Source organism: Paraburkholderia sp. TE9906 (genome assembly GCF_056279605.1).
Map to the genome: position 1 here is coordinate 1 of NZ_JBWCCT010000021.1, position 57205 is coordinate 57205.

A 57205-nucleotide genomic window follows, 5' to 3' on the forward strand; every position below is an offset into this window, starting at 1 on the left:
CGGTCATCGCCTTCAACGAATCGCTTCATGAGTCACCCGGTCTCAATGAGTTGATTCAGTTTAGGCGATGAGTGCGTTTTCACACAGGCTCGGCCAGTTCCGGACGCTCGGTATCGACCGTCAGTTTGGTGACAATCGAAACGGCAACGGCGCTCCGGTAGACTCGGACCCTTGCCCAACCTCGTCGCGATAGCATGGACACCCAGCTTTTCATCATCTGCGGACTTACATTCGTAATCCACGTTATCGCGACGTTGGCCTACGCGGTACGGATCGCTGGCGTCCGCACGCGACGTATCGCTGTGTCGTTCTCTCTGTTCGGAATCATCGCCCTTGTCTCCCGAACGGCGAACTCCTTTCAAGGGCCATTCATAGCTAAGCGCGCAGAGCTTGATATCGCCCAGCATCTTGAGGGTGGCTTGCTCGGTGATTTTCGTCTCTTCCTGATTACAGCCACTGCGGCGAGCGTAGTCGGCGCACTGCTGATCCCAACGTTTCAGCGATACTTCAGCCGTGCTGTCGAGCACTTTCAGGCCAAACGTTCATTGCCGCGCCTCGTGCTCCACATTTTCAGCCGTGGCGGCATCAACTATCTGCGGGACGGTGCGCGGGTTCCGTCACGCCAAAACATCTCCCAGCTAGCGAGCGGTGCCGGGGTCTCGGGTACGGTGATAGCTCTCAACGTCTTTGCGATGGCCATCTGGACTGTCGGAGTTTTCGCGTCGCTCTACGCTGGATATCTGAAGCCAGATTTGCGCGTGACGTGCGCGAATCTATCGTCGGTGATTAATGGCTTTGCGACCGTGGTGTTAGCAGTGGTCATCGACCCGCAGGTTTCCGTCATGACGGACGACGTGATCGAAGGCCGGATCTCCGAGAATAGCTTTCGGCGAGCTATCACCACCCTTGCTGGAGCGCGTGTTCTCGGGACCATGTGTGCACATACCGGCCGCGCTGATTATCGTACGCGTCGCCGAGTTGATTTAGAGCTGAGTACGCCGTCCCGACACCGTGTGATTGACCGCTGACGGGGAAAGCATGGCGGCTTCCGATTCATTCGCGTTACATCCGTTAGGCGCAGGCCGGCCCAGTTTCCGCCGTTCGCCATACGGACCAGACCGTTAACAATCGGGGCGTGGATCTCCGCGGCGATCGAGATGACAAACGCGATGACAAACGCTACAACGAACGGAGCTACAAGCGATGACCTCAAGAAGCATCCGCCGCGCAACAGCAGATGACGTGCAGGCTATTACGCTGATCCGAAACGACGCGCATGCGAACAAGGTGGCCCACGACGATTATGCATGGGGCAAGGACGGCGACGGCTTTTCCGAAAGGTGGGTGCTGAACAGTCTCTCGCGAAGAGCGGTGTATGTTGTCGAACACGACTGCATGCCGGTGGGGACGTTTTCTCTGGATTGGGATGCTGAAGCGTACTGGGGACCTCAAGAACCAATCGCCGGCTATGTGCATGGACTTTCCGTGAGAAAGGGCTTCAACGGCCGTGGACTTGGCAGCTTCATTATCGATTGGTGCGCCGACCAAGTCAGCATTCTGAACCGACGTTATGTTCGGCTCGGCTGCGACGCGAGAAACACCAAGCCCTGTGCCTACTATGAATCGCTTGGCTTCGTCCGGGTAGGAGTGAAGCCAATGCCCGAGCTTGGCGACTATGTCGATTCACTGTTTGAAAAATCGGTGAATCCGATGCGTGGGTCAGGATGCTAGATAGCGCCGGCGCTTTCGGCGCTGAACGGCCGCTCTGAAGCAAATCGAAGGTCCGGAGCGGGTCGATCAGCGAGGCTCGGGACGCACGCCCTGGGCGCTTGGCGTACGAAAAAATCCCTTTATTGACGGCACCCCATTTCCGGGCTTCGAACCCTCCTCGTCGAGTGGCAGACTCGGCTCCAACCCTTCTAACGTTGTGAACAATCAACCGAAATTACGTATCGAGCGCGTGGATTGAAATCGGCTATCCCAGAAATTTCTCAAGTCTCGTCGTGGCTGGTTGATCTTTCCTTCTTCCCGCAACCCTACATTACGGTCGACTAGGGATCTCTCTTACGACTGGCCAATCGGGTCTGATTCGCACTTACGTATGACTGAATCGACATCGGGTTGCGATGGCCGAGATCTTGAGAAACCGCGGCCGATACGGATTCCGAACTTGTATCGAGACCCAGCGCAACTCTCGCCCGCGTCTCTGCCGCAATAGCATCATTTGCGAATTTCGTTCTGAAACAATGCAGTGCCGCCCTTTTTCGCTCGCCAAGCGAAGCAAACGCGCAACCGAATATCTTGGAAATCGCCTTGTCTGTGAGCGGCTTACCATCCCTCGCGGAAATAAACACAGATCCGGTCTTGGAAATGTGATACCAACCCATCTCTTTGACGAGTTGCTCCCTAGTATCATTGATGAATGCTGCGATCCTACAGGTCAAGTCCGGCGGAACATAAAACGAGTCGAGATAGCCGTTCTTTTGCTTTGCCGGCACGCACGGAAGACCGCGGCTGGGCATTTTTTTCAGTGACTCTGCCGAAAACTGCTCGCAAGACAACGAATTAATGGCAGCCCGTCGCCACCCAATCTGGTCAGCAATATCCATCATCAGAATATTTCTGATGGCCACATAGCTTGTGAAATTCTCAAGAAAGTAATGCCTGATACGCTCCCTGTCCTCGTTCGTCGCCTCATATCCCCGGGACTGTCGTGAGCCTTGCCCGACATGCCTGTTTAGCAATGGGTAGCGCGAGTATATTGATACATTTTCCAATTTTGATTCTCGCATCCTCACATCTTCAGGCTTCAGAGAGGTTGTCACAGTACCGTCCGAACCTCCGAAGAAGCCATCGAACCCGCTAGTCACCTGATACCAGTTAAGAAAATGGTAGATCTGGATCAGCTTGCCATTGACTGTGCGCTTTGCGGCATAGATCTCATGATTTGAGCTTGCACGAGCGAGTACCCGACGAACCTCTTCCTCACGAAACTGGATGATACGGGCATCCGTAGATTCATGAAATTCGTATGCCTGTTTCTGCCCGTCGAGCACAGATCTTCGCGCAAGAAAGTTTCGATACGCAGTCACCGCCCGAAGCGCTGAATCGACGGTGGATGGTTCATAGAGAAGTACTTGCGAAAGAAAAATCGCATAATTAACCAAGCTCCAGACAATCTCGGCGGTTCGTAAGTCATAAGCCACGACGTAAGCCTTACCATCGATGAACTTTATAACTAACTTCGTGGCAGACTCAAAGTCATCGTGACTTGTCGGGTAGCTTCCTGAGTCGAGATATCTTCGCGTCATGAACTTCCCCTCCCTGGTGTCGGGCCATCGTCAACTCCTCCTGGAATCGGCGCTTCTGATTTTCGTACATCTGCTTCATATCGTCGCGCTCGCGGATGAGTGCGTTCATCTCCATCCTCATGGCAAGCAGTTCATTCTCCAATACATCAACTTGTCTGCGAGCCTCCCTGAGCGCCCTTATCGGTCGCTTTACATCTTCGTTTCCTTGATTAGAATGAGCCAAGGTCCGTATCTGACGTGTCGCCGTCACTGCACGTTCCACTCGAACCTTGAGTTCAAGATGGCGCGACAATGTCCCGTTTCCAACCCTCCTGATTGAAAGAGCGACTTCGTCCGTCAACTCACAGAGCGCTTTGGCGTCACACCAAAGTTGGAATTGACGAAGGGAGCTAGGAATATGAACCACGTCTTCTGCCATCGCTAGAACACGCACCCGTTGGAGTACCGAGTCATCCTTTTCGCATCGCAATATTAAGCGCTCAAGCAATTCGATCTTTGTGCGAATATTCTCCCTGGCGACTTCTTCGGCGACGAAAGCAGACGATGGTTTTCGACCGGCGCTAGGAGTCAAAGCGCTATCCTTGCGTTTCAATGTCGCCTCCTAGACGCGCGCTCAGGAGCGCTATCGCTGCGCTAAGTGACGACAACTCACTGCGCTTGCGTTCGAGAACAAAGCCGTCATAGCGAGCACCAGTGATTTCTTGTTGCAGTCGGGCCTCATCGGCGCGAAGATTCTGAAGATATGCAGCCTTGGAAAGGTGATGGCGACATCGGTCGCATAGCGTGGGACTGGCGCGCTCAAAGTGCGTGGTATTGTCCGTCCGAGAATAGCAGTGCGCCGCGCTTCCTGACGGTGCCGAACCAAGCATGCACTCGCCGTGTGGAAGAGGACGTGGGAAGTGGCCCCTGCGTTTGACCGACTGAAACACCGCGTCATTGACGTCGGCGTGCTCGAATGATGTCAGCGCGGAGAATCGGACCTGCAGCCGCCTCAAATATTTCGCGAATCCACCAGAAAAGGGCTTGCCGGCCAACACATCGTAAACTTCCTCCGCGAGCTTCATCTCTCCGACCAACTGCATCTCCTTTGCTAGATCAGCGTCTTCAGCCATGAAGGCTCGCCGTCGATCTTCGGCCTCGGTCGGTATGGATGCGTAAATTGACTCCGTGTCTTGCCTAGATAGAGGATCTGTCAGATACACCCTTGTGCTCCTTAGATCCTGATGACCTAGCTGATGGTCGACAGCAATGATGTCGGCATTTTCATATCGATAGTAAAAAATAAGGCAGTACATTCTGCGGAAAACTTGGGTCTCACCAAAGATATAGTCATCTCCACCACCAGCTTCACGTATCACGTTTGTTGAGTCAATTCGGTACCGCTCTCTGCTGTACTCTGAGAAGTTGAACCATTTCGGCTCCAGCCCAATTCCACGGACTGCATTGAATCTTCTGTATGAAAAGAGCGGTACCTCTTCATATGGAATTCTTGCAAAGGGTGCGCCCCACGCTTCGTCTACGCGACGAAAACATCTCTGCATCTCCTCAAGGGTTCGAATAGCAAGGCACGTTGTATCGTTGACGTAATATGGCAATCGCCTCTGGTAGCTTTTTTCAATATAGAAGTCCACCTGATAGAGTCCAAGCTCCTCGCTGTGCACCGAGAGTGCCCCACACATCAAACCTATCTTTTTGTCGACCACCTCACCCTTTCTACGCGCGTTCATAAATGAAATAAGAATAAAACATGCCGACAATACACATTTAATAGCATTCCTAAATGTAAATTGACCCGACGACCTGTATCTTGAATCAAGACTGTTCAATGGAAATGGGAGTACAGAAAAAAGGTTGCTATACTCCGTCGATTTCAGCAAATCTTCAGCGTTTTTTTCGGTGATTGTTTTCTCTGATCGACCTGCACTTCGCTCTACCACTTCAGTAATTTTCTTAAGAAATGCCAGCAGTGCAGGAGTTCGCTCATACAACCATATCATGCAAACACGGAACAGTCTGCCCGCGAAACCGATGGCTAGATTGTTTGTTCTCCCCGCAGGGGCCCCAAGGTCGGCGGCAAGCTTGAAGCAGTCAGGATAGGGGCAAAATCTCAGTCCGTAGCCTTCCTTTGCTTCATGAAGATAATTGATAGTCCTGAAGAGGGTCGCAAGTCTGCTCGACGAGAGCTTACGTTTGGACGTGTCGATCTCGTCGCTTTTTCCATCGTTTGTATCTGAATCGGAAAGAATGCGTGACTCACTCTCGATTATCTTCGACTTTTCTTGATCGTCTGACGTATCTGGATCAAGCAGATCACCCACTTCTTCGTCGAGAAACGACTTCAGGTAGATTCGAGCGTGCCAATAATTTGTAGCCAAGCGGACCCTGACGCATTTTGCCGACCCCGGGTCTGCGAGGTCCTTTAGCACAATGCCAGCATCCTCCGCACGGTCACACAATGACAATACGGACGGCCACCATCCCGTTCCGAGGTCCCGTGCGATATCAGCGAAATACTCCGGCCTCATTGCATCAACCGTAGTAATGTCCCTCAGCCAGAGAGCCTCGTAGTACAATACTATGTCATTGATGTAACCAACAACTCGCCTTGTTCGCCCAACACTTTTTGTAGAGCGCGCCATGAATACATCGATCGCGTATAGTAGCGCGGCTACAAGATCCGGTCTTTGAGCCAGCGACAGCGGCTCGGTATAGAGCCCATTAGGCGGCAGAGGGATTTTCCGAAGATCGACTTCTTTGTACTGCTCCTCCTCACGGCGAGCCTCCGCTCGCTTGATACGGATGACCCAATTCTTGGTAATGGAGAGATCGTCGCTGAGAAGTCCACGATTCAGGACATCTGGAGAGAAGCGCTGCTCCGCTTCCAACTCGATTCCATTGAATACGTCAGGTTGTGCCTTTTTTTTCATAAGACCTCACGATTGGCTCAACGAGCGGCCAATAACTGCTGTCTCTGATGTATTTCTTTAGAGCGAGATTGAAGATCATTGATGGCCCATGCCATTTCTGAAACGCATCCTCGTTTTCAGCCAAAAGTCGTTTCCAGCTCGCCGCATAATAAAAAGAAGTTGTCCAGACCTCCATCACCCGCTGCTTTCCAAGAACGATTTGGTTTCTCGGGCACCCTATACCCGCGTGGCAATTTTTTGCATCACACATATCGTTGACGAGCCAAGTTGGGTCGGGCGGTTCAAAGGGCGACGTGCAGCTTGTCCCATCACCAATCGGGAAGAGCAAATTCTTATCGACGTACCTTGGGTCGAACTTATCGGCAAAGAACCTTCGCTCGTTTGAAAGCTCAAACTTGATAGTTGAATCGATTCTTCGTTGAAATTCCAGATTGATCGAGCTACTGTGCCGCATTGAAGCAATATTCATGAAATAGATCGAAGTCGTGCTTTCGGTCTTATGACCAGCCCTGTCTCTCAGAGACTGAACACTGGCTCCCCCTTTGATGCGGTCCAAGACCAGCATATGTGTACGCACCTGATCATCCGAGAACCAATCCATCCCCAGCCGATGCAGTAGCAGCTTCTTCACATTCTGGAAATTCGAGATCGGGGCAGACAGCTGCTCCTTGCTGGTTTGATCCCACGCGAACCAAAGCCGCCCCTCATGCTCACCAATGTGCCGAAATCGCTTCAATTGATCGAAATTCCACAATAGCAACTCTATCGCCTCATACGCAGCTTGGCTTTCTCTTGTAATGTCTATGAGGGGAGTTTCTTGATCACTTTTGGATTTGTATCCTTTTAAGGTATAGATTCCACTTTCGGCAGTCACCCAAGACCGGATTACTTCTCGCAGCGAACCTGCATTAAACCGCGTGTGTATCAATAGCGGGTAGAACGCCACCACAAGCTCCTTTGTCAGCGCAGAACGCGTCAAGTAAAAAATATTCCGCGTTCGTACGCTATCAAGCCGGTACTCAGGAATACCGAGGTATTCGATAATTCGTTCGCTGATGTTGGATTTGCGATGTTGTTTATGTGTCGGATGCCTGGGAAAATCTACGTCGTTGGCGAGACGCACCATCGACGCCACGATCGCTTCATCTGTGCATTCTTCCAACGCCCGCAATTCCTTCCAGGTACTCGCTCCTAGCAAAAAGAGTTTTGTCAAACTCAGCTCTTCGACACTTGGCGCGTAGAGCGCAATCTTGAGCATCTGCTTTCGGACGTTTCCCCAAAACCGAAGCTCATCAAGGCAACCATCTCGGAGTCGAGTTATATCTCGCGTCATGCGCTCCGTTTCTCGTTCCCGCAACTTGGATAGGTTCTCGTGCGGCATGGCGCCGAGTGGATTTGCCAAAACTCCGTCGTCGAGTTTCCCAACCCGATCACTTAGTGTCTGCCTGTGGCTACCCTGGTGATCGAATCTTGTCCGGAACAACATGCGACCTAGGCCAATCGGTTCGCGAATTGTGTCCTGGATCGGTCTAGTTAGCCATTTCCTGAATAGCCCAGACGTTCTCGCCTTGTATGACTCCGACCATTCCTTTTCCCCATTCGAATCCAGGAGGTCTTCCATCGCTTTAAAGCATGCAACTACTTCGTAGCGACCAAGCTCCGGTAGCGGGCGGATCAGGTACTCCCTCGTCGAAGGAGCGAAGCAGGCCATCTCGACCAGGTGGTGAAATGCTCGAACATCTCCCTTTTCCTGGGCAACTGTCTCTGAGACCTTTGCTAAAGATCTAAGCGCTACATATGCCCACGACACTGCGGGAAGTCGAAGTGGATCGACATTCAGCCGAATTACTTGAGCATATGTCTGACCAAAGACCCTGCACCTTGTGTTAAAGGCTAGCTCTCCCGATGCATTTGCATTACCCATAGCGCTCTGACTACCTCCAGCCGCTCTCGCCTTACCTTAAGGGTAGCTGTACCTAGAGCAATTTCAAGGCGACATTTTCAGTTACCGTCAATCTCGCCCCCGCCGATCTGCCGAAGGAATCTGGCCGCTTCGACCTGCCGATCGCATTGGGCATCCTCGCGGCGAGCGGGCAGATTCCCGTTGAATCCTTGCTGTATCGCGAGTTCGCCGGCGAGCTATCGTTGACCGGTGCGCTGCGGCCAATGCGCGGCGCCTTCGCGATGGCTTGCGGGACCGCGCGCAGCGGTGCGGCCCAGCGCAGTGTGGAGGGCGGGGGCTTCTCGTCTCCCACGATCCCTGGCGAGCCAACCGCAGCCCCGCTCGTCCCGGAGCGTACTCCACAGCTCTATCTTCCCGCCGCCAGCGCAGCCGAGGCCGCGCTCGTGCCCGGCGTCGATGTCTACGGCGCCGCCGATCTGCCGTCACTCTGCGCCCACCTCGCCGGAGCGCCCGACGCGCGGCTCACCCCTGCCCCCGCGCCCGACCTCGCGAAATGCCCGCCCGCTGCCGTGCCCGACATGGCCGACGTGATCGGCCAGCGCGGTGCGCGCCGGGCCCTCGAAGTCGCTGCGGCCGGCGGGCATCATGTGTTGCTGATCGGGCCGCCCGGCGCGGGCAAATCGATGCTCGCCGCCCGCCTGCCGGGCCTGCTGCCGCCAATGACCGACGACGAAGCGCTCAGCTCCGCCGCATTGCTGTCCGCCAGCCGGGCGGGCTTCACCGCGGCGCAGTGGCGGCAGCGGCCGTTTCGCGCGCCCCATCATTCGTCGAGCGCGGCGGCGCTGGTCGGCGGGCGCAATCCGCCGCAGCCCGGCGAGATCACGCTGGCGCACCTGGGCGTACTGTTTCTGGACGAATTGCCCGAATTCAGTCGCGACGTCCTCGAAACGCTGCGCGAGCCGCTCGAAGCCGGCCGCATCACGATCTCGCGGGCCGCCTTGCAAGCGGATTTCCCGGCGGCCTGCCAGTTGATCGCTGCAATGAACCCGTGTCCCTGCGGATGGCGCGGCGATCCTGGCGGGCGCTGTCGCTGCACGCCGGAGATCGCGGCGCGCTACTTGCGCAAGCTGTCCGGCCCCTTGCTCGATCGAATCGACATTCAGCTTGAGATACCGGCGCTTACGCCGTCCGAACTGGCGGCCCGTTCGGCGACAGTTGGCGAAGCGAGCGCGGCTATCGCGCGACGGGTATGCGCAGCACGCGAGCGGCAATTGCTGCGGCAAGGCAAGACCAACCGCGAGCTCGGCGGCCGGGAAGTGGACGAGGTCTGCCGCCCCGACACGGCGGGCGAAGCGCTGCTGCGCGAAGCCGGCGAGCGCTTCCGTTGGTCAGCGCGTGCTTACTATCGGGTGCTGAAGGTCGCGCGCAGCATCGCCGACCTCGCCGGCGCGGCGATGCCGAGCGCTGCGCAGATCGCGGAAGCCATTCAGTATCGACGGGCTTTGGGCTCGTTATGAGGAGAAAAATATGCTGTCAAGACTTGACTTATGCACACATGCGCACTTCGGATAGATTTTGATACATCTGAAAGCCGCGTCGAAGGGCTCCCTCCGAACCTCTTGATTTAATTGACTTTTCTAAAATGCATGAAGCTAGCGAGAACTGACAGAATGCCCACGGGACGGGCATCTGCGGCAAATACCGACGAGTTCTCAACAGAGTTATCCACAGGAGCGCGGGGCATGGGGAAAACTTCAACGTAAACCGGGAATTAGCGCGCGATGCTGCGAAGGAACTTTCACTCTGTACGTCGCTCCTTCGCGCGCCCGTTCGGCCAAAAATACCGGCCTCAATAGAGTTTGAACGACGAAAAAAACTGATCGACCTGCTCCGGCTGCAGCGGTTTGTCAGCGATGATCGCCGCCTGATAAACGTGGCGCCCGCGCGCCGCCAGCCGCGCGTAGACCGAGCGCATCTCGTGCTGCGAGCCCGCCTCGCCACTGAGCTTCATTTCGAGGCCGAGCACCTGGCCGCCCGCGGCGAGCGGGATTTGCACCGCGTGCGCGTCGGGAGCCGCACCGACGTTGCGAGCGAGGCCGTCGCGCAGGAAAGCCAGCGCGGCACGCTGCGTGGCTTCCTGGTCGTCGGGCAGCAACACGGTGCCGACCGCGAATACCGCGTTGCCGGCTTCGGCCGTTTGCATCGCCATCGGCATCGCCGTGCCGCCGATCTGCACCGGCCGCTGATCGTTGCCCGGCTTGGCGGGGAAGTCGACGGTGTAGCCGTTGTCGTTGTTCATGATGGTGCGCCAGTCGAAGGTCGGCGAGCAGGCGGTCAACGTGACGCCGAGCACCAGCGCGGAAGTGGTCGTAGCGACCAGCGCACGCCCGCGCGGCTGGCGCCAGGAAGCGTCCGGAGCGCCGGCCGGCCGGTTGTCATCGGCCGCCAGGCCGCTTCGGAAACGGCTACCGAAAGAAAAGCAGGAAGGAATTCGGGCGAGAAAACGGCTAACGCAAAAGGCAGTTCGGAACATGGGGACTGAAGATCGGACCGACCGGAACGGAAAAACCCTATTATCCGCTGCCGCCCCGCGTCCTGCCGCGCCAACGGAATGGGGCTACAATAGCGACGCTGTTCAGCACCGGCCCAACGCCCAATCGACCCACTGGCCCGCGCGTTCCGCGCGACTCTCGAGGTTCCGTTCATGAGCTCCAACCCATCTTCCGCCGCCCGGCGCACGAGCCCACTGCGCTACATCATCGCAGCCGCCGTGGCGATCGTGCTGGCTGTCGCGGGCTACTTCGCGTTTGCGGGTCAGCAGCGCGTGCCCGATGCGACCTTCACCCTGCTGTCCGGCCAGAAGGTCACGACCGCCGACCTGAAAGGCAAGGTGTATCTCGTCAACTTCTGGGCGACGAACTGCGATACCTGCATGAAGGAAATGCCGCAGATGGTCGAGACCTATAACCGCTTCAAGGGCCGGGGCCTCGAATTCGTCGCGGTTGCCATGAACTATGACGCGCCGATGTACGTGACCAACTACACGCAAACCCGCCAGTTGCCGTTCAAGGTTGCCATGGACGACGGCTCGGCCGCCAGGCAGTTCGGCAACGTGCAACTCACGCCCACCACGTTCCTGATCGACAAGGACGGCAAGATTCTGAAGCGCTATGTCGGCGAGCCCCAGTTCGCGGAACTCGACCAGTTGCTGGAAAAGGCGCTGAAGGCGTAACGTCCTTCACCCCGACTCGATCCGAGTCGATCCGATCCAAACGCGCCGGCCGCGCCTTGCCGCTGGCGCCGTTCCTTACCGCTCCCCTTCCCCTTTGGCCGCCAGGCCATACCGTTTGATCTTCTCGTAGAGCGTGGCCTTGCCGAGCTGCAGCTTGTCCGCCGCCACCGCGACAACGCCACCGGCCTGCTCCAACGCTTGCGCGATCATCGCCCGTTCGAATTGCTCGACGCGCTCCTTCAACGGCTGTGTGGCCGCGGTGTCGTCAGTGAAAGACATGACCGGGTCTTCTGCGACGCCGAGCACGAAGCGGTCGGCGGCATTGCGCAGTTCTCGCACGTTGCCCGGCCAGTCGCGCTGCATCAGGCTCGCGCGCTGGCGATCGGTGAGGATCGGCGCAGGACGCTGGTAGCGCACTGCCGCATCCAGCAGGAAGTGTTCGAAGAGCGGCACGATGTCCTCGCGACGCTCGCCCAACGGCGGCAGCGCGATCGTCACCACGTTCAGCCGGTACAGCAAATCGCGCCGGAACGAGCCATCCGCGACGTGCTCGGCCATGTCGCCCTTCGCCGCGGCGACCACGCGGCAATTCACGCGGATCGGCTGATTCGAGCCGAGCCGTTCCAGCACGCCGTCCTGCAGCACGCGCAGCAGCTTGACCTGCAACGCGAGCGGCATGCTCTCGATCTCGTCGAGAAACAGCGTGCCGCCCGACGCATGTTCGAGCTTGCCGATTCGCCGTTTCGCCGCGCCGGTGAAGGCGCCCGGTTCGTAGCCGAACATCTCCGACTCGAACATCGGCTCCGGCAGCGCGCCGCAGTTCACCGCGATAAACGGCTTGTCGCGCCGCGGCGACAGCTCGTGCAGACTGCGCGCGATCAACTCCTTGCCCGCGCCGGTATCGCCATTGATCAGCACCGACGCGTCGGTCGGCGCGATGTTGGCGATCAGCCGCCGCACCTGTTCGATCGCGGGACTGCGGCCGATGATCCGCGGCGCCACCGAGTTCTGCTCCGCCAGTTCACGGCGCAGCGCGAGATTCTCCAGCAACAGCTTGCGGCGCTCCAGCGCGCGCCGCACGGTTTCGATCAGGCGCTCGGACGCGAATGGCTTTTCGATGAAGTCATACGCGCCGTCGCGCATCGCCTGCACGGCCATCGAAATATCGCCGTGGCCGGTGACCAGGATCACCGGCACGTCGGGCGCGCGCTCGTGGCACTGGGCGAGCAGATCGAGCCCGCTCGCGCCTGGCAGCCGAATATCGCTGACGATCACGCCGGAGAAATCCGCGTTGATCATTTTCGCCGCGGCTTCCACCGACGCATGGCCGACCACGTCGAAGCCCGCCAGTTGCAAGCTCTGCACGCTGGCGCGGCGCACCAGTTCGTCGTCTTCGATATACAGCACTTGCAGGCCGTGGTTCAGCATCGCGTTTCCATCTTGATTCAGGAACCCGTGGTCAGCGGGTCCGCCGGGTGGTTCGTCTGCACGCGCGCGCGGCGCAGCGTCAACACGAATAATGCACCGCCGTCCGGCGCGTTGCGCGCGACCAGCGTGCCGCCGCAATCGCGCGCGATCGACGACGAGATCGCCAGCCCGAGTCCCAGCCCCTGCCCCATCTCCTTGGTCGTGAAGAACGGTTCGAACAGACGCGGCAGCACGTCATCGGGAATGCCGGGGCCGTTGTCGCTCACCATGAACGACAGGTTCGCCTCGGCGACTTCGATCTCGATCGCGATGCGCGGCGCGCTCATGCCGGCAGTCGCGTCGAGCGCATTGCCGAGCAGGTTGATCAGCACCTGTTCGAGCCGCAGGTCGTCGCAATGCGCGATCAGCTCGGGATGGTCGTCGGCGAGACTGAGCGGCGTGCGCGCGCCGCTCGCCGCATCGACCAGCGTGAACGCCACTTCGACGCCCTGCAAGCGCTTCTGCAGCAGTCCGACGACATTGCGCAGCGCACGCATGACCGGCGCGCGCGCATTGCGCGGCCGCGCCCGTCCGACGAACAGCTTCAACTGATTGGTGATCTTGCCCATGCGCTCGGTGAGGGCCGCGATCGCTTCGAGATTCTCGCGCGCCGACGCCTGGTCGCCGCGTTCGAGCAGCACGCGCGTGTTGTCCGAGAAACTGCGCAACGCGGCGAGCGGCTGATTCAGTTCATGCGTGATGCCGGCCGCCATCTGCCCGAGTGCGGCGAGCTTGCTCGCCTGAATCAACTCGTCGTGCGCGGCGCGCAGTTCCTGCTCGGCGCGCGTGCGCTCGGTCACTTCCTTCTGCAGCTGTTCGTTCGCCTGCGACAGATCCACCGTGCGTTCGGCGACCCGCTGGTTCAGTTCGGCGTAGGCCTTTTGCAGCAGCGTGCGGCTGCGCATCATCTCGCGCACGCGGGCGCGGCGCATGCGCCAGTAGAACGCGAGCAACACGATGGAGATGTAGCCGAAGCCGGTGACGATGGTCGCATTGCGCGCGTCGGCATCGACCGGATCGACGGGCGACATCGTGATCAGATGCCAGTCGGGGATGCCCATGCTGCGGCGCGATGCAAGATAGCGCGGCGCATACCGGCCGCCGCCGATGCGCACGATCTGCGCATGGCCTTCGAGCGTGCGCTCGATCGTCAACGGCAGCGGCGCGATGGTCTGCTGTGCGTACTGCCGCGCCTGGTAGATCGAATCGGCGACCGGTCCCGATATCGGCCGGATCGTATGATATTTCCACGCCGGCACCGAGGACAGAAAGATCACGCCGTGATCGTCGGTGACGACGAGCGGCTCGGACGCATCCGCGCCCTGAAACCATTCGAGATCGAGTTTGACGACCGCCACGCCGACGATCTTGCCGTCGCGCCGCACCGGTTGCGAGATGTAATAGCCCGGCGCCTGCGAAATCGTGCCGATGCCGAAGAAGCGGCCCACGCCGCCGTTGACCGCATCGAGAAAATACGGCCGGAACTGATAGCCCGCGCCGATGAAACTGCCCGGCCCGCGCCAGTTGCTGGCGGCGACGCAGTAGCCGTCGAGCGGAATGATGTACGTGACCGTCGCTCGCGCGTGGCGGTTGAGGTCTTCGAGATAGAGGTTCGCGCGTTTGACGTTGGCGGGACTGGGATCGACCAGCACGTCCTGCACGATGGGATGCTCGGCGAGCAGATAGGGCAGCGACTCGTAACGTTCGAGCGTGCTCTTCAGCGCGCTGGCGGTGCGCTCGGCACGCACGGCGGCGTTGCGCCGCAGGGTGTCGATGCCGCTTTGCCACGCGATGCTGTAGGTCAGTGCACACGCCGCCACGAGCCCGGCAACGAGCGCGAAGAGGATCAACAGGCGACGCGTCACGTTGGCAATGTCCGATCGGTCAGGATCGGACATTGTGGCATAAGGCGCCGCGCCGCCGTCGCCAGCTTCGCGATGCGGGGGCGCGGTGGATCGGCGCGGAGCACCCGGTTTCATACGCGGGTGTCCGCAGCCGTTATGGTGAAGTCAGAACCTGCGCGCGGCTTAAACGCCGGCCGGTTCTTTGACCGCCACGTCGCCGCGCAACGCGGCATTCAGCTTGTTGCGGTCCAGCTCTTTTTCCCATGCCGACACCACGACCGTCGCCACGCCGTTGCCGACGATGTTGGTCAGCGCGCGGCATTCGCTCATGAAGCGGTCGATGCCGAGAATCAGCACCATGCCCGACAGCGGAATGGTCGGCACCACCGCCAGCGTCGCGGCCAGCGTGATGAAGCCTGCGCCCGTCACGCCGCTTGCGCCCTTCGAGGTCAGCATCGTCACCGCCAGCAGCGTGAGCTGTTGCGCCCACGTGAGTTCGGTGTTGGTCGCCTGGGCGATGAACAGCACGGCCATCGTCATGTAGATGTTGGTGCCGTCGAGGTTGAACGAATAGCCGGTCGGCACCACGAGGCCCACCACCGAGCGCGAGCAGCCGAGCTTTTCGAGCTTCAGCATCAGTTGCGGCAGCGCGGCTTCGGACGAGCTCGTGCCGAGCACGATCAGCATCTCTTCCTTGATGTACGCGACGAAGCGCAGGATGTTGAAGCCCACGAAGCGCGCGATGATGCCGAGCACGACCACCACGAACACGATCGAGGTCAGATAGAACGTGCCGATCAGCTTGAGCATCGGCAGCAGCGAGCCGATGCCATACTTGCCGATGGTGAACGCCATCGCGCCGAACGCGCCGATCGGCGCCAGCTTCGTGATGATGCGCACGATGCCGAACAGGATGTGCGAGAGGCCCTCGATGAAGCTCGTCACGACCTTGCCCTTCTCACCGGCCGTCGCGAGCACCGCGCCGAACAGCAGCGCGATCAGCAGGATCTGCAGGATCTCGCCTTGCGCGAACGCCGACGACAGCGTGTCCGGGATCAGGTGCATCAGGAAGTCGACCGTGGTCTGGCCGTGCGCCTTCGCGGCGTACGAGGCGACCGCCTTGCCGTCGAGCGTGGCCGGGTCGATGTTGAAGCCGGCGCCCGGACGCAGCAGGTGGGTGGCGAACAGGCCGAGCACGAGAGCGAAAGTCGAGACGATTTCGAAGTACAGCAGCGCCTTGCCGCCGACGCGCCCGACCTTCTTCATGTCTTCCATGCCGGCGATGCCGGTGACCACCGTGCAGAAGATGATCGGCCCGATCACCATCTTGATCAGTTTGATGAAGCCGTCGCCGAGCGGCTTCATGTCGACGGCGAGATTCGGGTAGAAATGCCCGAGTGCGATACCGATGATGATCGCCACGATCACCTGGACGTACAGCACTTTATAGAAAGGTTTCTTCACGATGGTTCCTGCTTGGGGAGATGAGCTCAAGGCCTGCCACACTGCGCATCACGCGAACGAAGATTCGTCAGCCCGTGCACGGCAATAGGCCGCGACAAGACGACGAATTCAGAAATACCGGGGAGGGAAATCGGACATCGTTGTCTCCTTGCTTTAGTTGTCGGACCGTTGCGGCCGCACTCTTTGTTGTGCAAGGTCGATGCCAGGCGGATATAAATCTTAGCGCCTTGATTCTTATGCGATTTTTATCTCAATAACGCGAGCGACGTCCGGGATTCCGGAAATCCGGACGAGGGCTGTCGGGGAATCCGGAATCCGTCGAGGCAAAGCTTGCGGGAAAACCCGTAGGCTTTTTTTGCGTGCGCGTGGGGTTGCGCGGCGCGAGTGTGCCGGCCTTCCCGCTTCGCCCACGCCCTGGCGCCCGCGTAACGCACCCTCAGGCCGGACTCGCCGGTGCGAACAACATATCGTGCTGCAGCTTGTCGATGCGATCCGTGCAAATCATGTCGACGCCCCATTGCGCAAGCAGTTGCGCGCGCGCCGGGTCGTTCACCGTATAGGCCAGCACACGCAACCCGGCCGCGCGAATCTGCGCGACCAGCGGCTCGCTCAGATAGCGGTGGCTCGCGTGCAACGACACGCAATCCAGTTCACGCACGATGCGCAGCCAATCCGCCGGCACCTCCTCGAACAGCATCCCGCGTTGCAGCGACGGCGCGGCATCGCGGGCGGCGGCAAGCGCCTCGAACGAAAACGATGACAGCAGCGGCGGCGTCTGTCCTTGCCACAACGTCAGCGCGCCCTTTGCCACCAGCGTGCCGGTGAGCACCTCGCGGCCCGGACACGGTTTGATCTCGATGTTGGCGGCGATGCCGTCGCGCGCGCAGCGCTGCGCCGCGTCGGCGAGCGTCGGCAAGCGCGTGCCGGCGAATTGCGGTCCGTGCCACGCGCCGGCGTCGAGCGCGGCCAGTTGCTGCCACGTGTGTTCGGCGGCGGCGCCGTGGCCGTTGGTGGTACGCTCGAGCTTGTCGTCGTGGAGCAGAAAGAGCTGGTTGTCGGCGGACAGCTTTGCGTCGAATTCGACCATGCGATAGCCGTAACGCACGCACGCGTCGAAACCGGCCAGCGTGTTCTCCGGCGCCAGCGTGCCGCCGCAGCGATGCGCGACCAGGCGCGGATAAGGCCAGTCTGCGGATAAACCGCGATCAATCCAGTTTGCCACGTCTCGTTACCTTGCAGAAAGAGCGGTTGAGTTTGCTCGCGATGCGGTGCGGTGCAAGCCGCTATCACCTGCAACGGCGTTCATACGGCACGCTGGGCGGCTTCACACGCGAGTCCCGCGCGTAGTATCGCGCGTGGACGAATGCGGCGATAGTCTGGCGTGGGCACGCGCCTCGTCTCGTCGCGATCTTCAGCCTTTGCAAGTTCGTGGTCAGGATGACGAAACGTCCGACTCCAGGATCCCTCTCGGCGCCGTGCCTATGTTTCCTGCCCCATGTGCAATGGATGCGAGCCGGGGTCCGGCCGTTGCGGACGCAAGGCGGCATATTCCGCCGCCGCGCCGACGCCGCCGCGCAGCGGCGCCCACGCCGCCTTTAACGCGCCTGCGAAGCCGCCTGCGCACGCACCCTGCCGCCGTCGGTTTGCGGCAGCAGCAACGTGCTCACCACGCCGATCAACAGACTGAACAACACGTAGTACAGCGGCGCGGCATTGCTGCCCGTCACCTTGACGAGCCACGTGTTGACGAACGGCGCCAGTCCGCCGAACAGCAGCACGGCCAGGTTGTACGTGAGCGCCGCGCCTGTCGAGCGCACGCCGACGGGAAACACTTCCGTCAACACGATCGGCACGGGCGCCCAGATAAAGCTCATGAAGAACGAGACGCCCACTTGCAGCAGCAACAGCGACTGGAACGACGGCGCGGCGATGAAGTGATGGAAGAAGAACCACGCGGCCACGCCATAGCCGAGCATCCCCGGCAGCAGCACCGCCTTGCGTCCGTATCGGTCGGACAGGTAGCCCGCGAGCGGACAGACCAGCAGGATGACGGCCGTTCCGAAAAAAGTCGCGAGATTCGCATCCGCCGTTGCGATACCGAGGCGCTGCTTCGCGAAGATCGGCAGGAAGAACACGAACACGTACGCCGAGACCGTGCCGACCACGCAGATGCCGGTGCTGGAGATCATCTCGCGCGGATACTTGCGCACGAGATCACGCAACGGCGTGCGCGCGGTCGTCTCCGATGCGCTCACGGCGCTGCGGCGATAGGCAAGAAACTCCGGCGATTCATCGACTTTCGAACGGATGATCCAGCCCACCGGACCGATCAGGATGCCGAACAGAAACGGCAGGCGCCAGCCCCATGATTCCAGTTGGGCCGCGCTGAGCTTGGTGGTGAGCAGGTACGCCACTGCGGCGCCCAGCGAGAATGCCAGCGCCTGCGAGCACATCTGGAAACTGCCGAAGAAGCCGCGCCGGTGAGCGGGCGCGAACTCCACCAGCATCGTGGTCGCACCGCTGAATTCGCCGCCCGCCGAGATGCCCTGAATCATCCGCGCCAGTACCATCAGGATCGGCGCGCCGACGCCGATCGCGGCATAGGTCGGAAGCAGGCCGATCATGCCGGTGCCGACCGCCATCAACACGATGGTGACCGACAGCGCCTTCTTGCGCCCAACCCGGTCGCCGTACAGACCGAGCAGGACACCGCCGAGCGGGCGCACGGCAAAGCCAATGCCGAAGGTCGCCAACGTCAGCATCAGCGAGGCGAGCGGGTTGTCGGCCGGGAAATACAGACGCGCGATCGTCGCCGCAAACAGCCCGTAGATCGCGAAGTCGAACCACTCGAATGCATTGCCGAGAACGGAGGCAATCACCACCTTTCTCACCATCGCCGGCGACGGCACGGGGTTAGCGGACATTGCTGGTCTCCTTGAAGATGTGATTGGCGTGTGCGCTCAACCCAGCCGACGCCGCACGATTTCGAGGAACATCGCGGCGCCTGCGGGCGCCGTGTCGTCGTCGAAATCGAATTCCGGGTGATGGCACGTCAGGCCGTCGTGACCGAGGAAGAAGTACGAACCCGGGCGCTGCTGCAGCATGAACGCGAAGTCTTCGGACGCCATCAGCGGGGCGACGTCGGGAATCACGTTGTCGACGCCCAGCACGTGTTCCGCGGCGGCCCGCACGACGTCGGTCTGCTCGGGCGTATTGACGGTGGGCGGAGAACTCTGCAGGTGCTCGAATTCGACCGTGCCTCCATACATGCGCGCTGCGCCGTCGCAAATATCACGCAGGCGCTTCAACGTCAGTTCCTGTGCGGCGACCGACAGCGTGCGCACGGTCCCTTCCAGCATGGCGGTGTCCGGGATCACGTTGATCGCGGTGCCGGCAATGAACTTGCAGACGCTGACCACGGCGGTGTCGAGCGGATCGATATTGCGGCTGACGATGCTCTGGATCGATTGCACGATGGCCGCGCCGATCATCAGTGGATCAATCGAGCGGTGCGGCATCGCGGCGTGGCTGCCGACGCCCTGAATGTTGATCCGGAAAAGATCGCAGGCCGAAAGAATCGCGCCGCTGCGCACGCCGACCTTGCCCGCAGGCAATGCGTTGTTGTTATGCAGCGCGTAGATTTCGTCGCAATCAAAGCGCTCGAAGAGACCATCGCGAATCATCTCCGAGCCGCCGCGCAGCGTTTCCTCGGCGGGCTGGAAAATCAGATGGACGGTGCCGCGAAACGCGCGATGCGACGACAGATGCTTCGCGACGCCCAGCAGAATCGCCGTATGGCCGTCGTGGCCGCAGCCGTGGAAAACGTTGTCATGCGTCGAGCGGTGCGCGACGGTGCCCTTCTCCTGCATCGGCAGCGCGTCCATGTCGGCGCGCAGTCCGATCGATGGCCCCGTGCCCAGCGTGCCCCGGATCGTGCCGACCACGCCCGTGCCGCCCACGCCGGTGTGAACTTCGATGTCCCAACCAGTCAGCAGGCCGGCGACCAGCTCGGCCGTGCGATGCTCGTGAAATCCCAGTTCCGGATACCGGTGAATGTCCCGCCGCCACGTCCGCATCGATTCCGCGAGCGCACCCCACTCCACATTTGTCTGCATGCCGGCATCCCTCGAACCATGATGAAGGTGAAATCCTTTTTCGCCGCGGCGAGCCGGATCCCGTTACCGGAAGATACCTTAATAGTTGCAAATTTCAACTAGTGATTTTACGGACGAACGACGCGCGGCGGCCATGCTTCGTCTATCATCCAGCTTGATCTGAGCGGCAACGCGCGCCGCCCAGGCGACGCCCCCGACCCAACCCGAGCCCGACAATCCGAAGCGGTATGCCACCTGCCAAGCCGAAAGCCCGCACCGTTGCCGAAAACATGAAGTTTGCGCGCTTCCTCACCTTCAAACTGGATCTGATCAAGACCGAGATGATCAGCCGCGCCAATGCGGTGTACAAACCGGCGTGCGGTTTCGACGTGCGCTCGCTGCGCGTGCTGCGGATCATCTGCGATGCGCCGGGTATCACGGCGACGGCGGTGAGGGAGCAAACCTTGATCGAGAAGACGCTGCTGTCGAAGCTGCTGGCGGATCTGATCGAGCGCAAGCAGGTACGGCGCACGATCCATCCGGATGACGCACGCCACTTCCAGTTGTGGCCGACGACGACCGGCAAGCGCACGCGCGCCGCCAGCGACGAACTGGGGCAGACGCTGGAAGCGGAGTTGTTATCGGTGTTGAGCGACGACGAGCACGCGGCGCTCGATCGTATCGTCGACAAACTCGTCGATGCATTTCGCGCGTCGGCACAGCGCGAGGGCGCGAAGTCTGCGGACTGATGCAATAGCGCGATAGTCGCGTGGGATGAGATGGGCGGCCCGACGCAGAGCAGGCAAGAAAAAGCCCGCAACGCGTGCGGGCTTTTTCATCTGCAATACGGACAACGAGCTAAAGCGTTCAGACCACGCCGGCTCCATGCGCCTGCAAATCGGCGTGGTAGCTCGAGCGGACCATCGCGCCGACCGCAGCATGCGTGAAGCCCATCTTGTACGCTTCTTCCTCGTACATCTTGAAGGTGTCCGGATGCACGTACGAGCGCACCGGCAGATGGTGTTCCGACGGCTGCAGATACTGGCCGATCGTCAGCATGTCCACGTCGTGCTCGCGCAGGTCGCGCATCACTTGCAGAATTTCTTCTTCGGTTTCGCCGAGACCGACCATGAGGCCGGACTTGGTGGCGACCTCCGGATGCAGCGCCTTGAAGTCCTTCAGCAACTTCAGCGAATGCGCGTAGTCCGAACCCGGACGCGCTTCCTTGTAAAGACGCGGCACCGTTTCGAGGTTGTGGTTCATCACATCGGGCGGCGCGGCGTTCAGAATGCCGATCGCGCGATCGAGACGGCCGCGGAAATCCGGCGTGAGAATTTCAATGCGCGTTTCCGGCGACAGCTCGCGCGTCTGACGAATACATTCGACGAAGTGCGCCGCGCCGCCGTCGCGCAGATCGTCACGGTCGACGCTCGTGATCACCACGTACTTCAGCTTCAGCGCGGCGATGGTGCGCGCGAGGTTGCCCGGTTCTTCGGAATCCAGCGGGTCCGGACGACCGTGGCCGACGTCGCAGAACGGGCAGCGGCGCGTGCACTTGTCGCCCATGATCATGAAGGTCGCGGTGCCCTTGCCGAAGCATTCGCCGATATTCGGGCAGCTCGCCTCTTCACACACCGTGTGCAGGTTGTGCTCGCGCAGAATCTGCTTGATTTCGTAGAAGCGCGAATTGCCGGTGGCCGCTTTGACGCGAATCCAGTCCGGCTTCTTCAGCTTTTCAATCGGGACGATCTTGATCGGGATGCGGGCAGTTTTGGCTTGCGCCTTCTGCTTCGCGGTGGCGTCGTAGGCGGCGGCGGAAGCCGGCACGCCTTCGGGCGCGGGGGAAGCTGCGAGGTTCGCGGTAACGTCAGTCATTCGTTCGGTCCAGTCAGGCGGTGAGCGCACCGGCCTGTGGTTGGGCGACGGCCGCGGGACTGCCGTCGAGGTTTGCGGTGAGGCATGCTGCAAGGGTACGGGCCACGTCGTCCCAGCCGGCGGCAACGCCGAGCGTTGCCATGTCGACCGTTTCGAGCCCCGCGTAGCCGCATGGATTGATCGCCAGAAACGGCCGCAGATCCATCTTCACGTTCAGGCTCACGCCGTGATAACTGCAGCCGTTGCGGATTTTCAAACCGAGCGCCGCAATCTTGGCGCCGGCATGCAGCCCGGCGTCCGGATGAGGCGCTACGTAGATGCCGGGGGCGCCCGCCTTGCGTTCTCCGGCGAGATTATACGCCGCCAGGGTGTCGATCACGGCCTGCTCGATCCGCGTGACCATCTCGCGCACCATCAGCTTGCGGCGGCGCAAATCGAGCAGCAGGTACGCGACCGCCTGGCCGGGCCCGTGATACGTGATCTGGCCCCCGCGATCGACCTTGACTAGCGGGATGCCGCTGTCGGCGGCCAGCAGGTGTGCCGGATCGCCGGCCTGGCCTAGCGTGAAGACGGGTGGATGTTCGACCAGCCAGATTTCGTCGGGGGTGTCGGCCGTGCGCGCGTCGGTGAACGCGCGCATCGCGTCGAAACTGGCTTCATAGGATTCGTTGCCGAGCCAGCGCAGCGTAAGCGGCGCCGTGGCGGGCGCGGGAGACGGGGAAACCGGGGTGGTGCTCATGGTTCCGGCAGTTTACCGAAATACCGGGATCCGCGCCGAGGGTGAGTGCATTCGAAGGGCCTCGGTGCGGATGGGCGGTGTGGATGCCGGGGTGCGTTGCGACGGGAGGGGCGCTGTTCGAAAGAGCATCGGCCAGCATGGCGGCGTGGCGTGCCGGCACGTGGACCTATCGGCGCCCAGTGGCGTCTCGGCCTATCGGCACCAACCGCGCGGCGCCAGCCGGACGTCGCTCCGCCCTCAAACCGTGCGCCAACCGCCGCGCAAGCGCATCATGAACCGTTCACCGACCCGCGCGAGCCAGTTCAGCGCGCGTTCGTCGCAGCGCGTCGGTACGGAAAACGCCACCTTCGCGTGCGTGGTGCCCTCGGCGCTCAGCCAGAGCCGCTCGCCGCGCCGCAGTCGTAGCGTGTGGCCCGGTTGCAGCCAGTAGTCTTCGGTGTCGTCGCTGCGCGTGACCCAGATCGCCCCGCCATGAACCACCAGCTTGGTGCTGCGTGCGACCTTCATCGGCAGCGTTTCGCCGTTACGGATTTCAAACGCAATGCTAGAGGAAATTTCTCGCATGATGCCCTCGCCAAAAATCGTTTCATGGCTACAATCGTAGGCGTAGCAAGGGTTTACGCAAAACGATCTATTTTCACCTCTATGTGAGAAATATTGCGATGGACCTCCGTCAATTACCCGCACTGAACGCGATCAAGGCATTCGAGGCCGCCGCGCGTCACGAGAGCTTCTCGCGCGCCGCCGACGAGCTGTTCGTCACACACGGCGCCGTCAGCCACCAGATCCGCGCGCTCGAAGCCGAACTAGGCGTGTCGCTGTTCGCTCGCGACGGCAAGCGCGTGCGCCTCACCGAAACCGGCCGGCGCTACGCCACGCACGTGCGCACCGCGCTGATGGCGCTCGCCGACGCCACCCGCGAAATCCGCGCCGGCGACCGCGAGCGCCGCCTCGTGGTGTCGATGCTGTCGTCGTTCGCGGCGCGCTGGGTGACGCCGCGCATCGGCAGCTTCATCGAGGCGCATCCGCAATGGGACCTCGAACTGCTGTCCACCAACGCGCTGACCGACTTCGCGCGCGACGACGTCGACGTGGCGATCCGTTTCGGCTTCGGTAAATATTCGGGGCTACATTCGGAGTTGCTGCTGGAGGAGATTTTCTTTCCGGCCTGCGCGCCGCATTTCAACGGCGGCAACCTGCCGAAAACGCCGGCCGATCTCGCCAAAGTCCCGCTGCTGCGCTCCGACGACGAATTGTGGCGCCCCTGGTTCGACGCCGCCGGACTGACCGACTGGCCGGAGCCCAAGCGCGGCGTGCTGTACCAGGATTCGTCGAATCTGCTGCAAGCAGCGATCGACGGCCAGGGCGTCGCGCTCACGCGCCGCTCGCTGGCGATGCATGAGATCGCCGCGGGCCGCCTCGTTCGTCTATTCGATGTGGATGGGCCGAGCCCGTGGCAGTACTACTTCATCTGCCCGCCTCAAATGCTCGACACGGCCCGCGTCAAGGCGTTCCGCGACTGGGTGTTCGACGAGGTGGGACGGTTCAAGCAGTTGTTCGACCGGGCTTGCGAGGCGGGAGCCGCTGCAAGCCCCGGTCTGGCGGCGGACGCATTGCACGTCACGCCGTGATACGAAACATCGCGCGACGCGTTACAGCACCACCTTGACCATCGGATGGCCGGTCAGCGCGAGATAGATGCTATCGAGATGCTCACGGCTGGTGGCGCGCACGGTGACCGTCAGCCCAGTGTAGTTGCCGCCGCTGGACGGCCGCGTTTCGACACGCGACGCGTCGACTTCGCTGTCGAACTGGCGGACCACCGTGACGATGGTTTCGGCGAACTCCGGATGCGATTTACCCATGATCTTGATCGGGAAATCGCAGGGGAAATCAAACAGTGAGTCGTTCGCGGAATTCATTCTCTACTCCTTGCTGCGCCTGTTGCGCTTCTTTGTCCTTGGCTCGCTGATACGCCGCGTACAGCGCCGCAAACACCGCGCCCGGCTTGCCCTCGCCGACCGGCTGGCCGTCGAGCCGCGTAACCGGCAGCACTTCCTTGGTGGCCGAACTGACGATGATCTCGTCGGCGGCGCGCAGCTCGGCCTCGCTGATCTCCCGCGCTTCGAAGCGGATGCCGCATTCGCCCGTCAGCTCCTCGATCAGACCGTAGCGAATCCCTTCGAGGATCTTGTGGCTGCGCGGCGGCGCCGACAGCACGCCGTCCTTCACCATCCACACATTCGACGACGATCCTTCGGTCAGCATGCCGTCGCGAAACTGGATCGTCTCGAACGCGTCGTTCTCCGCCGCGAATTGCGCCATCAGCACGTTGCCGAGCAGCGACACCGATTTGATATCGCAATTGAGCCAGCGGCGATCCTCGGCGCTCACGCAGGGCACGCCCTGCGCGCGCTGCGCCGCGTCCGGCAGATTGAGCGGCGTGACCATCACGAACACGGTCGGCTGGATGCCGGCCGGGAATGCGTGAGCGCGCTTTGCGACACCGCGCGTGACCTGAATATAGGCAATCGCATCCTGATTCGCCGGCAAACCGCCTTCAGCCTCGTTGGCCACGACCACGCGCTCGATCAGCTCGCGCCAGCCGGCGTCGTCGAACGGATTGGCGATGCCGATCTTGCCGACCGAGCGCGCGAGGCGCGCGAGGTGCTGCGAAAAACGGAACGCGGTGCGCCCGTTTTCGCGCGCGTACAACGGCGCGACTTCGTAAATGCCGTCGCCGAAAATAAAGCCGCGGTCGAGCACCGGCACGCGCGCTTCGGACAACGGCACCAGCTCACCGTTCAGATAAACGATCGGATCGAGCGAAACGTCGGAAACAGCGGTCATTGCGTCAGGCTCTTATTTCTTCTTGTTGAACATCAGCATCATCGAATCCCACACGCGGCCCACCACGCCGGCTTGCGGCACGGCCTGCAAGGCCACCACCGGGAACTGCGCGAGCACCTTGCCGTCGGCCACCAGCTTGGCGACGCCGACCTGCTGACCGTTCGCGATCGGCGCGACCAGCGTGTCGACCTGCTCGATCTGCGGCTTGACCTTGTCGGCCATGCCCTTCGGCACGGTGATGAACTGGTCGCTCTTCACGCCGATCTGCACGCTGTCCTGCGCACCCTTGTAGACGCGCGGCGTGCCGACCACCTGATTGGCCTTGTACAGATGCACCGTGTCATACGCGGTGTAGCCGTAATTCAGCATCTTCAGGCTGTCCTGCACGCGGTCGTGTTCCTTGGTCTCGCCCATCATCACCGAGACGAGACGGCGCGACGCGTCGGTCGTACCCGGCAGCGAACGCTTCGCGCTCGCGATCAGGCAGTAGCCCGCCGCTTGCGTGTGGCCGGTCTTCAGGCCGTCCACGGTCGGGTCGATCCACAGCAGGCGATTGCGGTTCGGCTGCTTGATCTTGTTGTACGTGAAGTCCTTGACCGAGAAGATGTTGTAGTAATCGGGGAAATCGCGGATCAGACGCGCCGACAGCACCGCCAGGTCGCCCGCGGTCGTGTAGTGCTGCGGATCGGGCATGCCGTTCACGTCGGCGAAATGGGTGTTCTTCATGCCGAGGCGCTGCGCTTCGGTGTTCATCATGTTGACGAACTGCGCTTCGCTGCCGCCGACCAGTTCGGCCAGCGCGATCGCCGCGTCGTTACCCGACTGGATGATCATGCCGTACACGAGGTCGTGCACGGTGACCGGCTTGTTCGCTTCGATGAACATGCGCGATTCGTCGGTGCGCACGCGGCGCACCGCTTCGCTCGGCATCACGGTCTGGTCCATCGTGATCTTCTTCGTCTGCAGTGCTTCGAAGACGAGGTAGGCGGTCATCAGCTTGGTCAGCGAGGCCGGCTCCACGCGCTCGTCGGCATTGCCGGAGGCGAGCACCTGGTTGCTGGTGGCGTCGACCAGCACCCACGAGCGCGCGTTCACCGCCGGCGGCGGCACTTGCGCGAACGCGGTGCTGGCGGCGAGGGTCGCCGGCAACACGATGCCGAGGGTGACGGCGCGGCTAAGCTTGAGGGGAACGAAGGAAGCAACTGACGGGAAGGACGTGCGGCCGGTGGTCGAGAAACGCATAAGGTCGGTTCGTGCGGAAAATACATCGCGCGCAGGGCGCATAGTTTGGAAGAGCCGGTCGGCGGGCGTCTGGCCGTAAAACGGCGCGGCGCCCATTGGACTTCCGGCGACCCGGTTGGTTCGCGCAGCTCGCCCCACGGGCACCGCTGCGCGCGAAATGATGCTCCGCGACGCGCGAACTGCCGGATGGGCCGTGCTGCGCTCAAAAAAAGAGCGCCCATTATACGCGCGCTATCCGGCCAATCCTGCGTGGCGCAGTCCGATTAATTCGCGGTTTCGCGCACCTGTACCCCGGAAAACGCGCGCGCGGCGCGCCTCATCGCCATGCATCGACGATGATCCGCTTCAGCACGTGCAGTTTGCGGTGCAGGAAATGTTCCGCCCCCGGAATCACGACCACCGGCAATTCCTGCGGACGCGCCCAGTCGTAAACGGATTGAATGGGCACGGTCTCGTCGGTCTCGCCGTGGATCACGAGCGTGTTTTCCGGCACCGGCGCAACATCCCAACGGCTCGCCGCGGTGCCGACCAGCACCATTCGCTCGATCTCCTGACCTTCTTCGCGCAGCTTCGCGGCCACGTGCGACAGCACGAAGGTGCCGAACGAAAAGCCCGCGAGCACGAGCGGCAAATCGCCCTGCCCGGCTTCGGCGCGCATGTGGTCCAGCACGGCGCGCAGATCGTCGCGCTCGCCGATGCCCGCATCATGTTCCCCCTGCGTCTGGCCGACGCCGCGAAAATTCGAGCGATAGGTCACGTAGTTCAACTGCACGAGGGTGCGCGCGAGCGTCTGCGCGACCTTGTTGTCCATCGTGCCGCCGAACAGCGGATGCGGATGCGCAACCAGTGCGATGCCGCGCGGCGCGGCGCCGTTCTCGCGCATCCCGTCGGGCAGATCCAGCGCGACCTCGATCTTGCCGACCGGGCCGTCGATCAGATATTTCTTCGTGTGTACGTTCATGGCAATGCTTATTGATCGATTTTCAGACGCTCGACAACCTTGCCGTTCAGGAGGTGCGAGTCGACGATCTCGTCGATGTCGCTCTCGTCGACATACGTGTACCAGACGCCTTCGGGGTAGACGACGAGCGTCGGACCCAGCTCGCAGCGATCGAGGCAACCGGCCTTGTTGATGCGCACCTGGCCGGGTCCGGCAAGGCCCAGTTTCTTCACGCGCTTTTTCGCGTACTCCTGCATTTCCTGGGCGTTGCAGTTCGCGCAGCTCGGGCGCTCGGCACCGGGTTCGCGCTGATTCAGGCAGAAGAAGACGTGGTGCTTGTAGAAGGAATCCATGATGTCCGGGGCGAGACTGTAAGGGAGGGTCATGGCGCTGTCGGCGCGCCTCGTGTGCGGTCGATTATAGCGAGCGGGGCTGATGGCCGCCGATGCGGGCCAGGGACGACGCATGCTGCACGGGTGCATTCCGCTTGTGTCGAGCAGGCCTCACACGTACCTTACACGCGCTTCATACGCCGCTTGAGCCACGCCTGCTCGACGACAAACGCCAGCCACACCAGCGCAGCATACGGCCAGATCCACGCGAGCCAGTGCGCGAGTCCGTTGAAGTGCAGATAACGCCCTTGCCGCCAGTCGGCCAGCACGACATCGAAATAAGGATTCACCGGCAGCAGATTGACGAACACCAGCGCGACCACCAGCGCCACGCTCGCGAGCGCCGCGCGCGAGCGGCGCCGCAGATGCAGCGCAAGCAGCGCGGCAGCGGTGCCGCACACGAGCCCAGTGAGCGCACCGGGCGTCGCCCAGTCGAACGCGAGACCCGACTGCGACTGCAAGAAAGTCGCGCCCACCTTCACGCACAAAGTGACGACGATGAACACGAGCAACAGCCGCACCCGCGGCGCGTGGCGGCGCACCGGCAGCGACGCCAGCGCGAGCGCGGCGAACAGGTTCAGGGTGGTGATCACGGCTTCCCACACGTCGTCGGGCAACCATGCGGCGGCCACGGCCGGCCATGCGCCGACGTGCCAGCCCTGCGGCGTCCACGCGAGCAGCGCGTCTTGCGTCGTCGAATCGAAGCGCATCCAGAGCGCGCGCGGCCAGTTGCCGAGACCGAACAGGCGCGGCGCCGGGTACATCGTCGCGAACGGCCATGCGACGACCAGACACGCGAGCGCCGCACGATCGCGCTCGAACCACAGGAGCCGCATACGCCGCAACAAGCCGCGATCGAGCAGCGCGCCGGTCGCGGGCGACATCATCGCCGCGCCGAGCAAAGCGCCGAGCGCGTTGGCGGCCAGATCGAGGTTGGACGCGACGCGCGTCGGCAGATACGTTTGCCCCGCTTCCATCACGCCCGACAGCAGCCCGCCGAGCACGAAGGCCAGCGCGACCGCCAGCGGGCCGCGCCAGCGCGGATAGACCGCGAGCACCGCCAGCGCGCCGAACGGCATATAGCCGAGCACGTTGGTGACGACGTCGAACGCCGTCAGGTACTGCGGCATGGGATCGAACAGATAGGCGAACGGCCCGAGCCCGAGCGAACGCCAGCCCGAAAACGGATACCACGAACCGTACACGATCAGCGCCGCGTACAGGAGCAGCGCTTGCCGGGCCAGCACCGACGGGCGGCGCAGCCAGGGTCGTTGGCTCATGCAGCGCTCCGTTGCGTGCGCTGCGGGCCCGTCATTGCGCGGCGACGAGCGCCTGCGTGCCGAGCCACGCACCGATCTGCGCGACCAGATCGTCGCTGGCCGTGGCGAGCGCGCGCGCGCCGCCGACGGCGTCCGCGGAACTGGCCGGCGCCTGCGCGACGAACGTGCGCTGGCCGATCACCTTGCCGCTCCGTATGAGCGTGGCGCGCGCGGTGATCGCCCCATGGCTTTCCGTCCGGCTGTCGAAAACCTGCTCGAACTGGCTCAGGTCGACTTTCAGCACCGGCGCGGACACGCCGTCGGCGCCCGTCAGCACGGTGCCGTGCGAACTGAGCGCGCCGCGCAGACGCTGGGTCAGCAGCTGCGAAGGCATCATGGTCCAGTGGCTGTTCGCGTACGACGCGATCTGCTGCGCGTCGGCATAGCTGAGGCGGTACAGCAGCCGGTTCGATTCGAGCACCTCCGGCGCGCTCACATCGAGCACCTTCACGGCCGGCAAGGTGCCCGCCGACACCGCCGCGCCCGGCGGCCCAAAGTCGAAGCGCGTGTCGGAGAGCGCGGCGGGCGCACTCATGCAGCCCGCAGCCAGCACGCCGAACGCGAGCAGCACCGCCACGGCGGCGCTCGAGGACAACAATCGGTGAATCGGACGTGACATGAGCGTTCCTTTCTTCAAATCTGCGGATTCATCGGGCGGCGCGGCCGGCGGGCCAGGCGAAGCCGGCCTCGCCGGGTCCGGGCGCCGCGGGCGGCGCGCCGAACAGCACGCTGCGCGGACTGGTGCTGAACGTGTCCGCCGCACGGTCCACCGAGCGGGCCGCCGAACGCACGTCGTCGGCGAGCGAGTTGACGCGCGGCAGCGTGTCGTAGCCGACGCGCGCCGACAACTCCTGCAACGTGGCGTTCATCGATGTCAGCGCGTCGCCCGCCTGTTGCGCCGCCGTGCCGACCTTGTTCAGATTCATCTCGAACGGACCGTTCGGACGGTTCAGGCCGGTGATCAGTTGATTGGTCGACGCCAGCGTGCGGTCCAACTGGTCGATCGTGCCCGGCAGCTTGCCGGTGACCGGTGTGATCTGCTGGGTCAACGTGGCGACGCCGTCGGCGGCCTTCTGGATGCTGGCCGCTGTGGCATGCAACTGGTCGGCCATTTCCGGCGAGAGAATATTGTTCACGTCGTCGGCGACTTTTTCGAGCTTGCGCAGCAGGATGTCGCCACGTTGCTGCAATTGATCGAGCAGGCCGGGGCGCATCGGCAACTGCGCGACCGCGTGAATCGACGACGGCAGCGGCCGCGGGTCGCGCCCGTTGTCATCCAGCTGAATGAAGGCGATGCCCGTCACGCCCTGAAAGCCGAGGCTGCCGAAGGTCGAGTGAGTAATCGGCGCGCGCGTATCGACGAGGATGCGCACCAGAATCTGCCCCGGATGACTCGGATCGAATTTGATCGACTGCACCTTGCCGACGTCGAGCCCGCGATAGCGCACCGCGGCATCGGCAAACAGACCGGTCACGTTGGTGCGCGCAATCAGGTCGTACGGCACGCGCACGGAACGATCGACGTTGAACAGAAAAGCCGCCGCCGCGATAGCCAGCAGCAGGACGATCGTGAAGAGTCCGGCCCAGAAGGCATGCGATTTGTTTTCCATTGTCAGGTTCCCTGGTTCACAGCGGCAATTCGGACGATGCCGGCTCGAGCGCCGCGCGCGGCAGCCTCGCGCGGCGTTCCGGCGGCAGCGCCTGCAACGCGCGGCGCCCGCGCAGGCCGAGGAAATATTCGCGGATGAACGGATGATCGACGCCCGCCGCCTCCTCGACCGGCGCGGCGACCAGCACCTTGCGATCGGCCAGCACGGCGACGCGGGTGGACAGCGCGATCATCGTGTCGAGATCGTGCGTGATCATCACCACCGTCAAACCGAGCGCGCGATGCAGCGCGGAGATCAGCTCGACGAATTCGTCGGACGCCTGGGGGTCGAGCCCGGCGGTCGGTTCGTCGAGGAACAGCAATTCGGGTTCGAGCGCGATTGCGCGGGCAATGCCAACCCGCTTGATCATGCCGCCCGAGAGCGCCGACGGCATCTTCGACGCATGCTTGCACGGCAGGCCGACCATCTCGAGCTTGAGCATCACGATGTCGCGCAGCAGGTCCTCGGGCACGACGCCCAGTTCGCGCACCGGCTGTGCGATGTTGTCGAACACCGACAGCGACGAGAACAGCGCGCCGCGCTGGAACAGCATGCCGGAGCGGCTGCGCATCAGCAGCGCGGTTTCCGGCGAGATGGTCGCGAGGTCCTCGCCGAACAGTTTGATGGTGCCGGAGGACGGCCGCTCGAGACCGAGAATCTGCCGCACCAGCGTGGTTTTGCCCGAGCCCGAGCCGCCGACGATCGACATGATCTCGCCGCGCCGCACGTCCAGGTTCAGATGCTGGTGCACGATGTTGCGGCCGTAGCGCTTGGTGATGTCGATCACCTCGATCACCGGCTCGGCGATCGACGGCACGGGCTGGCCGCGCACGGCCTGGGTGAGTGGCGCGATCATCCTAACCCCACGTTCTGGAACAGGATCGCGAACACCGCGTCCGCGAGAATCACGATGGTGATCGAGGTCACCACCGAGGTCGTCGTGCCTTCGCCGAGACTCTGCGAATTGGCCTTGATGCGAAAGCCGAAGTGACAGCCGACGATCGCGATCAGCATGCCGAACGCGACGCCCTTGCCGAGGCCGATCCACAGGTTCGCGATCGGCACCACGCCCGGCAAGGCCCGCGCGAAGTAGCTCATGTCGATGCCGAGCACGAGCTTGGCGGCGAGCGCGCCGCCGGTCAGCGCGATGATGTTGGTCCACATGACGAGCAGCGGCATCGCCACGCCGAGCGCGATCACGCGCGGCAAGATCAGGCGCAGGCCGTGCGGGATGCCCATTACGCGCATCGCGTCGAGTTCCTCGGTCACGCGCATCACGCCGATCTGCGCGGTGATCGCCGAGCCCGAGCGTCCCGCCACCAGAATCGCCGACAGCACCGGGCCTAGCTCGCGGATCACCGAGAGCCCGAGAATATTGACGATGTACTGGTTGGCGCCGAACAGCCGCAGCTGCTGCGCGGACAGATAACTGAGCACGATGCCGATCAGGAACGCGACCAGCGCGGTGATCGGCAGCGCGCGGGCGCCCGCGTTGTAGACGTTCGCCGAGATCTCGGTCCACGGCGTGATTTTCGGCTTGCGCACGATCGCGAGCAGATCGAGCACGACGCGACCGAGCATGCCGACGCCGCCGTACAGGTGCTCGAAGAACGAGAAGATCGCGAGACCCAGCCGCGTGAACGGGTCGAACTTGACCACCGGCTCGGCCTTCTCGCGCACCGTGTCGAGCAACGCGATGCGCTCGAAGATGTCGCGCTGCGTGTCGGTGAGCGTGGTGTCCGGGGGCATCCGGTGGCCCCACACGCGCCACAGCGCCTGACCGCCGACGTGGTCCATCCGGTCGATGCGCGACAGGTCCCACTCGCCAATGCCCTCAGCGCCGGCGAGCGAGCGCAACAGAGGAATCACGTGGCCAGTGGCGCGGTCGCGCGCGAGCGCGAGCGCCGTCCACTGGCCCGAGAGCCGGACGATCTTGCCTTGGCTGCCAGCCGCGACTTCAAGGCCGGGCGGAGTGTCGTAGTTCAAGGATCGCGAGAATCTGGTTATCGGATTAAGGGCCATTGTAGCGAAGGCGCGGCAGATGGGCCGTGCTCAAAACCCCATGGAGTTCGCTGTCGCTACAATATGCGGCATGAACGCTTCCAAGACCCCACCCCAAGCCGGCGGCGCGGCTGCGGCCGGCGCCGACTGGCGCATCGACCGCGAGCGCGCGGTCGCGCTGTTCGGCGCGCACGCGCATGACTGGCCGATCGAAATCGTCGAGGAAACCGGCTCGACCAACGCCGACCTGATGGCCCGCGTCAAGGCGCTGCCGCGTAAAGCCGGCGCGCTGCCGCGCCCGATCGTGCGAGTCGCGTATCTGCAAACCGCCGGCCGCGGCCGGCGCGGCCGTCCGTGGTACGCGGAGCCGGGCAATGCGCTGCTGTTTTCGGTCGCGTGCGTGTTGCCGCGTCCACTGGAAGGGCTGGCCGGGCTGAGCCTTGCCGTCGGCGTCGCGCTCGTCGACGCGCTGCGCTCGCTGCCGGTCGCCGGTCCCGGCCAGATCGCGCTGAAGTGGCCGAACGACGTGCTGCTCGAAGGCGACAAGCTGGCCGGCATCCTGATCGAAACCGCGTGGAGCACGGACGACGCGAGCGCCGTCGTGATCGGCATCGGCACCAATGTGAAAGGCGCGGACGAACTGGCGGCCAAGGTCGGCGCGCTGAACGCCGATGTGCCGCCGCAGGCGCGCGGCACGATGCCAACTGCGCTGCAACGCGCGCTGCCCAACGCCAATCTCACCGACACGCTCGCCGCCGAGCTGAACGCGCTCGAACCGGCTTTGCAGCGCTTCGGCGCGGAAGGCTTCGCGCCGTTCCAGGCACGCTGGAATGCGGTGCATGCGTATGCGGGCCGCGAAGTCGTGCTGCTGGAACAAGGTGTGGAACTGACGCGCGGCGTGGCGACGGGTGTCGACGAGCGCGGCCAGTTGCTGCTCGACACCGCCACCGGCCGCGAGACCATCGCGACCGGCGACGTCTCGTTGCGTCTGGCCGACGGTGCCGCATGACGAGCGGCGCGCCTTATCTGCTGATCGACGCGGGCAATAGCCGGATCAAGTGGATGCTCGTGCAGGCGGACGGCACGCAGCTCGCCGCCGGCGCGCTGGCACACATGAACCATGCGGCGCAGGGCAGCGCCGATCAGCCCGACTGGTCGAACTTGCCGGCGCCGGGCAGCGCGTGGTTATCCAATGTCGCCGGTGAAGGCGTCGCCGCGCGAGTCGCGGCGCTGCTCGATGCGCACTGGCCGCAACTGCCGCTCACTACGATCCGCGCCCGGGCGCAGCAATGCGGCGTGACCAATCGCTACACCACCCCCGAGGCGCTCGGCAGCGATCGCTGGGCCGGCATGATCGGCGCGCATGCGGCGTTTCCCGGCGAACACCTGCTGATCGCGACGTTCGGCACGGCGACCACGCTCGAAGCCTTGCGTGCGGACGGCTGTTTTGTCGGCGGTCTGATTGCGCCGGGCTGGACCCTGATGATGCGTTCGCTCGGTGAGCACACGGCGCAACTGCCGACGCTCGACGCCGCCGCGGCACGCGGGTTGCTCGATGCCGATGACGCGCCCGACACCGCACGCCGCGGCCCGTTCTTCGCGACGGATACGCCGCGCTCGCTGTCGGCCGGTTGCACGCTGGCGCAAGCCGGCTTGATCGAGCGGATGTGGCGCGACTTGCAGGATGAATGGCAGGTGCCGGTGCGGCTCGTGGTCAGCGGCGGCGCCGTGCACGAAGTGGCGGGTGCGCTCAAAGTGCCGCATACTCGCCACGATTCGCTCGTGCTGTCCGGCCTCGCGCTGATTGCGGCCGAGTGCACAGGGCAACGTAGCGCCTGAATCGCTACGCCGCAAACATAACAACGGCTCAACTCTCTCTGGACGGGACCATCCACAATGCTCCGCTGGCCGATCGCCATCTTGCTTCTTGCCAACATTCTGGCATTCGTCGCGGTGCGCGGCGTATTCGGCCCAGCGCCCACGGCCGGCGGCCGCGAGCCCAATCATCTGAATCGCCAGGTGCATCCGGACTGGCTGAAAGTGCAGCCGATCACCGCTACCGAGGCCGCCGATCAGCCGGTCGTCGGCGGTCCGGCGCCGTCGGCGCCGGTTGCGGCATCGACGTTGCCGCAGTAAAAAGCTTCAGGCGAAAGCACGACCACAGCGCGGCAATTGCGGTTTCTTATGAACGCGAACGCGCTGCGTAACCTTCAGCGCAACACCGTTCAACCTTGCGTGCGGACCTTCTTCAGAAGTGCGGTGGTCGAGCGATCGTGCTCGAAAGGAATCGCCAACGCCTTGCCGCCCCAGCCTCGCACGATCGACGACTCCGGCAACACATCCATATCGTAGTCGCCGCCCTTGACCAGCACGTCCGGCCGCAACGCCGTGATCAGTTCCACCGGCGTCTTCTCGCCGAAGCACACCACGTAGTCGACGCTCTCCAGCGCCGCCAGCAACGCCATGCGGTCGGCTTCGTTGTTGATCGGCCGGTCATCGCCTTTGCCGAGCATGCGCACCGACGCATCGCTATTCACACCGACGACGAGGCACGCGCCCAACGCCTTCGCATCGGCGAGATAGGTCACGTGCCCGCGATGCAGGATGTCGAACACCCCGTTGGTGAACACGAGCGGCGCGCTCAACGAAGGACGCAGCTTCACCAGTGCATCGCGCGTCAGAATCTTGCGTTCGAAAATAGCAGCCATGACAAAGTCGGAGAGAGAAAAATGCCGTCACGATACACGGTGCACGCGCTGAAGCAAAACGGCCCGACAAGCTCACGCCTGTCGGGCCGTTCGAAACCGTCAAACCGGCTCGCGACTTAGGCACTAAAGCGCGCCTGAATCCGCGAAACCTGATCACCTCGTCACGCCGGTTGTTCAGCCGACTTCTGCTCCGCCTGCAAGCGCGCGACCACTTCCTTGCGATAGCGGTTCAATTCCTGCGCCGTGGTGAACGTGCGCTCGAACAGCAGCGACAGATTATGCAGAATACGCTCGACCACTTTCTTTTCCCAGCCGTCGTCGAAACGGATCTGTTCGTCGAGCCAGCGCTCGAGCCATTCCGGATCCGGCAGACGCGATTGAATCGTGTCGCGCGGGAACAGCGCCTGATTCACGTGCAGGTTCGTGGGGTGCAGCGGCTTTTCCGTGCGGCGCGCCGAAGCCATCAGGACACCGATCTTCGCGAATGCAGCGCGTGCGATGTCGCCGGTTTGCACCATCGCCTTCTTCATGTAGCGCAGATACGCGCCGCCATGACGCGCTTCGTCGCGCGAAATGGTTTCGTAGATCTGCTTGATGACCGGCTCGGTGTGCCATTCGGCTGCACGGCGATACCAATGATTCAGGCGGATTTCGCCGCAGAAGTGCAGCATCAGCGTTTCGAGCGGCGGCGCCGGATCGAATTCGAAGCGCACGGCGTGCAGTTCTTCTTCGGTCGGGCACATTTCCGGTTTGAAGCGGCGCAGATATTCCATCAGCACCAGCGAATGCTTCTGTTCTTCGAAGAACCACACGCTCATGAACGCGGAGAAATCGCTGTCGTGATGGTTGTCACGCAGAAACATTTCCGTGGCGGGCAACGCCGACCATTCGGTGATCGCGTTCATCTTGATCGTCGCGGCCTGCTCGTCGGTCAATAGCGATGCATCGAACTTGTCCCAGGGAATGTCTTTTTCCATGTCCCATCGAACGGATTCGAGCGATTTATAAAGTTCCGGATAAAGCATGGTGTTCATAGTCCCACCCCTGTTCTGCGCATACTGTCTGTGTCTGTAACTACTACGTGTAGCACTTTCGCTCACGACGAACGAAATACACCGTTTGTCGGCCAAGCATTCAATTTTACGCGGTAATCGGCTGCCTAGATGCACCTGGCAGCAAAGAAGTGCGGACGTTTTGCGCCAGCGTTAACCCGTAAGTTACGCGCTGTGCGGCCAACCGTGGGTGAGGGATACCCTATGCCTGAGGTCGAGCCAGTCTGCGATGAAAACCGCACCGTCCAGCCCTGCGCCGGTCGCACCGGCGGCAAATGAAGCGAGGGCGGCTGGATTGGTTCTTGTCAACGCGCGCCCAAAAGCCAAATGAAGCTTACACAATGATAGCACGCGGACTTTACCGATTTCGCATCATAAGGCTCGCAATTCCGGTGCCCGCTTGACCTGTAGCAAAAAGCCCGCAATCGGCGCAGTGTGCCTGGTAATCGGCGGCAAAAGCATGACAGGCGGCGAATTTGTCGTTTTGGGTCGGGCCGGCCTCGAGATTTTGGCGCGGCGGCGCGACACGCGCGCCGCCGTCTTTCGTTCCTGCCGTTAAATAGACTTTTTCGCGGTCGAACCACTCGCGCCCGTGCTGCCCGCGCGTTTTGCGGAGGTCGACGCACGCTTTGCCGCCGGCCGCTTCTTCGCGGGCGTTCCGGCTTGCTGCGATGCCGAGGTGTGAGCCGCCGCGCCGCGCGCCGCCGACGACTTCGCCGCATCCTTTTTGGCGTCCGTCGCTGCCCCGCCTGCCGCGGCTGCGGTGGCTGCCGGTTGCGTCATCGCGAACTGGGCGATCTGGTCGAACTGCGATTGCAGCAGATTCCACCAGGCCGACGCGTCGAACGGCGGCGTGGCGGGGGTGTCCTCTTTCGCGTTGTCTGCGGCAGCCGCACTGTCCGATGGCGCGGCGCTCTGCGCGGCCGGTGCCGGCGCAGGGGCCGCCGGATGCGGCCAGCCGCTCGCCGGCGCGGGGCTCGGCGCGGCGGACGCCGCGGCCGGCTGCGCCATCGACGACTGCGCGAACGCACCAAACGCACGCAGTGTCGCGAGCGTCGCGCGCTGCACTTCGAGCGCCTGAATCGCGGACTGCAGCATGCTCAGATTCAGCTTCAGCCATTGCTCGACGGCGCGCATATCGGTGATGCGCTTGTCGAGCTCTTCGACGTTGGTGAGCGGCGCCATCATGTCGGACATCATCGACAGCGACGGCCCGAGGCTGCCGCCCGGTTGCGCGCCGGTGAGCGCGGAGCCGAACGGCGAGAGCCGCATCATGCCCCACATGCGATCGAGCATTTCAGCGGGCGGGAACCCAGGAAAGCCGGGAAAGGGCGGCGTGGAATCAGTCGTGTCGGTCATGCTTGTCGCCTCGATGCATTGGGGGAAGGGATGAGCGCGATTCGCGCGTATGCGATCCGATCATACCGTGCGAAGCACGGCCTCAGGACCGCTCGTTGCCCGCTGAGCCGCTGTTCGCGCTGTCGTTGGTGCCTCTATTCGCGCGGTTATCCGACGGTGCCTGCGGCTGTCCGCGCCACGGATCGCTTGCGCCGAAATCAGGCGCGCGGCGCTCACGCAGCGAGTTCACGCCCTCGCGCACGTCCGGCCCGGCAAAACCCATGAATTCCAGCGCGAGCGACGTATCGAACGCGGGGCCCGCCGAGCGCAGCCAGTTGTTCAACGCATACTTGGTCCAGCGAATCGCCGTCTGGGAGCCGTTCGCGAGTTTCTGCGCGACTTCGAACGCCTTGGGCAGCAGATCGTTTTCATCGACGGCGAGCGACACGAGGCCGATGCGCTCCGCCTCTTCGCCGCTCACCGGTTCGCACAGCATCAGGTAGTACTTGGCCTTCGCCATGCCGCACAGAAGCGGCCACACGATTGCCGCGTGATCGCCGGCGGCGACGCCGAGGCGCGTATGACCGTCGATGATGCGTGCGGTCTTCGCCGCGATCGAGATATCGGCGAGCAGGCCCGCCACGAGTCCCGCGCCGACCGCCGGACCATGCATCGCCGACACGACCGGCTTGCTGCAATTGATCACGTTGTAGACGAGATCGCGCGCCTCGCGCCACACCCGCGCGCGCACGTCGAAATCGGTCGCCATGTCTTCCACGAGTTGCAGATCGCCGCCGGCCGAAAAGCCCTTGCCCTCGCCGCGAATGATCGCGACGCGCGTGTCGGGATCGCGGTCGATGTCGCGCCAGATCTCGGCGAGTTCGAAGTGCATTCGCGCGTTGGCCGTGGCGAGTCCGCTTTTGTTCGCGCCCTCGCCGCTCATCACGACTTCGAGCACGCCGTGCGGATGGCGATGCAACTGCAGCGACTGATAGTGCGCGTAGTACGCGTCGTTGCTGTGGCCGTTACTGTGTGGTGCCTGAGACATGATGAGCAATCCGTATGTCGCTGTGTCTGTTGAACCGGGGCCGCGCGAACGGCAAATGCGGCGGCAGGCGCCGCAACTTCAACGCGGCTGATAAACCCATTTAGCGTTCCTGATTTCCACCATCACGCGCGCGCGCTGATCGAGCCCGAGATGATCGGTGGCGCTCATGTTGACCACGCCGTTGGTGTCCGCGAGGCCGTGCGTCGCTTCGAGCGCATCGCGCAGCGCGCGGCGAAATTCCGGCGTGCCCGGCGCGCCCGCCTTCAGCGCGATCGGCACGGCGTGGTCGAGCAACGCGCCCGCGTCCCACGTGTACGAGCCGAACGCCGACACGCTGCCCGGTCCGCGCAACGCCTCGAAGCGCGCGATATAGTCGAGCGCGAGGCGTTTTGCCGGATGATCCGCCGGCAGTTGCGCCGCGACCAGCACCGGGCTCGCGGGCAGGAACGTGCCGTTGCAGTCGGCGCCGCAGACGCGCAGGAAGTCGTTATTGCCGACGCCGTGATTGTGATAGATCAGGCCTTTGTAGCCGCGTTCACGCAGCGTCTTGGGCGGCAATGCGGCGGGCGTGCCGGCCGCGCCGACCACCACCGCATCGGGATGGGTCGCGATGATCTTAAGGACCTGGCCGGTCACGCTCGGATCGGTGCGATTGAAGCGCTCGCTCGCCACCATGCCGATGTGATGCAGTTGCGCGAACTTCGCGACTTCGGCATAGAAGGTCTCGCCGAGCGCGTCCGCCTGGCCGATGAATGCGATGGTTTTGACGCCGTGCGTGCTCGCGTGTTCGGCGATGGCCGAGGCCATCATCGCGTCGGTCTGCGGGGTCTTGAATACCCAGTGGCGTTTCGCGTCGACGGGCTCGATGATTTTCGCCGACGACGCGAGCGAGATCATCGGCGTTTCACCTGCGGCGACCACGTCGATCATCGCCAGCGAGTTCGGTGTGATCGACGAACCGATGATCGCGTCAACGCGATTTTCGGAGATCAGCTTCTTGGTGTCCTGCACGGCCTGGGTCGTGTCGGACGCGTCGTCGAGCACGATGTATTCGACTGTCTGTCCGCCGATCTGTTTGGGCAGCAGCGCGACGGTGTCGCGTGCGGGAATGCCGAGCGACGCAGCCGGGCCGGTGAGCGACAGCACGAGGCCGATCTTGACCTGCGCGATCGCCAGCGCGGGCAACGCGCCGGCGAGTACCGTGCCTAGCGCGGCGGCGCGGCGCACGAAACGGTTGCGCGCATGGCTCGCGCGCATGCATGCACTCACGTTCGACGCGCGAGCGCGCCGGCTTCCAGGCTCAAGGGATTCCAATCGCGGCATGCTGTCTCCTCACGTCGGTTTTTCGTTTTGATGGACTGCCGATGCGCTGCGCCCGCGCCGTCGGGCGCGGCTTTTTGCGCCCTTGTTTTCACTGCACGACTTGCGATGAACCGGTGGCCCGCCACCCCGGCCTTGCCGCCGCGCCAGTCAGTGTAGCCGCGCGCCGTGGCGGCGGCATCGGGCGAAACCCTTTCGTCTGCGCAAGGTTGGCGCGAACGCGGTTGCGCATTTCGCCCCGCCGCCAGGCTTCAATCCAGCGGCGCGATGCCTTGATCGATCGAACCGAAAATGGACTTGCCCGCTTCGTCGAACATTTCGATCTTCACGGTATCGCCGTATTTCATGAACTCGGTTTGCGGCGCGCCGTGCTCGATGGTTTCGAGGCAGCGCTTCTCGGCGATACAGCAATAGCCGCGCTTCGCGTCCTTGTTCGACACCGTGCCCGAACCCACGATCGCTCCGGCGCGCAGGTTGCGCGTTTTCGCGGCGTGCGCGATCAATTGGCCGAAGTGAAACACCATGTCGGTGCCTGCGTCCGGCTGGCCGACCTTCTTGCCGTTCCAGTGGACGATCATCGGCCGGTGCACGCGGCCTTCGCGCCAGTGTTCTCCGAGTTCGTCGGGCGTGACCGCGACCGGCGCGAACGACGTGGCGGGCTTGCTCTGGAAAAAGCCGAAGCCCTTCGCGAGTTCGGCAGGAATCAGATTGCGCAGCGACACGTCGTTGACGAGCGTGATCAGGCGCACGCTTCTGAGCGCCTGGTCGGGCGTGACGCCCATCGGCACGTCGGCGGTGATCACGGCGACTTCCGCTTCGAAGTCGATGCCGAACGCCTCCGAGGCGCACACCACGTCGTCTTTCGGGCCGATGAAGTCGTCGCTGCCGCCCTGGTACATCAGCGGATCGGTCCAGAATTCCGGCGGCATGTCCGCGCCGCGCGCGCGTCGCACGAGTTCGACGTGATTCACGTACGACGAGCCGTCGGCCCACTGGAACGCACGCGGCAGCGGCGCCATGCATTCCCTGGCGTCGAAGGAAAAGCTGTTGCGCGCGCGGCCCTGATTGAGCGCGTCGTACAACTCGTGCAGTTGCGGCGCATAGAAGGACCAGTCGTCGAGCACGCGCTGCATGGTGGGCGCGATCGCATCGGCAATGGCCGCGGTGTGCAGGTCGCGGGACACGACGATCAGTTGGCCGTCGCGCGTGCCGTCCTTCAGCGTGGCAAGTTTCATAGGGGAGCGAACCGTGGTAGTGACGATGGAGGGAATCTATTCTACGATGGTGAATCGGCGTGACCCAAGTGGCCGGGGGGTGCCGGGGGAAGGGGCGCTGCTGGCTGCCGGTTGCCCTGCACGATACCGGTGCGTTGACGGGCGACCACGACTGCGCGCGAACGCCGCTATCCAATGTGCCGCCACTCATTTCTTTCCATCATCTTTTGAACGCGCTCGATGCGCCCCGCTCATGCCTCCAACCACCCGCTCGGGCGCGATCCGCACCGACACCGCCTCAGCTGACCCGCTCGACGCCCCCGAAGCCGACGACGAAAGCATCGAGGCCGGCGAGGAGAAACTGCGCTCGGGCATCCAGTCGATTGAAGTCGGCTTTCGCCTGCTCGACGTGCTGACCCGCGAACCGCGCGCGATGATGCTGCGCGATCTCGCGCAGCGCGCCGGCATGAGCCCGGCGAAGGCGCATCGTTATCTGGTGAGTTTTCTGCGTCTCGGCGTCGTCGCGCAAGACCCGCTGTCGGGCCGCTACGAACTCGGCGGTTTCGCGTTGCAACTGGGTCTTGCGCGGCTTGCGCGCGTGGACGGCGTCAAGCTCGCGCGAATCGCGCTCGCCGAGTTGCGCGACCGGCTCGATCTGACGGTCGGCATCGCCGTGTGGGGCAATCAGGGGCCGACCATGGTTCACTGGATGGAGTCGAGCCATCCGGCCAAGGCGTCGCTGAAACTCGGCGACGTGATGCCGCTGCTCAGTTCCGCCACCGGCCTGCTGTTCGCCGCCTATCTGCCGGCGAGCAAAACCGCCGCGATGCTCGAGCGCGAACTCGCCGATTCGCGCCGCTCGTCGCAGATGGGCGGGCCGGGCACGCGCGAGGAAGTCGACAAGGTGCTGGCTCAGGTCCGCGAGCATCAGGCGGCGCGCGTGGAAGGCATGTTGCTGCCGACTATCCACGCGTTCTGCATGCCGGTGTTCGACTCGACCGGCGAACTCGCGCTCGGCCTCGTCACGCTCGGCCAGGAAGGCGGGTTCGATATCCGCTGGGGCGGCGAGATCGATACGGCGCTGCGTGAATGCGCGCAAAAGCTCTCGTACGAGCTAGGGTATAGTGCCGCGCCACGTCACGAAAATTGAGGGGCCGGGTGGGGTTGCGGTCGTCGGCAGTTTGATTCGATGTCGGCGGTATGGGGTTGCGGGCATGGTCGACGCTGCCGCCATGATGGACACGGCGGGCCGCGTCGCACGCATAGGGCCCCGGCGTGTTTTCGCCGTCGCGGAACATCATGCGCGGCCGTGCGGTCGAATCCGTTCGCCGCTTGCCGTGCGTGCGCACGTCGGAGTGAACGCCTTTCGCGCGTCAGCCGACACCGTGCGCCCCGCAGCGCCCGCATCCATCCCGACCCATTCCCTCCACCCACATTCAATCGCCGATGGCCTCAGCTCCCGCCACACGCCGCGTCAATCGCCTGCCGCCCAACGGGCGAAGCGGCGGGTCGCGCGCGTGGCGATGGCTTGCGGTGCTGGCCGTGGTGGCCGTTCTGCACTGGATTGCCGCGCAGTGGTTCGAACGCAACCGCGCGACGCTCAATCCAACCGATCACGAGAACGTGCCGGTGCAGGTCGTGCTGCTGACGCCCGAGCGCATCGAGCGCAAACCCGCGCCGGCCGCGCCACCCGTGCCCGCCCCGGCGCCCGCCCATAAGGCCGCGGCGAGTCCACCGCGCGAACACGTGCTGACCGCCCTGCAGCCGGCAACGCAAGCTACGCCGCCAGCCGCGGCTGCGTCGGACGTGGCGGCAAGCGCGCCGGCCGCGGCGGCGAGTCCCAATGCCCACGCCGATGCCGCCGCAAATGCCGCAGACACAGCCAGCACACCCGCTGCGGCCAGCGCGCCTCAAGCGGCGCCTGGGGTGAAGTTTTCGGTCCCGCCATCCGCCGAATTACAGTACGACACGTTCTACAACGGCGTGCGCAATCAGCCCGGCACGATCCACTGGACCAGCAACGCGCAAGGCTACGAGATGATCGTGTCCGTGCCGCTGCCGTTCGTCGGCCCGTTTGTCTATTCGAGCCGTGGCCGCCTCGATGCGTTCGGTCTCGCGCCCGATCAGTACAGCGAAAAGCGCGGCCATCGGGCGGAAGACATCGCCATCTTCAACCGCACCGATAAAAAGATCGGCTTCACGCGCACACCGGCCACGCTGCCGCTGGCCGACGGCGCGCAGGACCGTTTCAGCATGGTGATGCAGCTTGCGAGCCTCGTACGCGGCGACCCGTCCGCGTATAAGCCCGGTGTGACCCGGCAGTTCTTCGTCGTCGATAACGACAGCGGCGAGAACTGGCCGGTCGAAACGATCGGCGACGAGACCATTCGCACGGCCGAGGGCTACCTCGACACGCGGCATTTCAAACGCTTGCCGCGTCATGACGGCGACATGCGACGCATCGACGTGTGGCTCGCGCCGTCGCTCGGCTGGCTGCCCGCGCGCATCGTTCAAACAGAACCGAACGGCACGCAATTCGAACTGGTGTGGCGCGGCAAGCTCTCGCTCGACGATGCGGGATCGACCGGCGGTAGCGGCAATGACGGCGGCGCGGCCGCTTCGCCCTCGCCCTCGCCCTCGCCCTCGCCCTCGCCTGACAATTCAACCACCTCGCCCGCCGACGCATCGGCACTTACGCCCGAACCCGCGCCCGCCGCACCGGTCGATCCGACCGCCCCGGGCAGCGTCAAACCCTGACATCCCCACAACCTGAACAGGGTCTCGACCGGATCGCCGAACTTCCACGACGACGCCGACTCGCACCAGTTGCTGCAACCGTTCGCGCGTGCGCTGCGTATATGGATCAGCCCCAAATCGCGGGGGCGGAACACGACGCGTGCAAACGGACGAACGGACCTTCCACTGCGTTCCCTTCAAGGAGCCCGCATGCAAGTGAACATCAACGGAATCGAAACGCGCTATGTGCTGAGCAACGAGGGCGGCGGCCCGTGGCTGACGTTCATCCACCAACTGGGGGGCGATCTGTCCGTCTGGGACCAGCTTGCCGGCTATTTCCGCGACGACTACACCGTGCTGCGCTACGACGTGCGCGGCCACGGCGAGACGGCGGTATCCGGCAAGCCGTTCAGCGTCGACGATCTTTCAAACGATCTCGCCGCGCTGCTCGATGCGCTGGGTGCCCCGACGACTCATCTGGTCGGCATGTCGATGGGCGGCATGATCGCGCAGCAATTCGCGCTGAACCACCCTTCACGCGTCGACACCTTGACGATCGCCGACAGCACGGCCGGCACGTTGCCGGAGAACCGCGCCGTCTGGGATCAACGCGCCCATGCAGCGCGCAGCGACGGCGTCGCGGCGCTGGTGCCCACGACTTTGAGCCGCTGGCTCACACCCGGCTTTCAGGCCGCGCACCCCGAAGCGGTAGAGCAGATTCGCGACGTGCTCGCCCATACGTTGCCAGAAGGCTACGCCATGGCATGCGAAGCGCTGCGCGATTTCGACGTAAGCAGTAAGCTGGGAAGCATTCGTTGTCCAACCTTGACCGTGGCGGGCCACCACGACTCAGGCACGCCGCCTGCTGCTACGCGTGCAATAGCAGACGCCATCGAAGGCGCACAGTTCGAACTCCTCGACGCCGCTCATCTCGCGCCCATCGAGCAATCTCACCGTTTTGCTGCACTGCTTGAAACGTTTCTTGAAAGGCCGGTCTAACCGGTAGGTTCGGACGCTGGGCAAGCGTCACATCCGGACCCACCCCTTGAATTCCACCACATACGCTCCACGTATGGTGCAGAAACGGCCAGGAGCCAACGGAAATAAGGAGTGTCGCCATGCAAATGATCTACAACAGCCCCAACTATTGTGTCGTCGAGTTTCCGCCGCAGGAAGGTCCTCTGGCCATGAAGTCGGGTGGCTACGAGATCGTCGATAAAAACATGCAGCGCGAAATCTACATCGACGGTGCAATGGCGGCGCGCTTTCGCGAGCACGTGCAGAAGTTGATCGAAGAGGAACCGTCTCTGGACGAGGTCGACGAATTTCTCGGCCAGTTCGACAGCCTGATGCACCAACCGGTGATCCTTCACTAACCGCGGGATTCGCTTCAATCTCTTTGGCGACATGGATTGACCGCGCCGTCCGGCCCGGCCGGCGGCCTTTATAAGGCGGTCAGCACTCGTAAAACGGCCCAGCAGGCTTTTGCCGCGCTGGGCCGTTTTCTTGGCAGCGCGCTTTGGCGTCGCTAACGGTTTGTCCCCGTACCGCTTCTCGCATTATCTTTGGCTCGCTGCCTTGCCCCGCACGCCCGGGCGTGGCTTCACCCGCGCCGGGCGCATCCGCCCGGCAGCGGCTACAATGACAGGTTTCCCGAAAAAGCCGGCGCAAGCCCTCATCCGCCATGAACCAGCCTGCTCAAACCGCCACGCCAGTCCGTTCCGAGCCCGCCTACACGCGCGGCACGGCGCTCCCCGCGCTGCTCAAATCGCGCATCCTGATCCTGGACGGCGCAATGGGCACGATGATCCAGCGCTACAAGCTCGACGAAGCCCGCTATCGCGGTGAGCGCTTCAAGGACTACGGGCGCGACATCAAGGGCAACAACGAGTTGCTGTCGATCACGCAGCCGCAGATCATCGCCGAGATTCATGAGCAGTATCTGGCGGCGGGCGCCGACATCGTCGAAACCAACACGTTCGGCGCGACCACGGTGGCGCAGGCGGACTACGGCATGGAAGCGCTGGCCATCGAGATGAATCTCGAGTCGGCAAAACTGGCGCGCGCCGCGTGCGACAAGTATTCGACGCCGGACAAGCCACGCTTCGTCGCGGGCGCCATCGGACCGACGCCGAAGACCGCGAGCATTTCCCCTGACGTGAACGATCCGGGCGCACGCAACGTGACCTTCGACGAACTGCGCACCGCCTACTACGAGCAGGCCAAGGCGCTGCTCGACGGCGGCGTGGACCTGTTCCTCGTCGAAACGATCTTCGACACGCTCAATGCCAAAGCCGCGCTGTTCGCGCTCGACGAGCTGTTCGAAGACACGGGCGAGCGTCTGCCGATCATGATCTCCGGCACCGTCACGGACGCGTCGGGGCGTATTCTGTCGGGGCAAACCGTCGAGGCGTTCTGGAACTCGCTGCGTCACGCGAAGCCGCTTACGTTCGGTCTGAACTGCGCGCTGGGCGCGGCGCTGATGCGCCCGTACATCGCCGAACTGGCGAAGCTTTGTGACACTTACGTGTCGTGCTATCCGAACGCCGGTTTGCCGAATCCGATGAGCGACACCGGCTTCGACGAATTGCCCGCGGATACCTCCGGCCTGCTCAAGGAGTTCGCCCAGGCCGGTCTCGTGAACATCGCGGGCGGCTGCTGCGGCACGACGCCGGAGCACATCGCGGCGATTGCCCAGGCGCTCGCCGAAGTGAAGCCGCGCCAGTGGCCGACCCAGTATCGCGACGCCGCCTGAGCCCGGCGGCCCGAGTTCGGGCCGCCGCTCCCGCAGTACCGAAATAGCCGCACCGTAGCCGCACCTCAACGCAAGCAATCGACTCGCACATACGCCATGACCGATCACACCATGCGCCTTGCCGGCCTCGAGCCGTTCAACGTCACGTCCGGGACGCTTTTCATCAACGTCGGTGAACGCACCAACGTGACTGGCTCGAAAGCGTTCGCGCGAATGATCCTGAACGACCAGTTCGACGATGCGATTGCCGTCGCGCGCCAGCAGGTCGAAAACGGCGCGCAGGTCATCGACGTCAACATGGACGAAGCGATGCTCGATTCGAAAGCGGCGATGGTGCGCTTCATGAATCTGATCGCGTCGGAGCCGGACATCGCGCGCGTGCCGATCATGATCGACTCGTCGAAGTGGGAAGTGATCGAAGCGGGCCTGAAGTGCGTGCAAGGCAAGGCGATCGTCAACTCGATCTCGCTGAAAGAAGGCGAAGAGGCGTTCCGCCATCACGCGAACCTGATTCGCCGCTACGGCGCGGCCGCCGTGGTGATGGCCTTCGACGAACAGGGCCAGGCCGACACCTTCGAGCGCAAGACGCAGATCTGCAAACGCTCGTATGACTTCCTCGTGAACGAAGTCGGCTTCCCGCCGGAAGACATCATCTTCGATCCGAACATCTTCGCGGTCGCCACCGGTATCGAAGAACACAACAACTACGCGGTCGACTTCATCAACGCGACGCGCTGGATTAAACAGAACCTGCCGTACGCGAAGGTGAGCGGCGGCGTGTCGAACGTGTCGTTCTCGTTCCGTGGCAACGACCCGGTGCGCGAAGCGATCCACACCGTGTTCCTCTATCACGCGATCCAGGCGGGCATGGACATGGGCATCGTCAACGCGGGCCAGCTCGGCGTATATGCCGACCTCGACCCCGAGTTGCGCGAGCGCGTGGAAGACGTGGTGCTGAACCGTCGTGAAGACGGCACCGACCGTCTGCTCGAAATCGCCGACAAGTTCAAGACCGGCGCCGCGAAGAAGGAAGAGAACCTCGAGTGGCGCAACCAGCCGGTCGAAAAACGTCTGGCGCACGCACTCGTGTCGGGCATCACCAATTTCATCGTCGAAGATACCGAGGAAGTGCGTGCGAAGATCGCGGCGGAAGGCGGCCGCCCGATCAGCGTGATCGAAGGTCCGCTGATGGACGGCATGAACATCGTCGGCGACCTGTTCGGTCAGGGCAAGATGTTCCTGCCGCAGGTCGTGAAATCGGCGCGCGTGATGAAGCAGGCGGTCGCGCATCTGATCCCGTTCATCGAAGAAGAAAAGAAGCAGCTCGCCGAAGCCGGCGCCGACGTGCGCGCGAAGGGCAAGATCGTCATCGCCACGGTGAAGGGCGACGTGCACGACATCGGCAAGAACATTGTCTCCGTGGTGCTTCAGTGCAATAACTTCGAAGTGGTCAACATGGGCGTGATGGTCTCGTGCAACGACATTCTCGCGAAGGCGAAGGTCGAAGGCGCGGACATCATCGGGCTCTCCGGGCTGATCACGCCGAGCCTCGAAGAGATGGCCTACGTCGCGTCGGAAATGCAGCGCGACGACTACTTCCGCGTGAAGAAGATTCCGCTGCTGATCGGCGGCGCGACCACCTCGCGCGTGCACACCGCGGTGAAGATCGCGCCGCATTACGAAGGCCCGGTGGTCTATGTGCCGGACGCGTCGCGCTCGGTGTCGGTGGCGTCGAGCCTCCTGTCCGATGGAGGCGCGGCAAAATACGTCGACGAACTCAAGGCCGACTACGACCGCATCCGCGACCAGCACGCCAACAAGAAAGCGCAGCCGATGGTCACGCTCGCCGAAGCCCGTGCGAACAAGACCAAGGTCGACTGGGCGAACTATCAGCCGGTCAAGCCGAAATTCATCGGCCGCCGCGTGTTCAAGAACTTCGATCTGAACGAGCTCGCGAACTACATCGACTGGGGTCCGTTCTTCCAGACCTGGGACCTGGCCGGTCCGTATCCGGCGATCCTGAACGACGAGATCGTCGGCGAATCGGCAAGACGCGTGTTCTCGGACGGCAAGTCGATGCTTGCGCGTCTGATCCAGGGCCGCTGGCTGCAGGCCAACGGCGTGATCGCGCTGCTGCCGGCCAACACGGTCAACGACGACGACATCGAAATCTACACGGACGAATCGCGCTCGGAAGTCGCACTCACGTGGCGCAACCTGCGCCAGCAAAGCGTGCGGCCGGTGGTGGACGGCGTGATGCGGCCGAACCGGTCGCTCGCCGACTTCATCGCGCCGAAAGACTCAGGCGTGGCCGACTACATCGGCATGTTCGCGGTGACGGCGGGTCTGGGCGTCGACGTGAAGGAAAAACAGTTCGAAAAGGATCACGACGACTACAGCGCGATCATGCTGAAGGCGCTCGCCGACCGCTTCGCCGAAGCGTTCGCCGAAGCGCTGCACGCACGCGTGCGGCGCGACCTGTGGGGCTACGCGAACACCGAAAGCCTCTCGAACGACGAGCTGATCGCCGAAAAATATCGCGGCGTCCGTCCGGCGCCCGGCTATCCGGCCTGCCCGGATCACCTCGTGAAGCGCGACATGTTCGACGTGCTGCACGCCACCGAAATCGGCATGAGCGTGACCGAATCCCTCGCGATGCTGCCGGCGGCCAGCGTGTCGGGCTTCTATCTGGCGCACCCGGACAGCACGTATTTCTCGGTCGGCAAGATCGGCCAGGACCAGCTCGAAGACTACGCGCAGCGCATGTCGCTGTCGAAAAAGGACGCCGAGCGCGCGTTGGCGCCATTGCTGTAAGCCTTGTGGCGGGAAACCCACCATATCGGGTCTGAAAGACTGAATATTTGCGGCAGCGTAATTTTCGGCTTTGTAGACTGGGTCGGTTTCATCCCGCCAGGCGCGGCCAAAACGCGTCGGCTTATCTAATTGCAATCGTCAACGGAGAAAATCGTATGAAAAAGCTGGCGCTGTTATTGACTGCTGTTTCGCTTGCCGTGGGCGCCTCGGCGGCGCTGGCCCAGCCCGCCGCCCCCGGCGGCTCCAGCGCGGTCAGTTCGTATTCGCCGCCGGTTCAGAAGCACGTCAAGAAACCGAAGAAGCAGAAGACGAAGAAAGGTGCGTCGGCTCCCGCTGCCGCCCCGGCAGTGGCCGCCAGCCAGTAAGCGGCACGGCCGGCCCCGGCCCGTTGCAAAAACAAAGAGCCCGCGTCGAGCGGGCTCTTTTCATTGGTGCGTCAGGCCTCGGGCCTCGCGTGGTCAGGCATTGCGGCTGCCGTACACGCTCTCGCGCGGCATGCGGGGGGTCAGAGCCCCCAGACGATGTCCGCGTTTGCCTTCTGCGCCGCGCGCAGCATGTCGAGGAACGGATACGCGCGTTGCGCGAGCCCCGGCGGAATCTCGTGATGATCATGACCATCTTCGCCTTCGTGGAAATGGCCGTCGTGCTCGGCGCGTTCCTGCTTGTCGAAGGTGATGGCGGTTTCGAGCTTCTCGATGGCCAGGCCCAGTTCGTCGTGAGTGATGACGCCCCGCTCCCCAAGGCGTTTGCCGACAATGCCGACCAGATACTGAGCCAGATTCTCCAGCATCATCACGTCTGGGCAGGCGCGGCATTTGAAAGTAATCAGCATGACTGTTCCCTTTTTCGTTATGTTGGATCGACGCGCGAGCGGCCCGAAGGCGGCTGCCGGCGCGCATGACGCGCCTGTCACGACAACTCGCCGGTCAGGCGCGGCGGCCACGGCCCTTGCTGGGCATCTCATTGAACATATTAGCACCTGCTAAAATCCGTCTGGACGGAAAAGCGCGCCGCCCTGCGCCGCGCGAGGCGAAGCGCAAGCAGCGTGGCCGGGCCGGTTGGCCCCAACTCGCATGCCGTGGCAGTCGACACCGCTGCAAGTTGCCGTGCACCGCTTACCGCGTTGCAGACAACGTGCCCGATGGCGCTTCGGATGTACCCCGGCGCCTTCGAAAAGCCGCGCCGGTGCCTCGCCGCTTTCCACGCTTCTAACGAATCGGCCGCGCCAGCCACGCGGCCGGCGCCTCTTCCGCATCACCGGATTGCCTCACTGGACTCGCAACAAGCATGCTGCCCGCACATAAACATACCCTCGAAACCCTGCTCGCCGACACCGTGAAGCAGGTCGCGCTCGCCACGCAAGGCGCGAGCGAAGCCGCTTTCGTGTCGCCCACCATCACACTCGAACGCCCGAAGGTCGCCGCGCACGGCGACGTCGCGTGCAATGTGGCGATGCAACTCGCCAAGCCGCTGCGCGCCAATCCGCGCCAGCTGGCCCAGCAGATCGTCGACGCGCTGCTCGCGCAGCCGCATGCCCAGGGTCTCGTCGAGGCCGCCGAAGTGGCCGGCCCCGGCTTCATCAACTTGCGCCTCACGGCCGCGGCCAAGCAGGCAGTGATTGCCGCCGTGTTCGCCGAGAAAGGCGCATTCGGCCGCTCGCAACGCGACGCCGGCAAGCATGTGCTGATCGAATTCGTGTCGGCCAACCCGACCGGGCCGCTGCACGTCGGCCATGGCCGCCAGGCCGCGCTCGGCGACGCGCTGTCGAACGTGCTGGCCTCGCAGGGCTGGGATGTGCATCGCGAGTTCTACTACAACGACGCCGGCGTGCAGATCCACACGCTCGCGCTGTCCACTCAGGCGCGCGCGCGCGGCCTCGCTCCCGGCGACGAAGGCTGGCCGGCTTCGGCGTACAACGGCGAGTACATCGCCGACATCGCGAAGGACTATCTGAACGGCGCGACGGTGGCCGCGAGCGACGGCGAGCCGGTCACCGGCGCGGGCGACGTCGAGAATCTCGAAGCGATCCGCCGTTTCGCGGTCGCGTATCTGCGCCGCGAGCAGGACATGGACCTGCAGGCTTTCGGCGTGAAGTTCGACCAGTACTACCTGGAGTCGTCGCTGTACACGGAAGGCCGGGTCGAGAAAACCGTCGAGGCGCTGATCGCCGCCGGCAAGACCTACGAGCAGGAAGGCGCGCTGTGGCTGCGCACCACCGACGACGGCGACGACAAAGACCGCGTGATGCGCAAGACCGACGGCACCTACACCTACTTCGTGCCCGACGTCGCCTATCACGTCGCCAAGTGGGAGCGCGGCTTCACTAAAGTTATCAATGTTCAGGGCTCGGACCACCACGGCACGATCGCGCGCGTGCGCGCCGGCCTGCAGGGTCTCGGCGTCGGCATTCCGAAGGGCTATCCCGACTACATCCTGCATAAGATGGTCACGGTCATGCGCAACGGCGAAGAGGTGAAAATCTCCAAGCGCGCCGGCAGCTACGTGACGGTGCGCGACCTGATCGAATGGTCGGGCGGCGCGACGCCGGGTTCGGAAGCCGCTGTCGACCTGATCGACGAGGAAACGATTCGCCGCGGCCGCGACGCGGTGCGCTTCTTCCTGATCTCGCGCAAGGCGGACACGGAATTCGTGTTCGACATCGACCTCGCGCTGAAGCAGAACGACGAAAATCCGGTGCATTACGTGCAATACGCGCACGCGCGGATCTGCTCGGTGATCGCCGAATGCAAGGCGCGCTACAACACGGACGAAAGCACGCTCGCGAACGTAGACGTCGCACCGCTCAAGAGCGAACGCGCGATGGCCCTGCTGAACAAGCTCGCCGAATTCCCGGACATGCTGCAACACGCGGCCGACGAACTCGCGCCGCACGCGGTCGCGTTCTACCTGCGCGACCTCGCCGGCGAATTCCACTCGTTCTACAATGACAGAGCCGAACGCGTGCTGGTCGACGATGCGGCCGAGCGCAATGCACGCGTCGCGCTGCTCGCGGCCACGCGTCAAGTGCTGGCCAACGGTCTCGCGACGATCGGCGTCTCCGCTCCCGTCAAGATGTAAGTCCTCCGACGCAACATGCACGCGGCCGTCGTTATAATCGACGGCCGTTCCAGGATTCTTTTTGCAGGTGATTCGTACGATGGCAAAACCACGCCGCACAACAAAGCAATCGAAACAAACCGGGGGGACTTTTCTCGGCATCGTGCTGGGCCTGATCGTTGGCCTTGCGATCGCGGTAGTGGTGGCGCTGTATATCACCCGTGCGCCTACGCCGTTCGTGTCGAAGGTGGCGCCGCCCGCGGCGTCGGACACCGGCGCGAGCCAGACGCAATATGACCCGAACCGTCCGCTGCAAGGCAAGACGCCGGGCCAGCCGGTGCCGCAGGCAGCGCAACCCGCGCCGCCCAATACCGCACCGGGCCAGACCAATTCGCAGACCCAGTCGGGCATGCTCGAAGAACCGCAGATCGTCGAAGTGCCGCCGTCGGCAGGTAATGCGAACGGCACGGCGGTCGCGCCAAAGCCTTCGCAGGATAACGGTACCGGCACGTCCGCCGTGCCCGCTCCGGCGAAAAAGCCGCAAGCCTCCAGCGCGCCGGCCGCTACCGCCGCGGGCTCCGCGCCGAAGAGCACCTCGGCCCCGGCTACCGCTAACGCCGCCAAGCCGGGCGCAAGCGCGGCGCCAGCGCCGGGCGATGCGAACACCGGCTACTTCCTGCAGGTAGGCGCATACAAGACCGCAGCCGATGCCGAACAGCAGCGCGCGCGTCTCGCGTTCCAGGGCTTCGAATCGAAGGTGACCCAGCGGGATGCGGGCGGCGTGACGTACTATCGCGTGCGCATCGGACCGTTCTCGAAGTTCGAAGACATGAATTCGAGCCGTCAGCGTCTGTCGGACGCGGGCGTGGATACCGCCGTGATCCGCTTCACCAAACAATAAACAAACGGTAAACGTCGGCACGCGCGGCCACCGAAACTATCGGTGCGCGGTGCGTGTCACAACTCGTCGGACAGTTGCAACGTCCAATGCCGAATCTGGAAACGGTGACGGGCATTTGCGTGGCGCCACCGTTTCTCCGCCTACTCGAGTCAACACAACATGAAAAAACTGCTGAGCATTCTGTTTCTTTCGCTGGGTCTGATTGCCGCCTCGGCGCAGGCGTCGCCGGCCGCGCCGGTGTCGGGCAAGGACTACACCGTGCTGGCTTCGCCGCAGCCTACCGACGTGCCGGCCGGCAAGATCGAAGTCATCGAGTTCTTCTGGTACGGCTGCCCGCACTGCAACGAATTTAACCCGTACCTCGAAGCATGGGCGAAGAAGCAGGGTCCGGACGTCGTGTTCAAGCGCGTGCCGGTCGCCTTCCGCGACGACTTCATTCCGCACTCGAAGATGTTCCACGCGCTCGACGCACTCGGCGTCGTGAACGAACTCACGCCGAAGATCTTCAACGAAATCCACGTCAACAAGAACTACCTGCTGACGCCGGAAGACCAGAGTAAATTCCTCGCGAAGCTCGGCGTCGATCCGAAGAAGTACATGGAAGCGTACAACTCGTTCTCGACGCAAAGCGCGCTGCAGAAAGACAAGAAGATGCTCGACACGTACAAGATCGACGGCGTGCCGACGCTGGCCGTGCAAGGCAAGTATGAAACCGGCCCGGCCGCGACCGACAGCCTGCCGGGCACGATCCAGGTGCTCGACTACCTGGTGCAGCAAGTCCGCGCCAGGAAGATGTAAAGACGAGGCGCCGGAATGAGTTCACCGCTGAAGGTTTTCATTACCGGCGCTTCGAGTGGCATCGGCCTCGCGCTTGCCGCCGACTATGCGCGGCGCGGCGCGATTCTCGGCCTGGTTGCCCGCCGCGGCGGCGCGCTCGCCGCGTTCCAGCAGTCCCATCCGCACAACACCATCTCCATTTATTCCGTCGACGTTCGTGACGCCGAAGCGCTCGCCGAAGCGGCCGCGCAGTTCATCGCGCAACACGGCCTGCCGGATATCGTGATCGCCAACGCCGGCATCAGCCGCGGCGCGGTCACCGGACAGGGCGATCTGCGCACCTTCCGCGAAGTGATGGACGTCAACTACTTCGGCATGGTCGCCACCTTCGAACCGTTCGCCGCCGCGATGGTCGCCGCGAAGCGCGGCACGCTGGTCGGCATCGCCAGCGTCGCCAGTGTGCGCGGCTTGCCGGGCTCGGGCGCCTATAGCGCGTCGAAGTCGGCGGCGCTCAAGTATCTCGAAGCGTTGCGTGTCGAGATGCGGCCGCACGGTGTCGGCGTCGTCACCATCGCGCCCGGCTATATCCGCACGCCGATGACCGAGCACAACCCGTACACGATGCCGTTCCTGATGGACGCCGACCGTTTCGCCGCCAAGGTCGCGCATGCGGTCGAGCAGCAGACGGCGTTCGCGGTGTTTCCGTGGCAGATGCGCATCGTCGCGATGCTGCTGCACGTGCTGCCGCGCTGGCTCTACGACCGCGCGTTCGAACGCGCGCCGCGCAAGCCGCGCGTCGCCGCCGAATAAATCATGCAACCACGTGCGGTCGATGCAGCCGGCGTCGCGCACGAAACAGCGGGCGCCGCCGCGCGCATCGTCTCGCTGGTGCCGAGCGTCACCGAAACACTTTTCGCGCTTGGGCTCGACCGGCAGATCGTCGGGCGCACCGGCTTTTGCGTGCATCCGCACGACAAGGTGCGCGAGGTCCGCAAGGTCGGCGGCACCAAGGCCGTCAAGCTGGACGCAATTCGCGCGCTGCGCCCTACTCATCTGATCGTCAATATCGACGAAAACGAGCGCGACACCGTCGAGCAATTGCGCGCGTTCGTGCCGCATATCGTCGTCACTCATCCGCAGACACCGCAAGACAATCTCTCGCTTTACGCGCTGCTGGGCGCGATCTTCGACCGTAAGCAGGAAGCTCAAAGGCTCGGCGAAAGACTCGAAGGCCGGCTGCGCGAAGCTGCGGCGCAGGCTTTCGTCGCGCAAAACGTGCTGTATCTGATCTGGCGCGAGCCGTGGATGAGCGTGGCGCGCGACACGTACATCGCCGCGATGCTGAGGCTCGTGAACTGGCGCACGCTGCCCGATGTGCGAGGCGGAGCGTCGGGCGCCGCGCGTTATCCGATGCTCGACTTCGACGACGCGCCGTGGCTCGCCGATGTCGACCGCATCCTGCTGTCCAGCGAGCCGTATCGCTTCACGCAGACGCATCGCGACGCGCTCGCGCGTGACCCGAGGCTGGCGGGCAAGCGCATCGAGTTGATCGACGGCGAAATGGTGTCGTGGTATGGCGTGCGCGCGATCGAAGGCGTCGCTTATCTGCAGCGGCTTGCGTCAACGCCATGAGCGCGGACGCCCGCTCTCCATATGGATATGCGGATTAAGTTGTTGTCGCCATAATCTCCCTTCGATAAGCTTTCGCGAAGGCGCGCGGCGCGCATGAGCCGGGATCACCCACACCATGCGCGAGCGCCGGAAACGTATCACAATCAGGGCGGCGTCGACGCCCGTCCCTCGTCACCGGAATAACGCACAACCAGACGCACCGACTGACTGCGCTCGTTATGGGAGAACCTATGCGCTTCAAACTGCTCGCAGCCGCCCTACTGTTCACGGCGCCCGCGCTCGTGCTCGCCAAACCGCTGACCGTCTGTACCGAATCGAGCCCGGACGGCTTCGACGTGGTGCAGTTCAATTCGCTCGTCACGACCAACGCGTCGGCCGATGTGATCTTCAACTCGCTGGTCTCGTACGACGAGGCCACGAAGAAGGTGGTGCCGGCGCTGGCCGAGAAGTGGGACGTGAGCGCCGACGGCCTCACCTACACGTTCCATCTGCGCCCGAACGTGCAGTTTCAGGCCACCGACTACTTCAAGCCCAGCCGCGCGCTGAACGCCGACGATGTCGTCTTCACGTTCGAGCGCATGCTCAACGACAGCAATCCGTGGCA

Annotated in this window: 51 protein-coding genes and 2 pseudogenes (1 of these 53 cut by a window edge); 22 read left to right on the plus strand and 31 right to left on the minus strand. The window is 63.2% G+C overall.

The annotated features are described in order from the left end of the window. The first annotated feature begins 194 nt into the window (after positions 1-194). Positions 195-987 (plus strand): annotated as a pseudogene (locus ACZ9H4_RS34070) (lipid II flippase Amj family protein). A gap of 216 nt (positions 988-1203) precedes the next feature. Next, complete coding sequence (locus ACZ9H4_RS34075; RefSeq protein WP_476122565.1) at positions 1204-1731, plus strand: N-acetyltransferase family protein; 528 nt, start codon at positions 1204-1206, stop codon at positions 1729-1731. 320 nt (positions 1732-2051) lie between these two features. Here ACZ9H4_RS34075 and ACZ9H4_RS34080 read toward each other — a convergent pair whose 3' ends face one another. From ACZ9H4_RS34080 to ACZ9H4_RS34095, 4 genes are read right to left on the minus strand one after another with little or no spacing between them, the layout of a single operon-like run. Next, positions 2052-3311 (minus strand): hypothetical protein, encoded by a 1260-nt coding sequence (locus tag ACZ9H4_RS34080; protein WP_476122566.1) that lies wholly within the window; start codon positions 3309-3311, stop codon positions 2052-2054. After that, positions 3262-3903 carry a hypothetical protein gene (locus ACZ9H4_RS34085; protein WP_476122567.1) on the minus strand — a complete coding sequence of 214 codons (642 nt, stop codon included), beginning with the start codon at positions 3901-3903 and terminating at the stop codon, positions 3262-3264. Before ACZ9H4_RS34085 ends, ACZ9H4_RS34080 begins: the two co-directional genes overlap by 50 nt. Further along, entirely contained in the window at positions 3887-6238 is a 2352-nt protein-coding gene (locus ACZ9H4_RS34090; RefSeq protein WP_476122568.1) for a hypothetical protein, read from the minus strand. Before ACZ9H4_RS34090 ends, ACZ9H4_RS34085 begins: the two co-directional genes overlap by 17 nt. Next, positions 6216-7496: a hypothetical protein gene (locus ACZ9H4_RS34095; protein ID WP_476122569.1), complete on the minus strand. Its 1281-nt coding sequence runs from the start codon at positions 7494-7496 to the stop codon at positions 6216-6218. Before ACZ9H4_RS34095 ends, ACZ9H4_RS34090 begins: the two co-directional genes overlap by 23 nt. 800 nt (positions 7497-8296) lie before the next feature. On the opposite strand from ACZ9H4_RS34095, the gene ACZ9H4_RS34100 reads away from it, so the two are divergent. After that, positions 8297-9658 (plus strand): YifB family Mg chelatase-like AAA ATPase, encoded by a 1362-nt coding sequence (locus ACZ9H4_RS34100; RefSeq protein ID WP_476122636.1) that lies wholly within the window; start codon positions 8297-8299, stop codon positions 9656-9658. 332 nt (positions 9659-9990) lie between these two features. On the opposite strand, the gene ACZ9H4_RS34105 is transcribed toward ACZ9H4_RS34100, so the two are convergent. Then, entirely contained in the window at positions 9991-10440 is a 450-nt protein-coding gene (locus ACZ9H4_RS34105; RefSeq protein WP_476122570.1) for a hypothetical protein, read from the minus strand. Positions 10441-10845: 405 nt separating this feature from the next. On the opposite strand from ACZ9H4_RS34105, the gene ACZ9H4_RS34110 reads away from it, so the two are divergent. Then, on the plus strand, positions 10846-11373 hold the full coding sequence (locus ACZ9H4_RS34110; RefSeq protein WP_408145568.1) for a peroxiredoxin family protein: 528 nt from the start codon (positions 10846-10848) through the stop codon (positions 11371-11373). A 75-nt stretch (positions 11374-11448) separates the two neighbouring features. On the opposite strand, the gene ACZ9H4_RS34115 is transcribed toward ACZ9H4_RS34110, so the two are convergent. The 6 genes from ACZ9H4_RS34115 to ACZ9H4_RS34140 all read right to left on the minus strand — a co-directional run bounded on the left by ACZ9H4_RS34115 (position 11449) and on the right by ACZ9H4_RS34140 (position 20263). Continuing rightward, on the minus strand, positions 11449-12801 hold the full coding sequence (locus ACZ9H4_RS34115) for a sigma-54-dependent transcriptional regulator (RefSeq protein ID WP_408145566.1): 1353 nt from the start codon (positions 12799-12801) through the stop codon (positions 11449-11451). A gap of 17 nt (positions 12802-12818) precedes the next feature. After that, positions 12819-14819: a sensor histidine kinase gene (locus tag ACZ9H4_RS34120; RefSeq protein WP_408157460.1), complete on the minus strand. Its 2001-nt coding sequence runs from the start codon at positions 14817-14819 to the stop codon at positions 12819-12821. Positions 14820-14867: 48 nt separating this feature from the next. Beyond that, entirely contained in the window at positions 14868-16148 is a 1281-nt protein-coding gene (locus ACZ9H4_RS34125; RefSeq protein WP_408145562.1) for a dicarboxylate/amino acid:cation symporter, read from the minus strand. A gap of 436 nt (positions 16149-16584) precedes the next feature. After that, positions 16585-17370 (minus strand): glycerophosphodiester phosphodiesterase, encoded by a 786-nt coding sequence (gene ugpQ, locus ACZ9H4_RS34130; protein ID WP_476122571.1) that lies wholly within the window; start codon positions 17368-17370, stop codon positions 16585-16587. Between the two features lie 373 nt (positions 17371-17743). Then, positions 17744-19072, minus strand: a complete 1329-nt coding sequence (locus ACZ9H4_RS34135) for an MFS transporter (RefSeq protein ID WP_408145558.1) — start codon at positions 19070-19072, stop codon at positions 17744-17746. A gap of 36 nt (positions 19073-19108) precedes the next feature. Then, entirely contained in the window at positions 19109-20263 is a 1155-nt protein-coding gene (locus ACZ9H4_RS34140; RefSeq protein ID WP_476122572.1) for a M20 aminoacylase family protein, read from the minus strand. Positions 20264-20490: 227 nt separating this feature from the next. Between ACZ9H4_RS34140 and ACZ9H4_RS34145 the strand changes: the two genes are divergently transcribed. Further along, positions 20491-20991, plus strand: a complete 501-nt coding sequence (locus tag ACZ9H4_RS34145; protein ID WP_408157454.1) for a MarR family winged helix-turn-helix transcriptional regulator — start codon at positions 20491-20493, stop codon at positions 20989-20991. Positions 20992-21109: 118 nt separating this feature from the next. Here the strand turns inward: ACZ9H4_RS34145 and lipA are convergent, their stop codons facing one another. The 3 genes from lipA to ACZ9H4_RS34160 form a co-directional block, all read right to left on the minus strand. Further along, positions 21110-22117 carry a lipoyl synthase gene (lipA, locus tag ACZ9H4_RS34150; RefSeq protein WP_408157452.1) on the minus strand — a complete coding sequence of 336 codons (1008 nt, stop codon included), beginning with the start codon at positions 22115-22117 and terminating at the stop codon, positions 21110-21112. A 13-nt stretch (positions 22118-22130) separates the two neighbouring features. Continuing rightward, positions 22131-22856, minus strand: coding sequence for a lipoyl(octanoyl) transferase LipB (lipB, locus tag ACZ9H4_RS34155; RefSeq protein WP_408145550.1), 726 nt, complete (start codon positions 22854-22856; stop codon positions 22131-22133). Between the two features lie 237 nt (positions 22857-23093). Continuing rightward, positions 23094-23420, minus strand: coding sequence for a DUF2917 domain-containing protein (locus tag ACZ9H4_RS34160; RefSeq protein ID WP_408145548.1), 327 nt, complete (start codon positions 23418-23420; stop codon positions 23094-23096). A 98-nt stretch (positions 23421-23518) separates the two neighbouring features. Here ACZ9H4_RS34160 and ACZ9H4_RS34165 point away from each other — a divergent pair, with 98 nt between their 5' ends. Beyond that, positions 23519-24487, plus strand: coding sequence for a transcriptional regulator GcvA (locus ACZ9H4_RS34165; RefSeq protein WP_408145546.1), 969 nt, complete (start codon positions 23519-23521; stop codon positions 24485-24487). 21 nt (positions 24488-24508) lie between these two features. On the opposite strand, the gene ACZ9H4_RS34170 is transcribed toward ACZ9H4_RS34165, so the two are convergent. From ACZ9H4_RS34170 to ACZ9H4_RS34215, 10 genes are all read right to left on the minus strand, one after another. Continuing rightward, on the minus strand, positions 24509-24778 hold the full coding sequence (locus ACZ9H4_RS34170; RefSeq protein WP_408145544.1) for a DUF493 family protein: 270 nt from the start codon (positions 24776-24778) through the stop codon (positions 24509-24511). Then, entirely contained in the window at positions 24750-25706 is a 957-nt protein-coding gene (locus ACZ9H4_RS34175; protein ID WP_408323076.1) for a D-amino acid aminotransferase, read from the minus strand. The genes ACZ9H4_RS34170 and ACZ9H4_RS34175 overlap by 29 nt, the downstream gene beginning before the upstream one ends. Before the next feature lie 12 nt (positions 25707-25718). Beyond that, positions 25719-26948 (minus strand): D-alanyl-D-alanine carboxypeptidase family protein, encoded by a 1230-nt coding sequence (locus ACZ9H4_RS34180; RefSeq protein WP_408145540.1) that lies wholly within the window; start codon positions 26946-26948, stop codon positions 25719-25721. 316 nt (positions 26949-27264) lie between these two features. After that, positions 27265-27909: an alpha/beta hydrolase gene (locus tag ACZ9H4_RS34185; protein ID WP_408145538.1), complete on the minus strand. Its 645-nt coding sequence runs from the start codon at positions 27907-27909 to the stop codon at positions 27265-27267. 8 nt (positions 27910-27917) lie between these two features. Next, positions 27918-28241 carry a (2Fe-2S) ferredoxin domain-containing protein gene (locus tag ACZ9H4_RS34190; protein ID WP_408145750.1) on the minus strand — a complete coding sequence of 108 codons (324 nt, stop codon included), beginning with the start codon at positions 28239-28241 and terminating at the stop codon, positions 27918-27920. 161 nt (positions 28242-28402) lie between these two features. Further along, positions 28403-29560, minus strand: coding sequence for a VanZ family protein (locus ACZ9H4_RS34195; protein ID WP_408145536.1), 1158 nt, complete (start codon positions 29558-29560; stop codon positions 28403-28405). Between the two features lie 31 nt (positions 29561-29591). Then, on the minus strand, positions 29592-30218 hold the full coding sequence (locus ACZ9H4_RS34200) for an ABC-type transport auxiliary lipoprotein family protein (RefSeq protein ID WP_408145534.1): 627 nt from the start codon (positions 30216-30218) through the stop codon (positions 29592-29594). Positions 30219-30246: 28 nt separating this feature from the next. Continuing rightward, complete coding sequence (locus tag ACZ9H4_RS34205) at positions 30247-31209, minus strand: MlaD family protein (protein WP_408145532.1); 963 nt, start codon at positions 31207-31209, stop codon at positions 30247-30249. Between the two features lie 16 nt (positions 31210-31225). Then, the gene (locus tag ACZ9H4_RS34210; protein ID WP_408157440.1) at positions 31226-32104 is read right to left on the minus strand and encodes an ABC transporter ATP-binding protein; all 879 of its coding nucleotides are present in this window, start codon (positions 32102-32104) and stop codon (positions 31226-31228) included. After that, complete coding sequence (locus ACZ9H4_RS34215) at positions 32101-33234, minus strand: MlaE family ABC transporter permease (RefSeq protein WP_408145528.1); 1134 nt, start codon at positions 33232-33234, stop codon at positions 32101-32103. The genes ACZ9H4_RS34210 and ACZ9H4_RS34215 overlap by 4 nt, the downstream gene beginning before the upstream one ends. Before the next feature lie 106 nt (positions 33235-33340). On the opposite strand from ACZ9H4_RS34215, the gene ACZ9H4_RS34220 reads away from it, so the two are divergent. From ACZ9H4_RS34220 to ACZ9H4_RS34230, 3 genes are read left to right on the plus strand one after another with little or no spacing between them, the layout of a single operon-like run. After that, positions 33341-34258, plus strand: coding sequence for a biotin--[acetyl-CoA-carboxylase] ligase (locus ACZ9H4_RS34220; RefSeq protein WP_476122573.1), 918 nt, complete (start codon positions 33341-33343; stop codon positions 34256-34258). Next, positions 34255-35088: a type III pantothenate kinase gene (locus ACZ9H4_RS34225; RefSeq protein WP_476122575.1), complete on the plus strand. Its 834-nt coding sequence runs from the start codon at positions 34255-34257 to the stop codon at positions 35086-35088. Before ACZ9H4_RS34220 ends, ACZ9H4_RS34225 begins: the two co-directional genes overlap by 4 nt. Before the next feature lie 57 nt (positions 35089-35145). Continuing rightward, entirely contained in the window at positions 35146-35385 is a 240-nt protein-coding gene (locus ACZ9H4_RS34230) for a hypothetical protein (protein WP_408150333.1), read from the plus strand. An 89-nt stretch (positions 35386-35474) separates the two neighbouring features. On the opposite strand, the gene rfaE2 is transcribed toward ACZ9H4_RS34230, so the two are convergent. From rfaE2 to ACZ9H4_RS34260, 6 genes are all read right to left on the minus strand, one after another. Beyond that, positions 35475-35957, minus strand: a complete 483-nt coding sequence (rfaE2, locus tag ACZ9H4_RS34235) for a D-glycero-beta-D-manno-heptose 1-phosphate adenylyltransferase (protein WP_408150335.1) — start codon at positions 35955-35957, stop codon at positions 35475-35477. 161 nt (positions 35958-36118) lie between these two features. Beyond that, positions 36119-36991 (minus strand): ferritin family protein, encoded by an 873-nt coding sequence (locus tag ACZ9H4_RS34240; RefSeq protein ID WP_121316394.1) that lies wholly within the window; start codon positions 36989-36991, stop codon positions 36119-36121. Positions 36992-37564: 573 nt separating this feature from the next. Next, entirely contained in the window at positions 37565-38368 is an 804-nt protein-coding gene (locus ACZ9H4_RS34245; protein WP_476122578.1) for a PhaM family polyhydroxyalkanoate granule multifunctional regulatory protein, read from the minus strand. Between the two features lie 82 nt (positions 38369-38450). Then, positions 38451-39395, minus strand: coding sequence for an enoyl-CoA hydratase/isomerase family protein (locus ACZ9H4_RS34250; RefSeq protein ID WP_476122580.1), 945 nt, complete (start codon positions 39393-39395; stop codon positions 38451-38453). 78 nt (positions 39396-39473) lie between these two features. Continuing rightward, the gene (locus ACZ9H4_RS34255) at positions 39474-40718 is read right to left on the minus strand and encodes an ABC transporter substrate-binding protein (protein ID WP_408157432.1); all 1245 of its coding nucleotides are present in this window, start codon (positions 40716-40718) and stop codon (positions 39474-39476) included. Between the two features lie 248 nt (positions 40719-40966). After that, entirely contained in the window at positions 40967-41950 is a 984-nt protein-coding gene (locus tag ACZ9H4_RS34260; protein ID WP_408157430.1) for a fumarylacetoacetate hydrolase family protein, read from the minus strand. Positions 41951-42182: 232 nt separating this feature from the next. On the opposite strand from ACZ9H4_RS34260, the gene ACZ9H4_RS34265 reads away from it, so the two are divergent. The 7 genes and pseudogenes from ACZ9H4_RS34265 to ACZ9H4_RS34295 all read left to right on the plus strand — a co-directional run bounded on the left by ACZ9H4_RS34265 (position 42183) and on the right by ACZ9H4_RS34295 (position 50599). Continuing rightward, the gene (locus tag ACZ9H4_RS34265; protein ID WP_408157428.1) at positions 42183-43079 is read left to right on the plus strand and encodes an IclR family transcriptional regulator; all 897 of its coding nucleotides are present in this window, start codon (positions 42183-42185) and stop codon (positions 43077-43079) included. Between the two features lie 296 nt (positions 43080-43375). Further along, positions 43376-44686 carry a DUF3108 domain-containing protein gene (locus ACZ9H4_RS34270; protein ID WP_476122583.1) on the plus strand — a complete coding sequence of 437 codons (1311 nt, stop codon included), beginning with the start codon at positions 43376-43378 and terminating at the stop codon, positions 44684-44686. Positions 44687-44875: 189 nt separating this feature from the next. Beyond that, the gene (locus ACZ9H4_RS34275; protein ID WP_408157462.1) at positions 44876-45664 is read left to right on the plus strand and encodes an alpha/beta fold hydrolase; all 789 of its coding nucleotides are present in this window, start codon (positions 44876-44878) and stop codon (positions 45662-45664) included. Positions 45665-45783: 119 nt separating this feature from the next. Next, the gene (locus ACZ9H4_RS34280) at positions 45784-46041 is read left to right on the plus strand and encodes a BTH_I0359 family protein (protein WP_007179533.1); all 258 of its coding nucleotides are present in this window, start codon (positions 45784-45786) and stop codon (positions 46039-46041) included. A gap of 308 nt (positions 46042-46349) precedes the next feature. Then, positions 46350-47420, plus strand: coding sequence for a homocysteine S-methyltransferase family protein (locus tag ACZ9H4_RS34285; protein ID WP_121316387.1), 1071 nt, complete (start codon positions 46350-46352; stop codon positions 47418-47420). Between the two features lie 69 nt (positions 47421-47489). Then, positions 47490-50234, plus strand: a pseudogene (metH, locus tag ACZ9H4_RS34290) (methionine synthase); the annotation flags it as partial. Positions 50235-50389: 155 nt separating this feature from the next. Next, a complete protein-coding gene (locus tag ACZ9H4_RS34295; RefSeq protein ID WP_408150350.1) occupies positions 50390-50599 on the plus strand; it encodes an acid-shock protein in 210 nt (69 codons plus the stop codon). 140 nt (positions 50600-50739) lie between these two features. Here the strand turns inward: ACZ9H4_RS34295 and ACZ9H4_RS34300 are convergent, their stop codons facing one another. Then, positions 50740-51066: a DUF1840 domain-containing protein gene (locus ACZ9H4_RS34300; protein ID WP_408150352.1), complete on the minus strand. Its 327-nt coding sequence runs from the start codon at positions 51064-51066 to the stop codon at positions 50740-50742. Between the two features lie 455 nt (positions 51067-51521). Between ACZ9H4_RS34300 and argS the strand changes: the two genes are divergently transcribed. From argS to ACZ9H4_RS34330, 6 genes are all read left to right on the plus strand, one after another. Further along, positions 51522-53312 carry an arginine--tRNA ligase gene (gene argS, locus ACZ9H4_RS34305; protein WP_408150354.1) on the plus strand — a complete coding sequence of 597 codons (1791 nt, stop codon included), beginning with the start codon at positions 51522-51524 and terminating at the stop codon, positions 53310-53312. Between the two features lie 61 nt (positions 53313-53373). Then, a complete protein-coding gene (locus ACZ9H4_RS34310; RefSeq protein WP_408150356.1) occupies positions 53374-54192 on the plus strand; it encodes an SPOR domain-containing protein in 819 nt (272 codons plus the stop codon). Between the two features lie 159 nt (positions 54193-54351). Then, a complete protein-coding gene (locus tag ACZ9H4_RS34315) occupies positions 54352-54990 on the plus strand; it encodes a thiol:disulfide interchange protein DsbA/DsbL (protein ID WP_408150358.1) in 639 nt (212 codons plus the stop codon). Between the two features lie 15 nt (positions 54991-55005). After that, a complete protein-coding gene (locus ACZ9H4_RS34320) occupies positions 55006-55779 on the plus strand; it encodes an SDR family oxidoreductase (protein WP_408150360.1) in 774 nt (257 codons plus the stop codon). A 3-nt stretch (positions 55780-55782) separates the two neighbouring features. After that, complete coding sequence (locus tag ACZ9H4_RS34325; RefSeq protein WP_408157416.1) at positions 55783-56601, plus strand: helical backbone metal receptor; 819 nt, start codon at positions 55783-55785, stop codon at positions 56599-56601. 230 nt (positions 56602-56831) lie between these two features. After that, positions 56832-57205, plus strand: the beginning of a protein-coding gene (locus tag ACZ9H4_RS34330) for an ABC transporter substrate-binding protein (protein WP_408150364.1). Its footprint extends 1213 nt past the window's final position; the window shows 374 of its 1587 coding nt (coding positions 1-374); the start codon lies at positions 56832-56834; its stop codon lies beyond the right edge, outside the window.

Coding starts and splice junctions, on each gene's coding strand:
- ACZ9H4_RS34075 (WP_476122565.1), top strand. CDS start 1,204: ATGACCTCAAGAAGCATCCGCCGCGCAACAGCAGATGACGTGCAGGCT.
- ACZ9H4_RS34080 (WP_476122566.1), bottom strand. CDS start 3,311: ATGACGCGAAGATATCTCGACTCAGGAAGCTACCCGACAAGTCACGAT.
- ACZ9H4_RS34090 (WP_476122568.1), bottom strand. CDS start 6,238: ATGAAAAAAAAGGCACAACCTGACGTATTCAATGGAATCGAGTTGGAA.
- ACZ9H4_RS34095 (WP_476122569.1), bottom strand. CDS start 7,496: ATGCTCAAGATTGCGCTCTACGCGCCAAGTGTCGAAGAGCTGAGTTTG.
- ACZ9H4_RS34105 (WP_476122570.1), bottom strand. CDS start 10,440: ATGAACAACGACAACGGCTACACCGTCGACTTCCCCGCCAAGCCGGGC.
- ACZ9H4_RS34110 (WP_408145568.1), top strand. CDS start 10,846: ATGAGCTCCAACCCATCTTCCGCCGCCCGGCGCACGAGCCCACTGCGC.
- ACZ9H4_RS34115 (WP_408145566.1), bottom strand. CDS start 12,801: ATGCTGAACCACGGCCTGCAAGTGCTGTATATCGAAGACGACGAACTG.
- ACZ9H4_RS34120 (WP_408157460.1), bottom strand. CDS start 14,819: ATGAAACCGGGTGCTCCGCGCCGATCCACCGCGCCCCCGCATCGCGAA.
- ACZ9H4_RS34135 (WP_408145558.1), bottom strand. CDS start 19,072: ATGTCCGCTAACCCCGTGCCGTCGCCGGCGATGGTGAGAAAGGTGGTG.
- ACZ9H4_RS34140 (WP_476122572.1), bottom strand. CDS start 20,263: ATGCAGACAAATGTGGAGTGGGGTGCGCTCGCGGAATCGATGCGGACG.
- ACZ9H4_RS34145 (WP_408157454.1), top strand. CDS start 20,491: ATGCCACCTGCCAAGCCGAAAGCCCGCACCGTTGCCGAAAACATGAAG.
- lipA (WP_408157452.1), bottom strand. CDS start 22,117: ATGACTGACGTTACCGCGAACCTCGCAGCTTCCCCCGCGCCCGAAGGC.
- lipB (WP_408145550.1), bottom strand. CDS start 22,856: ATGAGCACCACCCCGGTTTCCCCGTCTCCCGCGCCCGCCACGGCGCCG.
- ACZ9H4_RS34160 (WP_408145548.1), bottom strand. CDS start 23,420: ATGCGAGAAATTTCCTCTAGCATTGCGTTTGAAATCCGTAACGGCGAA.
- ACZ9H4_RS34165 (WP_408145546.1), top strand. CDS start 23,519: ATGGACCTCCGTCAATTACCCGCACTGAACGCGATCAAGGCATTCGAG.
- ACZ9H4_RS34170 (WP_408145544.1), bottom strand. CDS start 24,778: ATGAATTCCGCGAACGACTCACTGTTTGATTTCCCCTGCGATTTCCCG.
- ACZ9H4_RS34175 (WP_408323076.1), bottom strand. CDS start 25,706: ATGACCGCTGTTTCCGACGTTTCGCTCGATCCGATCGTTTATCTGAAC.
- ACZ9H4_RS34180 (WP_408145540.1), bottom strand. CDS start 26,948: ATGCGTTTCTCGACCACCGGCCGCACGTCCTTCCCGTCAGTTGCTTCC.
- ACZ9H4_RS34185 (WP_408145538.1), bottom strand. CDS start 27,909: ATGAACGTACACACGAAGAAATATCTGATCGACGGCCCGGTCGGCAAG.
- ACZ9H4_RS34190 (WP_408145750.1), bottom strand. CDS start 28,241: ATGGATTCCTTCTACAAGCACCACGTCTTCTTCTGCCTGAATCAGCGC.
- ACZ9H4_RS34195 (WP_408145536.1), bottom strand. CDS start 29,560: ATGAGCCAACGACCCTGGCTGCGCCGCCCGTCGGTGCTGGCCCGGCAA.
- ACZ9H4_RS34200 (WP_408145534.1), bottom strand. CDS start 30,218: ATGTCACGTCCGATTCACCGATTGTTGTCCTCGAGCGCCGCCGTGGCG.
- ACZ9H4_RS34205 (WP_408145532.1), bottom strand. CDS start 31,209: ATGGAAAACAAATCGCATGCCTTCTGGGCCGGACTCTTCACGATCGTC.
- ACZ9H4_RS34210 (WP_408157440.1), bottom strand. CDS start 32,104: ATGATCGCGCCACTCACCCAGGCCGTGCGCGGCCAGCCCGTGCCGTCG.
- ACZ9H4_RS34220 (WP_476122573.1), top strand. CDS start 33,341: ATGAACGCTTCCAAGACCCCACCCCAAGCCGGCGGCGCGGCTGCGGCC.
- ACZ9H4_RS34225 (WP_476122575.1), top strand. CDS start 34,255: ATGACGAGCGGCGCGCCTTATCTGCTGATCGACGCGGGCAATAGCCGG.
- ACZ9H4_RS34230 (WP_408150333.1), top strand. CDS start 35,146: ATGCTCCGCTGGCCGATCGCCATCTTGCTTCTTGCCAACATTCTGGCA.
- rfaE2 (WP_408150335.1), bottom strand. CDS start 35,957: ATGGCTGCTATTTTCGAACGCAAGATTCTGACGCGCGATGCACTGGTG.
- ACZ9H4_RS34240 (WP_121316394.1), bottom strand. CDS start 36,991: ATGAACACCATGCTTTATCCGGAACTTTATAAATCGCTCGAATCCGTT.
- ACZ9H4_RS34245 (WP_476122578.1), bottom strand. CDS start 38,368: ATGACCGACACGACTGATTCCACGCCGCCCTTTCCCGGCTTTCCTGGG.
- ACZ9H4_RS34250 (WP_476122580.1), bottom strand. CDS start 39,395: ATGTCTCAGGCACCACACAGTAACGGCCACAGCAACGACGCGTACTAC.
- ACZ9H4_RS34255 (WP_408157432.1), bottom strand. CDS start 40,718: ATGCCGCGATTGGAATCCCTTGAGCCTGGAAGCCGGCGCGCTCGCGCG.
- ACZ9H4_RS34260 (WP_408157430.1), bottom strand. CDS start 41,950: ATGAAACTTGCCACGCTGAAGGACGGCACGCGCGACGGCCAACTGATC.
- ACZ9H4_RS34265 (WP_408157428.1), top strand. CDS start 42,183: ATGCCTCCAACCACCCGCTCGGGCGCGATCCGCACCGACACCGCCTCA.
- ACZ9H4_RS34270 (WP_476122583.1), top strand. CDS start 43,376: ATGGCCTCAGCTCCCGCCACACGCCGCGTCAATCGCCTGCCGCCCAAC.
- ACZ9H4_RS34275 (WP_408157462.1), top strand. CDS start 44,876: ATGCAAGTGAACATCAACGGAATCGAAACGCGCTATGTGCTGAGCAAC.
- ACZ9H4_RS34280 (WP_007179533.1), top strand. CDS start 45,784: ATGCAAATGATCTACAACAGCCCCAACTATTGTGTCGTCGAGTTTCCG.
- ACZ9H4_RS34285 (WP_121316387.1), top strand. CDS start 46,350: ATGAACCAGCCTGCTCAAACCGCCACGCCAGTCCGTTCCGAGCCCGCC.
- ACZ9H4_RS34295 (WP_408150350.1), top strand. CDS start 50,390: ATGAAAAAGCTGGCGCTGTTATTGACTGCTGTTTCGCTTGCCGTGGGC.
- ACZ9H4_RS34300 (WP_408150352.1), bottom strand. CDS start 51,066: ATGCTGATTACTTTCAAATGCCGCGCCTGCCCAGACGTGATGATGCTG.
- argS (WP_408150354.1), top strand. CDS start 51,522: ATGCTGCCCGCACATAAACATACCCTCGAAACCCTGCTCGCCGACACC.
- ACZ9H4_RS34315 (WP_408150358.1), top strand. CDS start 54,352: ATGAAAAAACTGCTGAGCATTCTGTTTCTTTCGCTGGGTCTGATTGCC.
- ACZ9H4_RS34320 (WP_408150360.1), top strand. CDS start 55,006: ATGAGTTCACCGCTGAAGGTTTTCATTACCGGCGCTTCGAGTGGCATC.
- ACZ9H4_RS34325 (WP_408157416.1), top strand. CDS start 55,783: ATGCAACCACGTGCGGTCGATGCAGCCGGCGTCGCGCACGAAACAGCG.